Source organism: Sphaerospermopsis aphanizomenoides BCCUSP55 (assembly GCF_001586785.1).
In the GTDB taxonomy this organism is placed as follows: domain Bacteria; phylum Cyanobacteriota; class Cyanobacteriia; order Cyanobacteriales; family Nostocaceae; genus Sphaerospermopsis_A; species Sphaerospermopsis_A aphanizomenoides_A.
On record NZ_LUFH02000026.1, the window covers coordinates 1 to 54,693 of the forward strand.

Genomic DNA, 54,693 nt, shown 5'->3' on the forward strand with positions numbered 1-54,693 from the left:
AAATGGACATCTGCTTTGTGAAGCATAACGTGAGCTAAAAGCCCATTTTTTCGTTCAAGTCACACTATCTGTGTGACACTTTTACAAGCTTAACATGATAGTATTCAGTGAGACTTGAGAAGATAGTAAAATACCCACACTAGCCAAGTTTTAATTGAAAAAGTTAGTGGTGCGATTTACCCGTATTCTCCGTTGGTTCCTAGTCAGCAGCCTTATGTGCTTTGGTCTGACTCCCCTTAACTCAGCAAAAGCCCAAATCATTCCAGATGGTACTCTGGGTGCTGAAAGTTCGGTTGTCACCCCTAACCAGACTATTAAAGGAATTCCCAGTGACAGAATTGATGGGGGTGCAATTCGTGGGGGGAACCTATTCCACAGCTTTCAAGAATTTAATATTGAGTCAGGAAGAGGGGTATATTTTAACAATCCCCATCCCAATCGCATTGAGAATATTTTGACACGGGTGACGGGAAGTAATGTTTCTAAGATTTTCGGGACACTGGGGGTTTTGGGAAATGCTAACCTCTTTTTTATTAATCCTAATGGGATTATCTTTGGACAAAATGCCAGTTTAGATATTCGTGGTTCATTTACTGCCACAACTGCGAATGAGATTAAGTTGGGAGAGAATGGGTTATTTAGTGCAAGTAATCCTCACAATAGTAATTTACTTTCTGTGCAACCAGGGGCTTTATTTAAAAATGCTTTGAGAAATCAGCAAGCGGAAATTATCAATGAAGGTAATTTAATAGTTGATAGTGGTAAAAATATAACTTTATTTGGGGCAAATGTAATTAATACAGGTACATTAACAGCACGAGGGGGAACAATTCAATTAACAGGTACAGAACGTTTACAAGTTAGGGGAAATGTAGAAACCGGGACATTATTACTTGATACTAAAAATCTGGTTATTACTGATGAATTTATAAATGATAAAGATGCTACTCTGTATCGAGAGACATTAGAGGAGTTGTCTGGAAATACAAATCTGATACTACAGGCAACAAATGATTTTATCATTCATCCTTTATACTATTACTATCTTGAATTAGCTCATGGTAATGGTAAAATTAAATTTACTGCTGATACTGATGGTGATGGTATTGGTAATTTTCAGATGGATAGTGCTGATACTATTACGGCTAATGGTCGAAATATTGAGATTAAAGGTGTTAATTTAACTGTTGGTAATATTAATAATAACTCAGGATTAGGTAGAGGAAATATAACTTTAAATGCGGTTGGTGATATTACCACAGGAAACCTAGACTCCTCCTCATTGTCATTTTTAGGAAATGCAGAAGGAGGAGCGATCACACTTTCTACTTCTCAAGGTAATATCACCACAGGAAACCTAGACTCCTCCTCATTGTCATTTTTAGGAAACGCAGAAGGAGGAGCGATCACACTTTCTACTTCTCAAGGTAATATCACCACAGAATACCTAGACTCCTCCTCATCTTCACTTTTAGGAAATGGTGGCAATGGTGGCGACATTTCCCTTACGGCTAAAGGCTACATCCCCATTAATTGGATAGACGCATCCGCCTATGGAAATGGTAATTCAGGTAGAGTGATCATCAATGCCGATAAAGTTGATGTAAACGGTGGCTATATCCGTAGTATGTTAGCAGGCACAGGTCAAGGTGGTGGTATCACTATCAATACTGGATCGCTCTCTGTTACCAATCTTGCTGAACTGAATACCAGCGTTATTAATGGAGGAAATGGGAGAGCAGGGGATATAGTCATCAATGCTCCTGGAGGTGATGTCATCTTTGACGGAGGGTTTGCAATAAGTAGGTTAGAAGCAGGCGGAAAAGGCAGAGCAGGTGATATCCTCATTACTACTGATTCACTGTTGGTAACAGGTATTCCTTCATATATTGCTGATGCTAATATTGGTCAGATAGTTGCTGCTAGTTTTGCAGAGGGAGATGCAGGCAGTGTAATTATCAAAGCCAGTGGTGATGTTCGTATTGATGGAAAAGGTAGTGATATATGGACTTTGGTCGAGCCGCCTAATGGATTACCAGCAAAGATAGGTAATGGGGGCAATATTGAAATTTCCGGCCGCTCACTTTATTTTAATAATGCTAACTTGGCCTCAGTGACACGCAATAATATTGGCAGTAGTGGAAATGCAGGAGCGATTACCCTCACTACCACAAATGGCAGTATTATACAAGCCTCAGATTCGATATATCCCATCCTTTCAGACTCATATTCAGATTCAGGCACAGCAGGAAATGCTGGTGACATTACTATGATTGCAAATGGCGGCGATATCATTACACAAACAATCAACGCCTTATCAAATACAAACTCAGGCACAGCAGGAAATGGTGGAAACATTTCTCTGACCGCAAATGGTGGTAATATCACAACAAAAGAAATATATGCTCACTCAAACACACTAACTTCAACAGGTATAGCAACAGCAGGAAATGGTGGGAACATTTCTCTGACTGCAAATGGTGGTAATATCACAACGCAAAGGCTAACCTCCTTATCATTTTCACCTTCAGGCACAGCAGGAAATGGTGGGAACATTTCTCTGACTGCAAATGGTGGTAATATCACAACGCAAACGCTAGCCTCTTTCTCATTTTCACCTTCAGGCACAGCAGGAAATGGTGGGGATATTACTATGACTGCAAATAGTGGGGATATTAAGGGAATCAGGAATGAAGATAGCCAAATCCCAGTTTATACTTCTGTTTCTATCTCCCAAACCGGAACTTCAGGAAAGGGTGGTAATATTACCTTAGAAGCTAAAAATCAAATTAGCGATTTAGAAATTGTCACCGTGTCTTCTGACTCTACATCTGGAGATGTTCGAGTTAAAGGTTTTGGCGATTTATCGGTAACAAATACCAGTATTATAACTAGCAAGCAGGTGACAATTAAGACTCCAGTTATTGGAGGAGAAATAACCTTGGATGTAGGTGGAGAAGGTCAATCAGGAAATGTCACTGTTATCAGCACAGGTAATCTATCCTTCAATAATAGTAGGATTGAAAGTGACACTAAAGGCGATAAACCCGCAGGTAATGTAACTATCACTAGTCCTGATATTGTTACCTTCAACAATAGCAAAATTATCAGCAACACCAGCAGTAAAGGAACAGCAGGCAATATTTTAATTGATGCTAATAAGTTAAACCTGACAGATACTTCAGAAATCTCCGCTTCCACCATAGCAGAAGGAAAAGCTGGAGACATCACCTTAAACGCCTCAAAAATGAACCTAGCAGGGATAGTAGGCATTTTTGCCGAAACCCAAGGACAAGCCCCCGCAGGGACATTACAACTCAATCCTTACGAAAATCAACCCGATTTAGATATTACCCTTTTCCCCAATTCCATCATTTCTGCTTCTACTACTGCACAAGGTAAGGGTGGTGATTTAATCATTACAGCACCGGAAAATATTAACATTGCTGGACAGGGAAAATTAGCAGTTGAAAGTACAGGAAGCGGTGATGCAGGTAATATTTTCATTACTACTCAAAACTTCAATATTACAGATGGGGTAAAAATATCAGCTTCTACATCTAATCAAGGTAAAGGGGGTAATATCAACCTCAAGGCTAACACCTTGACCGCCACCAATGGCGCACAATTTTTAACAACAACATCAGGTAGCGCCCAAGCCGGAAATATTAACCTCAACATTAAAGATAATATTACCCTAGATGGAACAAACACCGGACTATTTGCCAATACAGAAATAGGTTCAACAGGTAAAAGTGGCAGTATTACCATTGACCCCCAAACATTTATTATTAGCAACGGTGCAGGAATCGGAGTAAATAGTCAAGGAAGTGGAGAAGGAGGAGATATTTACCTACAAGCAGGGTTACTAACTTTAAATAATCAAGCCTTTATTAGTGCCGAAACAGCCAGTAACCAAGGTGGGAATATAAAGTTGACAATTAACGATTTATTATTAATGCGAAATAACAGCCGCATCACTGCAACTGCTGGTACAGCCCAAGCAGGAGGCAATGGTGGAAATATCACTATTAATGCTCCCTTTATTGTCGCCTTCCCTAATGAAAATAGTGATATTACAGCTAATGCCTTTGAGGGAAATGGTGGCAATATCAACATCACAACTAATGCCTTATTTGGTATAGAATTTCGTCCTCAACAAACTCAAAGAAGTGATATTACAGCATCTTCTCAATTTGGTGTAGACGGAAATGTGCAAATTAATAGACCTGATGTAGACCCAACTCAAGGCTTAGTTGAACTCCCTACAAATCTAGTTGACCCCTCCAAGCAAATTGATAACTCTTGCAAGCCTGGAAGTACCCAAAGTCAGAGTTATTTTGTGGCTACAGGACGTGGTGGTTTACCATTGAGTCCCACTCAACCATTACAAGATACCAGTACCCTAGCACAGTGGGTAACACCTAGAACCAGTTCACAAAACTCAGCCCCAGTAGAAAATCAGCCACAAGCATCAACAGTCACTGCCACTTCCCCTGTTTCTCCTCCGTCCATTGTGGAAGCCTCAGGTTGGGTAGTTGATGCTAATGGTAAAATCTACTTAGTAGCCCAAGCACCACAAGTTACCCCTAGCAGTCCTGGGCAAACATCTGCCTCTTGTTCTGTTCGTTAAAGGATGTGAAACGGTATCTGAAAAGTTGGAACAGGAGAGTGTCAAATGGCGTTAATTCATTTTGGTAAATTCAAGTCAATTCTGCAAAGGCTTCTGCTGGCAAAGCGAGTAGTTAAATTCTCTGCTTTATATGTACTATTATTTACTCTCACTTTTACTCTGACTGTTACTCCCCTCTCCTTTGCTAAACAACCACACACCCATTCAGCAGGTACAATTGGGATTGAGCCGAGATCCCCAATTCATAACCACAACAGTCAATTTACAGCCATTACACCACAGCAACTTCTGGAACAGGGAGAAGCTTTATATCAAGCAGGAAACTTAACGGAAGCAGTAACGATTTTACAACAAGCTAACAGTATTTATCAGCAACGGAAAGATACTCTGGGACAAGCCGCAGCCCTAAGTAACCTCTGTCTGGTATATCAGCAGCTTGGCTCGTTGAAAGAAGCCTCTGAAGCTATCAGTTCTAGCTTAAATTTACTAGGTTGGGATGAAAAAAAACAACAGTTGCAGATCAAGACTGCAAAACCAGAATGGTTGGAAGTGTTGGCACAAAGTTTGGATATTCAGACAACTTTACAATTGGCACAGGGAAAAGCAGATATATCTGTAGAAACTGCCCAAAAAGCCGAGGCAATCTGGCAACACTTAAGCAATAATACGGGAGTAACCCGTAGTCTGATTAACCAAGCACAAGCTTGGCGGATTTCTGGCTTTTACCGTCGGGCTGCACAGATTTTAGAATCAAGGGAAAAACAGTTAAAAGAAGAACAAAATTCACCACTCAAAGCCGCTGCTTTGCGTTCTCTGGGCAATGCTTGGCAACAATTGGGTGAGTTAGATAAATCTCAGGAAACATTACAATTAAGCTTAGAAATTGTCAAAAGACTGCAACTGTCTTCAGAAATTAGCATTACAGAATTTAGTCTCGGTAATACGGAGAGGGCATTAGGTGATATAAAAGGTGCGATCGCCCATTATCAACAAGCTGCTGCAATTGCCACCCAGCCACTCACGAAAGTTCAAGCTCAAATTAATTTGCTCAGTTTGTTGGTTGAGAATAAAAACCTTGTAGAGAATAATTTTATTGAGAATGAAAATCCTGTAGAGAATAATTTTAACGAGAATAAAAATCTTGGAGAGAATAAAGATATAGCAGAAGCTAAAAGATTAATTCCTGAAATCCAATCCCAATTGGCTACTCTGCCTAGTAATCAAGCTAGTATTTATGCAAGTATAAATTTTGCTGATACTATTATTAAAACTGTTAACAAAAAAAATACTATCATCAACCCCGTTAACAAAGAAGACATTGCCCAAATTCTCGCCAACAGTATTAAACAAGCCAAAGCTATAGGCAATAAGCGTGCAGAATCCTATGGACTGGGAATTTTAGGTAAATTGTATGAGCAGAATAATCAATGGCAAGAAGCACAGAATTTAACTCAACAGGCATTGTTGATTGCTCAGGGAATCAATGCTTCAGATATTGCCTATCTTTGGCAGTGGCAGTTGGGACGCTTGCTGAAAGTCCAAGGAGATATCCAAGGAGCGATTGCTGCTTATGATGCTGCCGTTTCCACACTCCAATCTCTGCGTAGAGATTTAGTCAGCGTCAACCAACAAGTACAGTTCAATTTCCGGGATAGTATAGAACCCATTTATCGGCAGTCAGTACAACTTTTATTACAAGAATCAGGACAAGGAAAACCAAATTTAGATAAGGTACGTCAACGAATAGAAGCACTACAAATAGCAGAATTAGATAATTTTTTCCGAGAAGCTTGTTTAAATAATCAATTTGTAGTTCTTGATGAAATAGTAGACCGGGATAATCCAGACACAGCCATTTTCTATCCCATTATTTTAGATAATAAATTAGAAGTTGTCCTGAAACTTCCTAAACAACCGTTAATACATATATCCCCTCAAAATAACTGTTCCTCACAAAATAACTGTGAGAATATAGAGCAGGTAATTACAAAAATGCGAGAAGCAATAGTTCAACCTGATCAGGAGAAAGCATTTAAAAAACAATCCCAAAAACTTTATAATTGGTTAATTAAACCTGTAGAAGCAGAACTGAAAAAGAGCGGAGTGACAACTTTAGTATTTATCCCTGATGGGTCACTGAGAAATATTCCCATGTCTGCACTGTATGATGGCAAAGAGTATTTGGTCCAGAAGTATGCTGTAGCTTTGAGTCCAGGACTACAACTATTTACTCCCAAACCTTTAGCACAAGGAAAAATAAATACCCTAGCAGGAGGATTAGTACAACCACCCAAAAACGAAGATTTTACCCCGCTTCCCCATGTCAAGGAAGAACTAAATTTAATGCAAAATTTGGGTGTAACGAGCAATGTACTTTTGGATCAAGATTTTACCAAGAAAAATTTAGAACAAAAAATTAATCTCCAACCTTTTAGAGTAGTTCATCTAGCAACACACGGAAAATTTAGTTCCAAAGCCGAAGAGACTTTCATCCTAGCAGCCAACGAACGCATTTATGTTAAAGAATTAGATGGGTTGCTCAAAACTAGAGAGCAAAATCGCACAGAGCCAATAGAATTACTTGTTCTCAGTGCTTGCGAAACCGCAGCAGGAGATAACCGTGCTGTATTGGGATTAGCAGGAGTTGCTATTAGAGCAGGAGCGCGGAGTACGTTAGCATCTTTGTGGCAAATTGGTGATAATTCCACTGCTTTATTTATAGGTGAATTCTATCGTCAGTTAACAACTGGCAACACAACAGCAGAGGCTTTACGTCTTGCTCAATTAAAACTGCTGAATGATTCTGTATACAATCGTCCGATGTACTGGGCACCCTATGTGTTAGTTGGTAATTGGCTGTAGATCCCGCCTTCCGCACCTTAAGTGTCACACATCAAAAAAGCTGGCAAAGTAGTACACAAGAACTAAAGCCCATTCAGGTAGGGCATCCGCCGAGGTATGTGCAAAATAGGACACGATGTAAACAAATGTTGCGGAATGTCCTTTAGTAATTTACTAACTTGCCCAAAAATGGTAAAGGGACATTCAAAAACTTTGCTAAGTCAAATTAAGTCTTCGCGCTATGCAGTCTCTCAAACTTGCCCATAAATGACCCTTTTCGGGGATGTTTTCACAACAAAGGACAGGCTCAATCCGATCTTGAAACAACGTAACATCAATACTTTCAAGCATCTGCTTAACATAACTTTACAACGTGTCCCATTTTGCACATATCCCGGCGGCTACCCTACCTATGATAATTCTGGTGTGCGATCGCTATCCTCTGAGTTCATTAGATAAAAATGATAATCAAATTAGGAGGTGGTGTGGGAGCGTAGCTCATAAGCCACTTCTTACCCCTCTGCCTTCTCCCAACCTAGATCACCAAAAGTTGCCAAGACCCATTTTATGCTTCAGAAAAGCAGTCAAAGTAGGGGTCACTGTGGTCGGGGGCGGAATTATAGCGATATAGTTCTGCTACCCGACCACGGCGATGCCTATTTCGTTATGACCCCTTTACAGTGCCGACTACGAAACGAGCTTACACGTTATTTGGAGATATTTTCCAATCGCTCACGAATTTTTTTGACGGTTGTGATCCCTTCATCAAGTGCTTGGAGTGATTTACTTAAGCTTTGACGTTCGCCCTCGATAACCTGAGTAATACTATCCACAGACCTTTGGACAGAACCACGCAATTTATTGGCAACTTGTTCTTGCAGTCTCCTTGATACATCATCAGCTATCTGCCAAATTTGATCTTCTATGTTACGTTTTGCCTTTTTTTCCTCCGCTTGACCAACCATAAAGCGGCGAACAGCCAAGAATAATGCACTACCAAGAGGAGTCAGAAAAGCGCCAATCAAAGCAGCAATTATTGCATCTACGGTGATGATACCAATAATATCGTCTATGATACTGCGCTGAATTTCCGAAGCGGCTTTGTTCGCTGCCTCTTCAAGCGCCCTGCTAGAACCTGTAAACCTAAAACTAGTCTCATCAAATGACTGAAGTGACACCCCTCTTGAAAACTTATCCTTGAGTACTTGGTTTTGCAGTTCAGCCAACTGTGCCTTGAAAGTAGCTTCTAAAAGTTGACCAATTGCATCAGCTTCATTACGGACTGTGCGTTTAATATCATCCGTTCTAATGCTTTCATGTAGTAAAGCTTCAATCTCAGTCTGCCAGCGAGCTTTTAATTCTTCTTGAACAGATTTTGCACCAAATTTATCAGATCCCCACCACTCTTTAGGCCACAATCCTTTGAAGCGATCTATCACTGAAACACGAGGTTTCCACTGATCAAGACCATTTTTGATTTGATAAAACAAATCGTTTTTCAAACGATTTTGTAAATTATCTAAACGAGAGCTTAGGAGTAACATGATAGAGTTAGAATCAATCGCCACTTTAATGCCCATCTGTTCAAGCTTGGCAATCAATTGATCAACAGATCGTTTTGTTCTCTCGTTCTCAAGAATCTCTTGTACTTCAGACAACGAACGCTTCAAGATAATCTTGGGACGTTCTAGTTTAATTTGAATGCCTTCTTCCTCAAGAATATTTTTGAGGGCATTAATTACTTCATCAAGTTGAGTTAGTCCGTATTTATTATACGTTCCAGTATCTTCGTCCAACACCCTCTGACTTGTAGTAGCAGGAACTATGGTCAGAGTGCGCTTAAATAGTTTACTTAAACCTTTGAACTTTCCATCTTTCCCTTTATTGCTATCGCCCGAGAGAATCCAATCTTTTTTTATTTCCCACTGTCTCTTTTCTAGGTGATTTGGTAGGTCTCTCGTTACCGTGTTCCACTTGTTGACTACAATCAAGGCTTTCTTATTGGAGGCAGTTTCATCTTTTAACTCACTAGCATCTCGCAATCCAACGATGTGACGTACTACAAAATTATAGTCATCTCCAGTCAGGTCAGATTGAGCATTAGACAAGAAAATCACGCAATCAGCTTTATTTACGAAAGGAGCAAGAGTAGTATTATCATGAACAACTCCACCTGTGCCTGGAACGTCTACCAAGCGAATACAACTGGAATTAACTAAAAATTCATAGACATTTGCCGTAGCTACTTCACCTGCAATTACCACATCATCACTTCCATCTTGAAAGTCTGTACTGGTGGAGCGAAGTGCTTGATTGAGTTGATCAGGATTCACATTCAAAAAATCGCAGATCATCGAAGTTTTTCCAGCACTTACTGCACCCATGAATACCAAAGTGAAGTAACGAACATTATCCTGACAATCCGAAAAGTCGTCTTTGAGTTTCTTTGTATATTCACGCAGAGTAGTTGTGAGAGCGGAAAATTCCGAGAATTTTTGAAGCTTATTACAATTCTGTTCTAACTGAGAGCAATAATCTTCTTTCAATTGAAAGATTGGTTGAAATTTTTGAGAAATATCTTCAATCAAAACTGGAGCAAAATCATCCAGCAAAGTGGTTGTATTGATATTGACGCGAAAAGTTTTATAGCTTTGTGGTTGAGACATTGTTTTTCTCCTTGGGTTAGATGTTTCGCTACTGGTTACTTAGAAACGCTTGTTGGAAATAATCAATCGAGATAAATTCTTCACAAAACGACTCTAAAGGATCAGCCAGAGATTTGTAGTACATCAATTCTTGGTATAGATTAACCTCCTCAATTCGATATCGGAGAGTTCTAGAAATGCTATCTTTAAATTCTGAAAGCCAGCTAATTAAGTGACTATTTGCTTTACTTAAGTATTCACTTGACTGTTCCATGCTACGGTCAAAGGTGTATTTTTCTTTATCTAAAAACCAGTAATCATCAAAAGCATCCCATATTTCGTAGATAGAACTTTTTAGTGCTGATGTAATTGGCTCACTGTCAGGAGTAGATATTTGAAAACTACCAAACATACTCCTCGCAATGATTGAAACATTACTACGCAGGTTACTGGCTAAGTTATTAAATTCGGAAGCTATATAATCTTGATATCTATCTCGACATTTACGCAATTTCTCCTTCTTCCGTTGAAAGTTTTCTCCCCGCCAAAATCTCTCTGCACTATCAGTAGTATAACCATTCATCTCTGAAAAGCACGATTTATGAATTGACGCGCATCGCTCTAAAAATATAGTAACTTCACGCTCAAATGATTCAGCAATTTTTTCATATATTACTTGAATTGTTGATGTCATTCGACTACTCAAATCTTGTATTTTTTTCAGCATGACGGAATAACTTGCTATAACAGGCAGATACCTAATCGCTACTTCCAGTAATTGATATTCAGCCCGATTAATTGCTGTATTAGCATTAGCTTTGAGAGAAATTTCAATCACTCTTCTTAATTGATACTCTCGCTCAATGTTCAATTTTCTTCTTGCTTCCATTACCGAAAATGGTATGATATGAATTTCATAATTAAAAAGATTGGAAATTCCTTCAAACTCCATTTTTTGATTACCATATTTCAGAAAATCAATGTATTTTTGAATTTGCTTTTGTTTTATATTTTCAGGTAAGTCTGATAAACAATCTATTTTATTAATGACAATCACAATTCGCTGTAAGCTTCCAGCTTTAATAATTTCACTGCTTTTCAGAAAATCGTAAAGGTGTCTTGGGATTGGATAACTAATATCAAGTACAAGTAAAAGCAAATTGGCTCGACGTATTATATTCCTGACAATTGCATCATCTTCTTCACATAAAACAGATCCCAGTCCAGGCAAGTCAATAATGAGAGTTTCTTCATCAATCTTTGCTTCTTGGGGTTGCGAAGTTTCACGAATACAGGCTTCCTGAAAAACATCTGACTCACCACGGTGCAACAGAAGATTGCCTATGGCAGATTTTCCCGTATTCAGCATCCCAACTAACGCAATAATCCTAAGATTACGATAGCTCTCAAGAAATTCCCAAAAGTCTTCTAATCTTTCAGTATCTTGCTCAACAAGTTCAGCAAGATTAACTGAGGTAAAGGTGGAAGATGAATCACTAGATAACAGAACTGTTTCTTCAGGAAGATTCGATAGAGCTTCAACTAATCGATCCTTCACTTTGGAAAGACTTATGAAATCAGCCATAATTTGATTTATTTCGCTTACACTAACTAATTGGTTGGGTTTTTTCGTTTTATTCACATCTTGCACCCCCCAGTCCTAACTAGCTTGGCACAATTAAATATAAGACCTCTCTCCAAATCTCTACCCCTCCCTGACCCTCTCACTTCAGGGGGCGACAAGCAAAGTGAAACCAAGATAGGCAAAGGGTTTGAGGTGATAGACCCTCTGAAAAAATCTGGTGCTTATTGAGAATGGTATACAGTTATTAAGCGGATGTTTATAGGGTGCAATTTGATGGTAGAAAAGAATGGTCTCGTCAAAATAACAAGACCAAACAAAAAAATGCTACCGTCATTTTATCAAGAAATACTCGAAAAATACCTGAGTAACAAACAGTTAATCACCCTGAAAATGCTGGTGTGGGTACTTCAAACACAGAAAGAAGTCAGAATAGAAAGATTGGCTGCTAATCTACCATTACCAATACAAGAAAATAGCCGTCGTCGTCATATACAAAGATTTTTGAACTCTAATAAGTTGAGTGTAGTGTTGTTATGGTTTCCAATTATTTCAGCCATTTTAGCACGATTCTTTAAACCGCTCTCCCAATTGGTTATTGCCATAGACAGAACCCAATGGAAAGACAATAATATTTTGATGGTAAGTGTAATTTATCAAAAAAGAGCATTACCAATATATTGGTGTCTACTAGATAAAGAAGGTTGTAGTAACCTTCAAGAACAACAAAAAGTATTACGTCCAGTAATTAGGTTATTGAAAAATTATCAATTAGTCATTATTGGCGATAGGGAATTTCATGGTGCTGAATTAAGGAAATGGTTACATAGTCAGGGTTTGAAGTATATCTTCAGACAGAAAAAAGATACCACATTTCGAGAGAAAAGACAAAAATTCCACCCATTGAGTACAATTCCAATTTATCCGGGAGGTCGGAGATTTTATGAAAATGTTAATCTCACACAAGAGCAAGGTTTTGGTCGTTGTAATTTAGCCGTTTATTGGAAACGAAAGTATCGCGGTCAGCAAGAATTAGAACCTTGGTATTTATCAACTAATCTCACTGATATCTCCACAACTATCAAAATATATGGTCAACGTTTTGGGATTGAGGCGATGTTTAAAGATTGTAAAACTGGTGGTTATAATCTAGAAGGTTCTCAAGCTTCTCCTGATAGACTTATGCGGATAATTTTATTGATTGCTTTGGCAAAGACTTCTGCATGGTTACAAGGTCAAAAAACTCAAGCTCAAAGACAAAAATCTTATGTTTGTCGAATGAGTGAAAATAACAGAACTAGAAAAAGACATAGTGATTTTTGGATAGGTTTGTATGGTTCTAGTTGGATAGTTTCTATGAATGAGTGTCAAGAATTGGTCTTGGAAATGATGGCTTTAGTTCGCAATAAGATGCCATTTTATCAGCAGGGTCTGAGGGCTGTAATTCTTATCCAGCAACCTCTCTAGCTTCTTTGTCGCCCCCTCAATTTTTGACCATCTCCCCCGAAAAAAATCGCTCTCTGTTGGCACATAGGGAGATAACCAGGGGGTTAACGATGGTTAGTCTTCCTCGACATCATCCAAATTTGAAATGTAAGGTGGAAGTTTACCAAAACTAATTCTTTCTACATATTTGATGGCGCGATGTTCTTCTAATGAGGTTTGAATTAAGGTGTTTATTAACAATCGAAGTTTATTATTAACACCTGCTTGAGATGGTGATTTTAATTGTGAAGCTAATAAACTAGAAATTTGCAGTATCAACTTAATATTAGGAAGGTTAGGTTCATTTCGTTCAAGAACCTGAAAGTTTTTATTAATACAATATTCGTTACCTACATGGGAATAGTCAGCCAGTGTTTGTAACAGTTCTGGTTTCCAATTAATAATTACTTGTTTTATTCCTGGGATTCTATTTAATAAAACAGCGATGATTTGCGGTAAGTTAGGAATGAAATCACCTATATTTCTAAATCTATATATGGGAGTATCAATAATTAATTTTATTGTGCTAACTGGTGGTGCGCCAAATGTATAAGTTTCCAATGTATAAGGTGCAATAGGTTTTAATTCGGTTTCACTAATTCGTTTAGTAATTAATGTGGCCGCAGCACCACCTAAACTATGTCCGGTGACGAAAATATTTTTGTAGGCGTTTTCTTCTCTTTGGAGAAAGTCTTGTAATTGTTGCCAAAAACTTTTAACGTAAAGATTAAAACCGGAGTGAATTGCTTCTGAATTGGGGAATGCTAGTAAGTTAAAGAAGTAATCATCTAATCTTTCTGTACCTCTAATAGCAATGACAATATCATTTTCTGTGGATAGTAGTAAACCACAACAAACTAATTCATCGGTATCAGTTAAAGGACGTGGTGCTGAGATAAATTCTATGGTTTGATATGGTGGAAAAAATGATGGAGAACCTGTTTTCAGGATATCGCTAACTATATCATTTCCTTGTTTATAGGCGACGTAAGCGAGTTGAGAAATACAAGCCATTTCTAGGGTGCGTTGTCTGTCGGTGCATGTTTTCATGTTGGTTAATTTTTTGGTGGGTTTGATTGTGTAATTATAGGGTTGTAGATTTATTGATTATAGTTTGTAATTCTTTCTGCACTTGTTCAAGTTCTTGGCGTTTTTGGTTAATAAATGCTTTTTCTATTTCCCGTTGTTCTAGAGTTTCTTGGTGAGCTTTTTCTTGTTGTTCTAGAATATTTTCATATATTGATATTGTTTCTTTAACAACTTCGTTGATCAAATCTGCCCCCAGAGGTGCTATTTTTTGGCTAATTCCCAATAGTAGGCATTTTCAGCTTCTAGCGTATAATCTGAGTATCTTTGCACTTAACCTTCATTCCCTAGCATTCATGGTGAAGGTTAGATGGTTTTCGGAGATGTCTATTGTGATTGGCGAGCGCAACAAGGCACTGGCGATCGCTTACATATCTGGCAGACCTCCGCGCCATCGCTCCACCACCAACTACTTTTGACCACACCCTGTTTTTTCACGACTTTTTCAGCAAAACCTAAGTAGGGTGTGTTACGGCTGTGTCAGGATTGGGGAGTGTAAGCAAATGAGGCCGTAACGCACCACTATCACACGGTGCGTTACTACCAACTACCTGCAAGAATTAGACGCTCATAATTTCTACAAGTTGGTCAGCTAACCTTTGAGCATTACCCAGAATTTTTTCAGTTTCAGTACGAATCTGGTTGAGTTCTTGACGTTGAGCATCAGTGATTGCTTCATTTCTTCCCCGCTTATCGTTCAAATCATTCAAAGTTTTTTGGGTATTATCAAGAAATGTTTCTACTTCTTGACGTAGTGTTCGTTTTAACACTTCAAAAGGATTGGTGATCTGTTCATCAATTTTTTGTTCCAAGTGTTCTTCTTGGACTTTCTTTTCAATTTCCTGGAGTATTTTTTCGGTGTAATCTTTACGGAAATTTTCCACGCGATCGCGGCTAAATACAACTTCTGCTAGCTTACCACCAGTAAAAATTGAGATCACGCTCGTAGCAATTACTACAGGCCAAAAGGTGGCGGCTGTTAATCCGATAGCTCCAGTAATTAATCCGGCTAAGAAAAATGTACCGAGACTAGCACCAGCACCAACCAGCGCACCTTTAAGTCCAGCTACACGATAGCCTGACCAAATACCACCAAATCCTGTAAACACTGATAAAGCAGCTGTAATTGCTTCTGCCGCACCACTGGTTGGACGAGTTGATCTACCTTCAATTCCCTCAAACTCCATTTGGATATTTGTGAGAGCCTGATCAACTGATTGAGCAAAGTCTTTTAATCGCTCAACTTCTTGATCAATTCCTCTTTGGACTTCATCCTGAATTTGCTGTGATAATTTATCAGAAGTGCGTTGCAGAGTTTTAGATACTTGTTCACCCAACTTTTTAGCTAGAGCTTTTTTGTTATTTACTTCCTTTGGCTCGATAGATGTTGATTGAATAGCCTCTTGGGCTGCTTTTTTTAATTCATTTCGCAGGTTATAAACTAGAGGACGCAGTAACATTTTGACGTTAGCCGCAGCACCATCAATCAGCCTCAGTTCTTTTGTTTGTCGCTCTCGAACAGTAGCAATTTCAGCTACACTCCTGTCATAAGCCAGTTGAAACTCTTGTTGGTTCATTTGTATGGCTTTTTCTTGAATACTAATGCTAGAGATAATTTCTTGAGCCGAAGCAATAACGCGATTAACAGGTACTTGCAAAACAATTATACCCCGCTCCTGTGTGAGAAATTTTTCTAACGCGCTTTCAAATTTCTTAAAACCACTCTTAGTTAATAACTCATCATCTCCTCTTTGTTTAGCATCTAAAGCTTGTTTGACATAAAGACCAAATACTTTAGGTTCACCAATCTTTTGTTTGTAAATCTTATACTCTTCAGAATCTTTACCAAACTGTTCTTCGGCTCGAATCAGTACATACTTTTCAATACGAGCTTTAACATTTTGCAGTACGCGCTCGGCTTGTTCTGGTGTATAGTTATCCCAAACATTGACGACAAAAATCACCCGCCCTAAATCATTGGTGAGTAGCTTATTTTCTAATAAATCCCGCTCAAATTCGGAAAAAGGTGCTTGAGCTAAAATAATCATGATCGCTGCATCAACCTGGGGTAAAACTGATAGGGTAACTTCAGTCATATTTTGGTCATCATTCAGCCCTGGTGTATCAATAACTTCGATACTATTCTGACAGTATGGGATAGGATAAGAAACGACAGCTTCTTTAATTGATTCAGCTTTTAGTTCAGATTCTGGTGTTAGTTTGGTGACATAATTCGTGAGGTTATCAATTGGGATCTGTTCTTCCCTGCCATTTTTGAAAATGATTTTTACTGAGGGTGTAACCCCATATGTGACACGGTTTAATGTTGCTGAACAAGGTAAGATATCAGATGGTAAAATTTCTTTACCCAATAAAGCATTAATAAAAGTGCTTTTACCGCGTTTAAACTCCCCCACAATAGCAACAGAAAAAGTTCTTTCTGCTATTCGATTTAAGACTTCATCAATTAATTCAACGGATTTATTCAGCTTGAGTTTTTCGGAATAACCACGTAATTTTGTTAAATCATCGATGAGTGTACGTTCAACTTTCTTGTATTCGATTACAGAATCAAGGTTGATAGTTTGTTCATATGTAGCTGTCATGGCTTCATGCTCCTGAATAATCTAAAAACTGATGTAATTTAATTGGGAATTTGGTTTTGGTTAACAAGAATGCTAATGGGAATTTGGTTTTGGTTAACAAGACTGCTAAAAAGATTTACCCAGAATCCCAAAATAATTGCTTCATGTTGTTATCGTGATGAAAACTGCATTTATGCACTTACTTGACTAAGTTGTTGTGAAAAATATTGCATTTCGCTGATGATTTTCTCAATCTCTGTTCGCATTTGACTAAGTTCCTGTTGTTTTATTTCATTGAGAACTTCTTGCTTTCCAGAATATTCTGTAAATTGATTTTGAGTTTGATTTAGCATTGCAGTCACGCTTGTTTCTAATAAATTTTGCAGTTCTGCTACTTGAGAAAATGCTTGAGATAGATATTTCTCAACTATTGGATTGACGTTGAGATTTTTCAATTGATTATCAATAGCTGTCATTACTTGTTGTTGATAGTTTTCTTTAAACTTCTTACCTCGTCTATGTTCGCCAGTTGCCGCACCAATTGCTGCGCCAATTCCGCCACCTATAGGGCCAAGTACCATAAAACCTATTGCTGCACCGACTGCTGTTCCTGCACCATTAGATTCTATTGTGAAGGTGAAAGTTTCTGCATTACCAGCAAATTCTAGAGATAAGGAATTGAGTTGTCTTTGGCTTAAGCTGTCACAAATTCGATGAGATGAGCGAGTAATTTCGATTACTTTACTGTAAAATTCATTGTTTAATCCTAACTGATTCGTCTCTAATTGCAGTTGAGGGATAACTTGTTCACATAATTGTGTGAACTGCTGAATTTTGAGTAAGCACAAGTTCAATGTATTTTGGGTTTCGGTTTGAATTTCTTGGGCAAATTCCCGTGTAGCATTCTGCACAGCTTTGAATACTGATTCACCAATTTCATTTTGTTTGGCAACGTTTATTTCAGTTGATTCAATAGTTTTTCTAGCAGATGTTTTCAGTTTTGTGTCTAGGTGAGAAGATGATGAATGGGCGTGGTTTTGAGTATAGGATAATGTTGTGTGTAGGGTTTCAATTATCTCGGTTTTTTGACGGCGCAGGTGTTGAATATAATAATTAATATTTACTTTTGCTTTACTTAATTGATTTATTTGGGCTGCAAGTTCATATTCTTGATTATTTACAATACCGAGAATTTCTGTAGCATAGATGATGATGCGATCGCTAGTTATTTGTAACTGAATTAAACCACGTCCTTGATTGATCAAACTTCTTAAGCTAAATTCAAAATTCACAAAGCGGCTTTGGGCTAGTAATGGTATGTTGTGAGCAGCTTTGGCTGTTAAGGCTTGAAAGGCAGAAATTTCATGAATTTGAATTTTACCGATTTTATTTAAATATTCTTCTGGGTTGGGTTTTTGTGCAGCCCATTCTTGAATACATTTATTAATGCGATTCTTAATTAAATTCACAATTTTATTAACATTGTCTGGTGTATCTAGTAAGTCAATCGCATTGATCACAAATAAAACTCTACTAATTCCATTAGCTAGTAATTGTGTAGTTAAAAATTCTCCTTCGGTAGTGCCAAAAGGGGATATAGCAGAAATTAGCATGATGGCTACATCACATTGGTGGATCATTTCTGAGGTGATGGCTGTCATTTCTCCATCATCATTTAATCCTGGAGTATCGATGATCTCTAATTGATTCTGATAATAGGGTATAGGATAATAAACTATAGACTCTTGTATTTTTTCAGCTTGACTAGCGGCATCTGATGTCAGTTTAGTAATATAGTCTGCTAGCTGATCTAGAGATATTTCCTGTTCCCTACCGTCTTTTAAACAAATTTTTGCCCCTGATGTTTCTCGGTGAGTAATACGGCTAATAGTCGCCGTTGTCGCTAAAATATCAACTGGTAAAATATCTTTACCGATTAAGGCATTAATAAAGGTGCTTTTACCGCAGTTGAAGTTACCAAAAACCCCAATTGAAAAGGAATTAGTTTCTAAGTGGTTGCGAAGATAGCTAATCACTTGCTCTAAGTTGGCCAGATGGAGGTTTTCAGCATAATCTTGCAGTTGTTTGAGATAATTTGTGAGGTGAAATACTGATTTCCTGTAATCAATAGACGCTGAATTTGATCGTGATTGCATCATATAGTCATCCAATTTGATAAGAGGCAGGGAGAAGAAGGGAGTTAGTTTTGTAGGGTGCGTCAGAGGCTCAAATGCTTTTAATACAGCACTTTTGAAGTAAGTGAGGTACACCATGAGTAATAAGTAATAAGTAATAAGTAAGAAATTTACTCATTATTCATTACTTTTTTCAATCAGTCGCTGTATCTCATAAACATCGAATCTGCTGTAAATGGATTTTCCTATCTGACGCATCCTACTAATATGCTAGTTGCGTAAGTCCTGGGAATGGGAAGGAGGGGAGCGGTCACTGATATAATTGTTCATAGGTGATGATATTTTGAAACCTACCCCTACTGAATTTGTTAGAAATGAATACACTTTGCAATCTGATAAATTCGTAAAGGATTGCATATCTACATAATTGTTTACATTGCTGGAGAATGTATTTGCAATTGTTTATTAATCTCTGTTTGCAAAATAGTAGCTGATGCCATTACTTGTTGCCAGATGATTTCGGTTTCTCCTATAATGATAGGTTCGTTGACGGCTGTATTTTTGGCCGATTCCCAAAGAGATTGTTGACGTTTGGTGTCATCAATCAATTGTTTATATAAATTACTCAGGCGTTGAGAAACGTGTTGAGAATGTTCTTCAAATGCTTGGTCAATGATTGCGGTTAGTTTAGTTCTGATTATTTGTCGCTGTTCTTCTAAGGTTTTGTTGAGAAAACCTTCACTCAAAACAGCAATTCCCATGTTAGCAATCACGCCAACTGGCCCACCAAAAATATATCCGCCAATCATCGCCATGCTGCTGCCAATTCTGGTCATTAAACGATATTTTTGGATGTCAACCATGTCTGATGAGGTTGGGACGATTTCGGCGGAATGATTAATACCTGAATTGGGTGATGCTAGGACTATGAAACTGTCACCCTTCCAGTTCATCTGCATATTAAAAATTGTCTTTACTTCTCTTTGTAACCATTCAAAATCGTTGGCGAGCGCTTTAATTAAAAAACCTTCTGATCTCCTACCAATAGCGGGAAATTCTCGCCGTAACCGAAAGGGAAATTCTTTCTCCCACCAGAATTTAGGATTGGGTGTGCGACTTAATTCAAAAGTGAGAACATCAAGAAAATCGTCTTTGGCATTGAGAATTTTGTCCCGCAATTTTTGATTGCACTGATTACGTCTGTGATCAATTTCTCGACAAATTTTCCGCCAGTGAGATTCTGCTTTTTTGGCTGCGGTTTGGGCTTGTTCTAATGCTTTTTCTCTGGCTACGGGATCTAGACGGGCAGAGGCGATCGCATTTTCTCCAATTTGGATTAAATTACTGAGATGATCTACTAGTTGTGCTGCTACTTGTTGACTCCGCCAAGCCCGACGAGAACCGGAAACCATTGTGGCGATTTGATGGCGTACTGCTTCTAATACAACGGTTTCGGAGTCTTCGTCCATAGGATGCAAGGGTAAAATTGGGATATGTGCAGAGATTTCCCGCACCCGTTGACAAATATGCTGAAATAGTCTTTCTCGTTCTGCTGGGGCAAATGTGTCTAGATGGGAAACAACGACTAATACCTGATTGATATGCCGTCCCATGACTTGTTGTTTGAGAAATGCCACTTCCGTTAAACTAAAGGGAGCGATCGCACTCACAACCATCACCACCGCATCACAGCGATCGAGTACATTGAAAACCAGGGATGTACGACTAGCGTTTAAGTCACTAGTTCCGGGAGTATCAATTAATTCAATATCCAGCTTTTGCAACCACGGTTCATTGATAGTGATTTGCACCCCAGCGAATACTTCCCGTTCCTGCTTCTTCTCATTGGTGGCGAGTAAATCTTTCCATGAAGATGGTTCTAAAGGTCGGATTTGACTACGTTGTTGAGAAAAATAGACTTGCATCTCGTCTCGATTTCCGGGTGTAATCGAAGTCAGAACGGCTGTTGTGGGAATGATCCCCACAGGCACAACAGACCGATGTAACAATCGATTTACCAGAGTGCTTTTACCCCGGTTAAATTCTCCCACAACTGCAACACGAAAACCAGGTAAATGTAGCAGGGTAACTAACTTTTCGATTTCTGCCACCACCGCAGATAATTCTGTTGATGCTGCTAAATCTAAACTTTGATGCAACCAATGGCTAACCTGTGCAGTCAAGTCGGTGGGAGTGGGTATTGGGGATGGGATAGATAAAGGTGATAATGGCGACTCAGGACGCAACCATGCTTTACTTTCGGGAATTAACGCCCAATAATAAGGGTAAATTTCCCCAGGGAGAAGATGAGCATAGTGGATAGCCAAGGGACTTAAATCAACTTCCTGACTGGGTGGAGTGGCTAAGATACCATCTAAAACCTGAAACAGATGATTTTCCTTTTGAGTGCGAGAGATTGTATTTAAGGTTAAATTAGCCGCAGTCGGATATGCAGAGATAGTTGGCGAACGACGCAACACAGCTGTATCTTGACGCTGGCGGAGGTCGATGGTTTGTACTAGTTGGCGATCGCTCCAAGACCATTCTACAGCCCCCCAAGGAGCTTTCCATTGTAGGGTATCTCTGCTTAGGGTTGTCGGTACAACTAACAGAGAAATCAAGTGCCAACTACCTGCTTTATTTACTGGTACTGGAGGTAAAGCCACTGTCTCTAAAGTTACCCATTCTCGCAAACCAGGTGTTTTGTGAATACTACGGGGTAAAGCCCCGACACCTGTTTGCTTGGCAGCAGTTTTCACAGAAACTTGTTTCAGTACATCTCGATTAATCTGCATAGCGATTGCTCCTATTTTTATACTGCTACATCTGGGCTATCTGCTACGACTAACAAATTGCCATAGTCTTCCCACGCATTGAGAAAATCTTCTGCATCCACAACTTTCATCTGACCAGTATCAGTACCGCTATCATTGAGGATGATTTTTACACTACCGTCTGGTTCAGTATCAATTCCTGTCACCCAAACCGCATGGCCGCCATTAGCTTGTTCTAGAGGCGAACCTGTCATGGGATCTCTAGCGGGATGCCAAATTTCATGGGCATCGAGTCCAACAATTACCTTATCGCCCTTTTCTAAAGCATCAGCTATATCTTCGAGAGTACCGTTATAACTTTTTTCGCAAGGCACACCATAATGTTCTAAAAATTTGCCGATATGTTCTGCGGTAGTTCCCGTTTCTGGATCAAACCAACCCTTAGCTTCTGCTAGTTCACAAGCTTCTGCTTCTGTAATTTCAACGCCTGTAATTGATTCCAGAATACTAATTTGGGCAACTACCGCACAGGAATTATTACCTTGTTGTTGTTGCCAGTGTTCGGCATCAGCAATGGGATTTCCCCAACCATCGAATTGGGAAGGATGCCAATCGTTATCAGATGCTAACCATTCTGTGTCACTGCTGAAGTAAAGATTTTCATCGAAAGATTCATCCTCCTTCATATTTTTGGGTGGTTGGCGATCGCCTGATGAACCTGGATTTTTATCGCCGTGAAAATTATCTGCACTATCGTCGATAGTTGCTTCTGGTGCAAGTACATCTTCTTGTGAGTTATCCTCTACATCCAACCATTCATTTAAGGTTGAGAAAATACCATCAACAAACATCTTGTTAACCTTGATAAAGATTTCTATACTTAACTTGCATTTCCCTACTTATATGTATTTCTCAGTAGGGTGACATATACAGTTAGTTAGCTGTTGTCCTATTAAAGAACCAGCTCGGATACTTCATTTTCCTGAAGGGATTGAGCCGAGATCCCTAACAAACGGAAATAGAGGCTCAAACCCCTTGCTATATCTAGATGGGAGCAACGCGATTTTGTGAGTTCGGGTTTTAATACTCAATTACACCGTCAGATTCTCAACAAAACTAGATATTTTCGGTGTGATTGCGCGGAGCGCAGTGTCGTGTCGTAGGCAATCGCACTCCGAAATAGGCTAATTTTCGTTCTTGGTTTTAACACCTCACATTTTCACGTTGCTCCCAACCAGTAACAGCCAGCATTACAGATATTTTTGAGATATGTGGCAATTTTTGAGGTAAGCACTGGCAACATACCCTTCAAAGGGGTAAACAATTCTTGTCCAACTATTTCCTTCACTACCATCAGTCACTCCTAAACCAACGCGAGTGCCATTTTTCAATAAAGCGATAGTCCTACTATTTGTACTAGGGTTTTGTCGAACCCTTAGTGAACCAGATTGCACTGATACTACACAACCTCCAACATGAGTTTGAACCAATTGGAACTGCAAACGATTTTGAGAACCCGTTGGTGTGTTTTGACTCTTTCCTTGTTGTAAAGTTCTTACCAATGTTTCTGGCTGTCCACTTATTTCTTTTTGAGTAATTGTATTTGATACATTAGCTGATGAAGGTAAAGTAAAACCAGTAAAAGCCAGTATAGTCCCAGCAAGAACTACAGATATTTTGTGTTTCATCTCTACTCTGTGGTTGTTGATATTGGACATTGTGGTTCTCCTGAATTTCAGATTGATATTTGAACAGAATGTAATCTCATATTTGCTAACATTCCTAATTTTTAATTGGTAGCAGTGAGTTAATTTTATTCATTATTTACTATTCACTAATTGAATTACTTAGTCTGCAATAGAAGCTTGAGCTTGTTGTGCAATACCAACATTTTTAAAAAGCTCAAACCCTTGCTATACAAGGCTGACGGCTTACAGAAAATAAAGGAGCGGTAAACTCTCAAAGCCCCTCCTAAAAGGAGTTTGAGGGATTTGGAAGTTAAATTAGTCTAAACTCCAATATTAACTAATTGGTTGTTTTTTTTCGTTTTATTCACTTTCGGGATAATGGTAGCCTCGACGGAGGAGACTGACTATCAAATCCGTAAAGCCTGAAATAAAAGTCTTTTTACTTCCGCGCTGCGGCTCCAACTCAGATATAAAGATTGCTGCTAATACGAAATCATCGGCGTAGCTGATGACACCAATAGAACGGCGTTTCTCCATTCTGTTTAACTTGGGAGCAACGTGAAAATGTTAGGTGCTAAAACCAAGAACGAAAATAGGCTCTTTCAGGATGCGATGGCTACGCCCGCCGAAGGCATCGCGAACAGAAAACACGGTTTTATTGAGAATTGAGTTAGGTAATTGAGAATCTAACCCCGATCTCACAAAATCGCGTTGCTCCCCTTAACTTTTTGAAAGCTAAGTTCTCAAGTTCCCAACGGGGAGCATTCCAATTTTGCAAAAAGATGGATGCTCCTCGGCGATCACCCTAATTTATTGGCAGTTTGTTAATAATTAACCAAAGGAAAGGCAGCAATGTTCTCCAATTTGCCTGATTGCAATAAACTTTGCCAATCTGCTGCTAAAGACGCATCATTAGAATTAGCAAAGCGTAGTTGCCCTAGTATTGTCAAAGCATCAAACCAAATGCCATTAGCAGCATAAATGGCAATTTTTTGTCGAGGGTCTGTTGCCTCCTGCAACTGCTGCTCTAAAATGGGATTCAAATTTATTCTTTGGATGTCTCCTTCTACATAGATAGGAACACTCGTTATTTGTTTTTGATTACAACGAATTTTAAAGAACCAGCGATATGTTTTACCTACTTGCAATGATGCCACATTGGATGGAAGAGAAATACCAATAACACCAGATTTGGCTGTAAGGGCGATGTTTTGCTGTTTATAAATTTCGTTTTCTTCGTTATCCTGTAAGACAAATTCAGCACTCATATTGCTGTAGGGAACATAAAACCAAAATGTTGGACGTTCAGAGGTAGTTAGTCCCCACACATCTGCTGAAGTTGACGTATTTGTTTGTTTGTTATTCGCCACGCGCTCTTGAAAAGGGACTAAAGCTGTGAGGGGAGTCTCTACCGCAGGACAATCATTGCGGCTACCCATTCCGCTTCTGCGTCCAGACATAGGGCTTAATCCATCTGGGGGTTTTGGCATCACAAAAACTGGTCGAGAGGTTCCCTTTGTAGGTACAGGAGGGGTTTTGACTGGTTGTACAGGTGGTTGAGTATTGCCAGGTGGTTTAGTTTGGGCTGTTGCCTGTGCTGGATATTGTAAGGTACTGCTAAATACCAAAGCACTCGCTAGAATCAACTTCTTCATAGATTTAGATAACAATGACTATATCCACATGGGCAAAAGCGAAAGCTAAGAACGTCGGAAGCCACCGCGCGAAAGTCGCACGCCCAGATTTAACTGAGAGGTGCGGAGGATAATACCTCCCATCGACTCAACCATGTAGTAGAGTTAGAGTCTTCCAAAACAAAAACTCAAAAGCTACACAAGCCCATGTACGACATACTAGCATTGTTGCAATGCCTACTAGCACAAATAAAAGTGCCAACGATACAACAAATGAGCCAAATTATATTACGCCCCATTTTCCTTAACCGAGCAGTATTGTAATGGTTATAGGTTTTGAAACCCAAAAACCTGTACCCATGTAAGGTTTGCATTTCAAGGCACATCTGTGGTTAACTTAAAATTGGGAGGGTCAAAGCTTCATATTCGCTCCGCAAGACCCTTTGACAATTTGTACCCAGTAGGGCGACGCAAAAATACTCGGAAAGCCGCTCTACGTAAGCATCAGCCTTTTTGTGTGGGGGAGGGGAACTTCAGCTTAAATGGTTTTGCTTGCCATTCAAACATGAGGTAACAGAGCTACAGTCAAAACTGCAAAAATTCCAAAGCAAAATCCGACCACAAACCAAAGCTTTGGATTCCTACCTTTCTTTTGAGCAATTTGCATACAAACAAAAGCAACAATTGTCCAGCCAATTAGGAAAATAATTCCTTCCATAAAAGCTCACTCCTAATTTAATTGATTGAGACTAATCTTCTGTTTTTTTTCATCGCTATTAACTAATTGGTTGTTTTTTTTCGTCTTATTCACTGTCGGCTGACTAAAATTTTTTTGGCAGCCATCAGGGCATAGAGCCGGATCGGAGAGCGAAAAATTTCGGGGGAGCAGGGGTACATCTAGGAGATGCCACACTGTGTACCATATTCTATAAACTGGAAAATGAAAACGAGTCGATTCACTAAAGCCATCCTATCTTTAGGAACGAAAACCAGTGTCAAATTCTCACCAGCAGTGTCGCATCATAGCCATCTTTAACCAAGCAGGTGGTGTCGCCAAATCAACACTCACCCAAAACCTGGGCTACCACCTAGCCCAACAAAAACATCGTGTCCTTCTCATCGACATTGACCCCCAAGCCTCCTTAACCAAATTTATGGGCTTAGTCCCATCTCAGTTACAAAAAACCGTAGCCGATGCCATTATTGACGAACAGCCCTTACCCATTCATTCCGGCATTCATGGCATGGACATAGCTCCAGCTAACCGCATCCTGAGTGGCTCTGAAATGCAGCTAGTCAGTGCCTCCATGCGCGACTTGCGCCTCAAAGAAGCCCTAGAACCAGTCCAAGACTCATACGACTTCATCCTTATCGACTGTCCCCCCAGCTTAGGATTACTTTCTTATATTTCCCTAGTCGCCGCCACCCACGTCCTCGTCCCCATCGAAACCCATCTCAAAGCCTTCGAGGGAACAGACGAACTCTTGCAAACCATCACCCAAGTTAAAAACAAACCCAACCGCAAATTACAAATCGCAGGTTTTGTTCCCACCCGCTATGCTCACCAAAACTCAGCCGATAAACGAGCCTTAGCAGCCATACAAGCACAACTTTCAGCGTGGGGTCGGATTTTTCCACCCATCCCCAGAGCCACCGCTTTTGTTGATGCCACAGAAGAACGTGCGCCCCTAGCAGTAGTTGACCCCAAACACCCTGCTGTTAGTATTCTTAAAGAAATCGCTTCTGCTTTGGAATCCGTTATATAAGCCTCCCACGGGCGCGGTTTACCTCCCGAAAATATGAAAGAAACACATTTTTCTTGATTTTTTGAAAGCCTTATTTAATAAGGATTATAAAATGTGCATCTTAGGAGCCTCCAACGGGCGCGGTTAACTCTCCCGCCAAGAAAGAAACACCGCCGAGATTGAAAACCTCGAAGTTTTATTTAATAAGGATTATAAGTACCCAAGCAAAATTAATTTAACATATTGATTGACAACCAAAATGCCTGTATTCCTTACCTGTTACCTGTTACCCTGTCTCCCCTGTCTCCCCTGTCTGCCGACAGGCAGGCTGTTCCCTGTTCCCTCTCCTAACTAACGTGAGTTCGAGATAAGCTGAAACCCTTATTATTTCGTCGCCTGAAAAGCCTATTCTCTCGTTGAGTAACTTCAAAAATACCCTTAACCCGAACTGAGGTTAACTATAAAATTTATTTTGCACGACTACTTAAAATGTGCATCTTAGGAGTTACCTGTTTTAATTGCTGAAAAACCTAGTAATCTAGGAAAGCCCAAGTAACCAGGAAAATTCCAGGTAATCAAGGCTTATAGTTTCTAAAACAGGCAAGTTATTTCTCCGCCTAAACTACAGCAGATGGCTTGAGAGAGCGACGAGAGATTTTCATTAATGATTTAGGATGCCTATATTTCTCTAAATTTAGAGTAGCATTCCCATTTCTGTCCCCCATTCAACTATATTCCCTACACTACAATGGTACGCAAACGCACCGAAAAACCCTTTGCTGGTCAAATTACCACCCCACCCCCAGCCCCTTGGTTATCCTCAGTGGAAGCAGACACCCCACCTGCTACTGAAAGCAAAGTCAAACTCCAAGACATTCACCTGCCTCCACAGCAACCCAGACACTACTTTGACCCCCAAGCATTAACAGAATTAGTTGCATCAGTTAAACAGCATGGCATCCTTCAACCCCTCTTGGTGCGTCCACTCACAGGAGGGAAATACGAATTAGTAGCTGGAGAACGGCGCTATCGCGCAGCCACAGAAGTAGGACTGGAAGAAGTGCCAGTGGTTGTGCGTGAGTTATCCGATGACCAGGCGTTTCAGTTAGCCTTAATTGAAAACCTGCAACGACAAGACCTCAACCCCGTTGAAGAAACAGAAGGCATCTTGCATCTTTTGGCTATTCGGCTAGAGTCGGATGTGGAAGCTGTCAAATCCTTGCTGTACCGGATGAAAAACGCCAGCAATAAAGGAGAGAAGCCCTCAAAAGATACTGAGGAGCAATCTAGGAGAAACGTTTCTCCTAACTCAGAAACAACTGAAGAAATAGAATCTCCTAGCCATGTTCCGACTGACTTGAGTGGTTCTGTTTCACCTACCGAAAATGGAGAAACGACCCCAGAATCTCTTAGTAATGTTTCTTCTAACTTAGAAACAACTGAAGAAACACAATCTAGGAGAAACGTTTCTCCTAACTCGGAAATAACCGATGAGACAGAATCAGGCAGCAATGTTTCGACCCACTCGGAAACAACTGATGCTACCGCATCTGGGAAAAACATTTCTCCCAACTCAGGAACAACCACACTGAAGAAATCTAGGAGAACCGTTTCACAAGATGCGGATATTGCTGTTTCCTCAACTGAGGAGTCAGACTCAAAGGATGAATCTAGGAGAAATGTTTCTCCTAACACAGATACTGCTGTTTCCTCAACTGAGGAGTCAGACTCAAAGGATGAATCTGGGAAAAATGTTTCTCCTGACTCCGGCATCACTGAAGAAATAGAATCTAGGAGAAACGTTTCTCCTAACGTAGATGAAGAGAAAGCAAAAAAAGTACAAGAGGTGTTTGAGAGCCTGGGACTAATGAATTGGCTGTCCTTCACCACCAAACGTTTACCCTTACTCAATCTGCCTCTGGAGATTTTAAAAGCACTGCGAGAGGGTAAACTGGAATACACCAAAGCACAAGCATTGGCACGGGTCAAAGATGATATACTCCGCCAACAACTCTTAGACCAGGCGATCGCACACAACTGGTCTTTAAGTGAAATCAAAGCACAAATCGCTGCTAATACCCAAAGAACTCAACCTCCATCCTCAAAATCACCCAACCAAATAGAGCGTCTCAAAAACATCACTCAGCGCATTAACAAGAGTAAACTGTGGGAACAACCTGCCAAGCAAAAGAAACTGGAAACCCTCCTGAGTAAACTCGAAGCTTTACTTGGTGATGAATCCCCTTGAGTCGCGTTTCATCCCCTGTCTAAAGACTAAGGGTTCTCACGCTCCCATTATGTTTTGATAGGACTTACCTATAAACTCCCAACCAATGTTCACCACTTTGAGCGAGGGAGTGATGTTGTGACAATCTATTAGACTAGAAAAACAAGTAAACATCAAACATCAAAGAATATCAACAATGGCAAAGAAAAAACCCTTAGCTGAAGTAATTCAGCTAGACTCAAAACGCAAAATTCATTCCCAACCAGAAAACGCAAATTCTTCTCAAGCGGGAATATTCGAGTTAAGCGACTACTGGCAAGCTTGGGAAATTGACGATTTAGACCCGTCAAATTCAATTTTTTTAGCAGAAGGAACCTTGGAAGAATGTATCGAGGAGCTTAATACTCTTATTACTATGGAAGTCAACAGTAAAATTTTCAAACTGAATTTAGACCCAAAACAATGGAATAAACGACAGCAAGCAGAGCGAGAAACAATTAGGCAACAGTGCTACCTTCACGGCAAATATAAAGGTCAAGGATGGGTAATTGAATCTGTCATAGATAGAAAAAGTCTGGAATCAATGATTAATGGCGAGATGTTTGAACCAATTTAATCAGGTTTTCAGTAAAAGCTACTCAACCTTTATGTATAAGCCCTGGTAAAAATTTAGCCATTTGTTAGATGACATAATTCATAAATTCTAGTAGTTTGTGCTTCAATAGCAACTCTAGGATGATAGGATGAGACGAAAAATGACACAAGAGTCACAGATTCGCGACTTGCTCCAAGCCTGGCTGCATTACATCCACATTGAAAACTTGAGTAATGCCAAAGTCGAAGCAGGTGACGACGAGCAACCCAATATCTGGGACTCTGGTGTAAATTTAGTAGGCGACAGATTACTGCTAGAGGAATCCTTATTCAAACAACTCAAACAACCCTTCAAAACCTCAAAAACCAAACCTCAAGCCAACCCACCATCAATCGCCGTAGCCTTCCCCCAGCTTTATCTCATCGAAGGAAATCGCCGTCAGTTTCGCCCCCTCTTTACCATCGACATTTCTCCTATCTTTGATAGCAATTATCGCAAAAGCGGCTGGGACTTAACTAAATTCGAGTTTCAACCAGTCATCCCCAACTTAATGCAGTGGTACGCACTAGAAGAAGAAACTGCTGAATCTCTAGTCACCAAAGAAGGACTCAAAGTTTTTCTGGAAACCACCTTCAATCGTCCCTTTAAAACCCTACAAGACTTTATCGGACTGATTTCTTTACCACCCTTTCCCGTGCGCTCAAAACTGCTTCCCTACCTGCTGAACTTTGGCTACGTAGCCTTCAACCATAACCTCAACAAAGACTTCCAGAAAATCAGCGAACAGCGACAATGGGATTGGGCAGTTACCCGACATCCTGCTTACGAATACTTATTTGGACAACCAATAGCACCCCAACACAACCTGTTATTTCTCGGTGCTTTCCCGACCTTACCCCCCGACGACTATCAAGCACAGGCTCTCAAACATTGCCAATCTCAACCCCTCACCGCCGTAATTGGACCACCAGGGAATGGTAAAACCACATTGCTGTTACACAAAATAGCCCAACAAGTAGTCCACCGCGCCGTACAATTAGCGACAAAAGGTGAAGACGAAAGTAACCTCACTTTAGTCACCAGTACCAACAACCATGCAGTCAACAACGTTGAAGAACTTCTAGAGAGCCACTTTCCACAAAATTGCTTCTACTTATCAGGAGGCTCCAAAGAATTAGTTGACACCCAAGTTTTGCCCTCTCTGCAAGCTGCACTCGACTCACTAGCAAGAGAAACCTTTAACCCAACAGCATGGGAGTCAGCCAAGCAACAATTGTTAGCTCTTGTGCAGCAACTACAATTTCACATCAAGCAAGATGAATATTACCAACAACAGAAGATTGCTGATGAACAGTTATTAGAGCAGCTAGATAGAGATGTACAACAGTTGCAAGAAGCGATAAAAACCTTTGTACAAGTGAATCCAGAATTTAGGAGAAACGTTTCTCCTAACTCTGATTTTGAATTACAACCCCCATTATCAGCCAACTCTTCACTAGAGCCTTACTCACCATTATCAGCCAACTCTTCACTAGAGCCTTACTCGCCATTATCAGCCAACTCTTCACTTGACTATTCAGAATATCACTCGCTATCACCATTTAACACATTACAGAACTACTCTCAGTCTGGCTCACTAATAGACCCTGTAGATGTTACTTCAGAATCTAGGAGAAACGTTTCTCCTAACTCGGATTATGAATACCAAGCATCATCCTCAAACCCCTCACAGAACAACCCAGAGCTTCAATCTTCACTACCATTTAACTCATCACCAGACTATTCTCAGTTGCCACACGCAGCGATAAATGACTCTACAGAAGTAACTCCAGAATCTAGGAGAAACGTTTCTCCTAACTCGGATTATGAATACCAAGCATCATCCTCAAACTCCTCACAGGAATACCCAGAGCTTCACTCTCCATCACCATTCAACCAATCACCAAACTACTATTCTGACTCTCAACCTACCTTACCAATAGACTCTGTAGATGTTACCTCAGAATCTAGGAGAAACGTTTCTCCTAACTCGGATTATGAATTCCAGACCCCATTACCACGAACTCCATCACGGCATTACTCCGACTTTCAGCCCCCCTCACCATTAAACTCATCACCCGACTACTCTAAATTTCCGCTAGAAGCTTACCAGCAGATAGAGCAACACTTGAACACAGCTTTTCATTCCTTACCTTGTGAAAGTAACAGGCAATTTTTAGGTCAAAACCACAACTGGTTGATTCGACTATTACAAAAAATCAAACTATTACAAACAATCAAACTATTGCAGAGAATTAAACTATGGCAAATGATTAAACGATTCTGGCAACAAATAACCAGAAGCAGCCCACGCCATATTCTCAAACGCTTGCACAAACAAATAGAAATGCCCGTATTGGCAACTCTAGCTACACCCTTTCCCTTTCAAATTCCCCTGACCATTGAATCTTTATTAGCAGCCCGCCAAAGTGTTTCCCAACTACTGAAAGAAGTATCTGATTGGCAGCAGCAGCAAAATCAACTTAACCACAGACACCAACAGCTAGAATTATTACAACGCCAATTAATCGACTTACAACGTCAACTCACTGACCGAAAACACCAGCTACAACACATCCAAAATCGGCTGGCCACTTATCCTACCCAAGATTTCTACAGTCGTTTCTACATCGAATTGCACACATTGCAAGTACAGTTATTTGAGTGTGCATGGCAATTTCAACAACAGGAAGCTCGAAGACGAAAAGATGAAGTCATGGCTGCTATTAAAACTTACATTGGGGTGTTAAATAACGAATGGGAAGCTTTTCGTCAGATGTCCTTGAATTGGAGAAACATTTATCGAGATATCAGCCTCTTGTTTCCCGTTTTCTTGAGTACCCTGCACTCCATTCGCCGTCTGTTCCCCTATCCTGATAGCGGTTGTATTAACCAAGTAATTGTAGATGAAGCTGGTCAGATTCCCCCACATCAGGTATTTCCAGTGTTAGTGCGGTGTCGTCAGGCTTTGATTGTCGGCGACCCCTTACAACTAGAACCGGTTATTAATTTAAGCGACCAGAAAAAAGAAGAATATCGTGGTAAATCCTTCCTGGAAAGGGGACTTACAGAAGCAGATTATGACTGCTACAGTCCCACCGCTACTACAGCTTATCACCGAGCCGCAGGAGCATCAGCACAACCAGAAGATATTGGTCACGGCATTATCCTTAAATATCATTATCGTTGTGTGCCAGTGATTGCCGAGATTAGCGATCGCTTGTGCAATTATGGCATGGTTATTAAAACAGAACCCAAACCGTCTCTGTTAGGTGCTAACCTAATTGCTTACCACGTAGAAGGAAAGCAGGAAAACTACATAAATTGGGCAGAAGTTGATGCGGTAGAAACGTTAATTGCCCAATTGCTAGAGGCAGGTTACAGCTTCAATTCTCCTAGCAATCAAAACACTAGCAATCAAAATACAATAGGCGTAATTTCACCTTATCGCCGCCAAGCAAATGCCTTGCAAGAACGCTTACAATCACGCTATTCCGACTTTTCAGCCAATAGTATTGGCACAGTTCACACCTTCCAAGGTGGTCAAAAATCTGCGATAATCTTCTCAACTCGCCAATCAGAACCTACTGATAGCCTCTGGTTTATTAATCGCAAACCGAATTTACTTAATGTTGCTGTCAGCAGAGCAAGAGAATTGTTTATCTTAGTAGGGAATTTAGAAAGACTTTCTGAAGGTGGTTATACCAAACAATTAGTAGAATATATCCAGCAATTTGGAGAGATACGATAATTACAATTGCTGCTTTTTGCTTTGTAATCGCTCAATAATCCGGGGTAAATAGCTCAGTGACAACCCTCAAATAGTGCAAAATCGTTGCTAATATGGTAGTCCACCCCCACTTATTGATCAAATACGTTGCTTTAATGTTTTGATATTTCTCTATAAACCTTTGATTTTAATGCCGTAGCATAAAAATAGCGGTAGAGCCAGGTTTTCTACGAACAGTCCAATTTGTGAAACAATTATCCTTGTACGAACAGTCCAGAACAGTCCAATTTTTTGAAACAATTATCCTTGATTGTTAGGGGATTTAATATGCTAAATTCTTCAAGGTAATAGACCTATTTTGAAATGATTCATGCAAGAGACTCCATGCGATGAAATCACACCAAAAATTCAGGAATATCTTATTTATCCCATCCCTAATTATCAGTACCTAGCTCCTCTTTTTACGACAAGTCTATTGCAAAAATTACCCTCGATGAACACGGGATTTTCTACATAAAAATATTCAATTGATGGAAAATACTTCTCTTGATGGATGCTGATTGCATGACCACACCCATAATGTGGAATTCAGTCACAACATACACGGTAATAGCACAATCACTTAGGAAGCAAGCAGGGAGGACGTATATACAAAATTTTAAAACTTGCTAAGTCTTATAGTGCAATCGCTATCCGCATTAACCTTTAGCTAATTATTTTCAGATTGTCTCACATCTTCTCTAGTATCACATATTGCTATTCGTTCTAAAACATTCTCAATTGTCACCCCTTCATCTCATTGCTATGACCTCACCACCAGAGCGTAAACAGGAAAAAGCTTCATCATTTTTACTGCGCTTAACTCCGGCAGAAAAGAATCGCTGGCATAAAATGGCTGAGTTCTATGCTTTACCCTTAGCTGAATTTATTAGACGACGAGTAGAAAATCGTCCCATTAGTCCACCAAAAGTACCAGCCATTAATGTGAAAACGAGTGTACAAATGGGACAATTTGACCTGAGACTAAGGCATTTAGAAAAAGATTTACAAACAGCGATCGCCTCTCTGAAACAAAATCCACCTGCATCAAAAGTGATTCACCAGCAGTTACTTAGCACGATTAGGAACTTGGATGATTTGTTAGGGGAAGTGCGCTCAGAATTGCGCGAAGTGAGACTGCAATTATCCGGTGTTGATGAGAACACCGAAAATGAAGAAAGTTCAACAGACGAGTTCAACTTTGACGATGAAGACTGGGAGTGAACTACTCACACTAACTTAACGGTGCAGTGGGGAGACGAGGACGCGAATAAGTCGCGAATAAGTTAAATGCTGATGTGGATTGTTTTTATTAAATTTGTGATTAATAATAATCGTTAAAGCGGAGAATGGTAAATGCTGACCAAAGTTGTTCCCACTGGTAATAACCCCGGTGGTCTGCTGCGTTATCTCATGGATAAACACAAAGAATTTGAGTTATACGGTGGCAACATAGCAGGACAGACTTACGCCCAAATCATCCAAGAATGGCGTGCCATATCAGGGCAAAATCCCCGCACCGACAAAGATACCAAGCACATCACCATGAGTCCCCACCACACAGACCGCCTCACTCCTGACGACTGGCTAGAAATTGGCAACTTCATGATCAACGGACTAGGCTACACCAACAACCTGTGGCTGATGATTAAACATAAACCCACAGAAAGTCAACTACAGCACAACCCAGATGCACCGCCTCACGTTCACATTATGATTCACACCTTTGAGTGTGAGAACTTTACCCGCATCAACGACTGGCAAGACAAAACCCGTGCCGAAGAACTGACACGAGAAATCGAGCGACGGTGGCATCTATACCAACTGACTAAGAGTGCAGAGATTGATTATTCTGCCCCTACCACCGGACAAAAGCGTCGGATGTTGCGAGAACAGGAAGAATATGAAACCGGATTGCGGAATACACCACCAGCCGAACCGACTAAGCAACGATTGGAACGCATGGTTATTGCCGCAGCTTTTCATCAACCTAACATCCAAATCTTCATCGGTAGGCTTCAGCACCAGGGAGTTGATGTTTACCCTACCATCATTGGTGATGAAATGAAAGGCTTAACCTTTGAGTATGAAGGATTTCGGTGTCGAGGCTCGCAGTTAAAAAACTGTAGCTGGAAAAAACTGCAAACAATCCGGGGAGTTGATTATAATCCCACCCGTGATTTACCTTTTTTAAGAGCGATAACGAAACGCCCACTGTATGTCCTGCGGACAGGCTACGTCAACGCGGAGCAGACCCACCAGAAGGCGATGACTACGCCCACCTCCGGCATCGCGCCAAGCGCAGTACCAAAGGCAATCGCTACGCCCGCTACAGGTATCGCTATCGACTCCGCTGTGCCAGCAGCGATCGCTGCCCTCGCCGAAGGCATCGCTGCTAATGAACAAATGCAACTATTACCAAAAGACTTGGATAATCATACCCAGTCTGTATCTGTCAGTACCCAATATCTATCTAATAATAAATCTGCATCTGTTCCTAATTCATCTGTATCTGCCAGTACCCAACATTTATCTAATAAAAAATCTGCATCTGTTTCTAATTCATCTGTATCTGCTAGTACCCAATCTCTTTCCATCAGTGCCAAGCAGATTAAATGCACAGCGATGTTTGCAGCAGATATTGACGAGTTACTCTTAGAAAATACAAATCGCTACATTGACAAACACTTTACCGCCGAGCGAATATCTGCCACTGAAATTTCCTTGCGTCGCACACAAGACCAAAGCGAAATTCTGCGGGCTAAACGTAATAGTGATGATTGGGAAGCATTACCCACCGAAAGCGAAATGACCCCCTTGGAACTTCATGCTATGATTGCCCTCAAAGAAGATTTAATCAAACAATCAGAAAATCGCCATCAACAGCAACAACAACAGCAACAGCAACAACAACGAGCAGAAACTGTTGCACCCATAGTTGCTGCTCTTTTAAATCTTAAAAAAACAACTCGCTTTACCTGGGAAAGCTACATTGCGGAGTGGGATGGAGAATGTTTAACTTTGGGCAGAACTGGAGATGATTTTCCCATCATGGAAGCTGCTTGGAATAGAGAACTTCAATCCTGGGATGTGAGAAGCTCCTACCTCTCCCAAGGAGCAACTAATTATTTTGTCAAACAGGTTTCACCCTATATAAAGTCGTCACTGCAACAACAACATGAAGCCAGTATCAAAAAACAAAGAAGCGAGCAAAAACAATTGGAATTGTAGCTGGTTTCTCTGTTGCACTAATTTATGATTTTACTGCCAATAAGTCGGATATTTTTGTAATTAAAAAGGATTGAATTCCCACAAAAAACCTATAGTAATTCGGTTGTTAAAATGATAATATAGGAATCCGGTTTGATTCTTGCTCAATATACTGAGACTCAATCGTTGATTAGATGGGGCTTACGGTTTAGAGCTTGTATGGCTAACGCCACGCTACGCTATCAGAAATCAAATGGGAGTCCTATATCATGATGATAACTCCTATTAAAATAATGGAAGCTTTACCCACCAATAAAGTATGTAGATTTATATATGCCCATGCAACATAAAAATACTCAAACAGCAATAGCCTCCAAAATTAAAAAGTGGGTAGAAACGGCTAAACAACTTAGCACTGATAATATCATATTTGCCCTACCTATCACCCGATTGACTAGCATCAAAAGCCTTTGTCAAAATGAAGTGGCAGCCGAACATTTTGCTCTCTATCTCTCAAAACAGGTTCTACTACAAACTGAAGATGCTTCCTGTCCCAGTAATCTCAGTTCCTCTGAATGGGAGACTCACAAAACTTTAATTAGCGATGCCATTGCTGAGATGGAACGCTACCTTGCAACTTCCACTCATGAAGGGAAACAGTGTTTGTGGAAGTTATTGAGGCAAATTAATGAATTACAGGGAGACGATTTTCGCAAAGTTCATTGGTCTACTGTACATTTTGTCCGTAGTGGTTATTTGCTCAAACTAGATTATGCCATTCGCTGTTTTGTTGAACAGGATTTCCCCTACTATGCTTATAAATTAGCTAGAGAGTATACAGAATCTTATGAGCCTCGGTATGGCTCAGGTTTGATTCCTGAATCTGCCCCAAAGCTGCTAGAAATTGCTGAGTTTTGGTGTCAGTATTATTTTGGACAAAACCTGTCAGAGAAGTTTCCCATAATTCAGGTTGGTTTTTCCAAGCCCCGAATAATTGATTAAGTTTTGCTAGTTTCTCCGCTTCTGTTAATGTTTGTTGTGGTTTTGTAATTTGATTTTCAATAAATCCTAAGTCTACTATTATTTCTGTCCCATCTGGAATGTTATTAATTGTTTCTAATATCTCAATATTTTGACCACGTTTTATACCTCTAACTTTCATATTTGATTTCCTCTTCTCCGTAGAGCCTATCTTCTAATTCAAGACCACTGATACCTAGAATGGAAGCCACTCGCCGCAGAGAATTTCCCTGGTCAGCGCACGATAGCTTAGTTCCACTAGATTGCCCTTTCTAAACAAATCACCGGAGAGGGTCCTAGCACCCCACCAACAGTCAAAACTGCTAACGTCCTAGTTTCTTGAGGATACTGTGCCTTAACCTTCGTTATCGCATCATCCAAATCAGATGCTTGGGCAATGTAAATTTTTTCACCAGTTGTCAGCACCCAAAGAGGTTTAGGCCAAGTATGTCGAGGCTGAAGCACAGCTTTATGAACACAGCCATGAGTAAACTGGATTATCTGCTCAAGTATCGCATCATTACAAAACTCACCCAACTCTGCTTGGAAAAATCCTCTCAGTTCTTCATCAGAGATATATTCGACAACTTGCTCTCTTGCCACTCTTCGATATTCTAGATCCTGAACGGTTGTCCGTACCAACTTTGACTCAATAAAGCGACTGACCTGGGTCGTAATGGAATCAAAGTCCCGTTCCATCAATAAATGTCCTAAGTGTTCCCTCAGTAGAGTTCGGAAATTTTCATCCGAGATATTGATACCAGATGTGTGGAAATAAACTGAAAGCTGCTCTCCCCAATCCCGACCACAGCCAACTTCCCCGTTAGCAGCATCCTCAGCCTCTACCAACTCCATCAACCGTTTGTACTGAATTACATCGTTTGTAGAGGATTCAGATTGTGTTGGCACAGTATCTCCGGTAGAGAAAGGAATTGATTGGGTCATGGCTCTCTCCGTAATGTTTCAAAATACACAAGATTATCAGGTTCTTCTGGATCGGGACCACAATCTAGCAGTCCCACTCGCAGCTTCCTGTAAAATCCTAACGCACCTTCTAGGGCGTGTAACCCTATTCTGCCTTGATAACCTAATTCATAACTGCGAGAAATCGCAAAGTCGATGAGATTTCCACCTACACCTTTGTATATAGGAGGATTAGTAATAGCAGGTCTATTCCAGGGCGCAGTAGCCAAAGCTCTGATGTAAACCAATCTCCGTCTGAGTTGAGACTGAATTTGGCAGCGTTTCTTCAACACATCGAGCATGATTAAACCTTGGGTGATACCATCACACTCAATCGCGTAAAGTTCGTCACCTGGTAACAACTTAGACCCTCGACTTTTTGCCACCCAATCCCAATATTCGTCTTCTTGCCTAGTACCACCTAGTAGCGGCTCCCATAGTGTTTTGGCATCTGCTAGATGTTTTTCTGTCACCTCAGTAATAATGGCATCAACTACTAGAGAGTCTTGAACTCTCAAAAGCTTGATAGGGCGGTTCAACTGGGAAATGATTACTCTACAACTTCTAATAATAAGGCTTCTGTACGTGCTGATGTCATGAAATTGCCGTGCAGGGGATGCTGTGTGGGAGTAGAATGGATCGTAAGTTATTAAAACTTCTGTTTACCCAAGAAAATTAGGCGCAAGCAGGCTCTTTCAATGGCAGAGCAATTAATACAGCACACGGACTTGATACTGGCAACACCACCGCCGTTGACGCTTCACCCGGCGGCGGTCTATTTGTCTGGTTTGACTGCTGGCAGCAGGCGGACAATGCAAAAGGCTTTGAATGCGATCGCACGATTGCTAACTTCGGATGAGTATGATGCTTTGTCTTTGGATTGGTCAAAATTACGCTACCAGCATACGGCGGCTATTCGTGCTGTGTTGATGGAACAGTACGCCCCAGCTACGGCTAACCGGATGCTTTGTGCTTTGCGTCGGGTGCTGAAGGAAGCTTTTCGGTTGGGGTTGATGAGTGCTGATGACTACGCCCATGCTGTGGATATTAATTGTGTGCGGGGTGATTCGGCTTTGCGGGGACGGCTGCTGAAAACCAGTGAAATCGCCGCACTTTTGAGCGATTGTAAGCAAAATCAAGATTGGATTGGTGTGCGTGATGCGGCACTCATCGCTATTCTCTGTGGTTCTGGGTTACGTCGCGCTGAGGTGGTGGCTTTAGATTTAGCAGACTATCAGCCAGAAGATGGTTCTTTGCAAGTCCGCAAGGGTAAAGGGGGCAAGTTTAGGACTGTGTATTTGCCAGCAGGGGCAGTGGCGGCTCTAAGTGCTTGGCTAAATATTAGAGGTAATGCCCCTGGTGCTTTGTTTTGTCCGGTGCGGCGTGGTGGTCATGTACATATTCGGCGGATGACTGACCAAGCGGTGATGGTGATTCTCCAAAAACGTGCTAAAAGTGCTGGGGTGGCATCTTTTAGCCCCCATGATTTTCGGCGCTCTTTTATTAGTAATTTGTTGGAAGCTGGTGTCGATGTTTTAACTGTGAGTCGTCTGGCTGGCCATTCCGATCCAGCAACTACCCAAAAATATGATCTGCGTCCTGAAGTTGCCAAGCGCCAAGCTGTGCAGTTGTTAAATGTCCCTTACGATGAGTGAATTTGACATCTTCGCCGCTGTGAACGGTTGGCGATTCCCTAAAACCAACTTAAATCAAGAACTTCCCTGGTTTGTTTTTAGCGATTCGCTGTGCCAGTTGCTCCTGTCCTGGCTTCTTCACTTGATCGGTTGATACAGCCCGGACTCTGAATTCCATTTCCAGCCAACACTCATGGGATCTCGATTCCTCGACCAACTGAGAAATTCTTTCTCGCTCTTTTTTTCTCTTTCAGCAATCAAACTTTGGGGTGTGACACCCAATCTCCGGGCAAGATTTTCATTGGCGAATGCTTGCAGTTCTACTGAGGGCATTTGGTAAGGATATGCTGACCGCCTATTTCGGGTTTGACCACTACCATTGTATCTACCAGATGCTACAGCCCGTTCTAATTTTTCTAAATGTTTAGCGATCGCTTCCAGTTTTCTTTCCACTCCTTCATTTTGTTGGGAAAGTTGGGTTTCAATTTGAGCGAGCTTCGACTCTACGTGCTGCAATTCGGTGGTCGCTTCTACCTCCATGCTGCTGTCAAACTGTGCTATCAATTCTTCTAACCCTTGCAGCAAGGCAATCGTATGTCCCTGTCTGTGTATTGTCGCTAATTGTCTTACTACTGGTATCAGTACAGTAGGTACGCGAATCATCTCGCTGGGTGGCGGTTTTTTAGCAGCACGGGAGGAGTTTACAGGCATTTGATATCTATATTCGATATCTACTGATTGTAAACTGAAAGGGAGTGTAGCAGCATTTTGCCTAAAAATGTCTATCGACAAAAAGGAATTGATACGCCGCGTTGGCCAACGGATAAATAAAGAAACTGGCACAGTGGAAGAAATTATAGATGCCACCATCGAAGAAATTTATGAATCGCTAAAACAGGGAGAAAGTGTTTCCCTACGTAACTTTGGTACTTTCTACGTTAGAGTAGAGCCAAAAACTTGGGTTTTTAAATTCAATCCCTCCCAACGGTTGCGTAAAATTTTTTGCTGGTCATCTACTTACAAGGATTAATGCAAAGAACGTAAAATAGCTTGTATGACAGCAGAACAAAAATTGGCAGATAGCAAACAAATACCTAAAAACAACACAGCGACAACTACCATCAAGCCAGGTTATCAACCGCAAGCAGCCGACACCAGCATCGACGCAGATATCTACCTGTTTACCCGACTACGCCAACGAACGCTCAAACAAAGGGTAGAAATGTACGCAGCCCATGAGCGTGGAGTCAAGAAACTTAGCCTAGCTGGGATAAAAATGCGACATCCCCAGGCATCGCTCAAAGAAATGCGCCAGCACTTTACCCGTGCCGTTTTAGGTGATAAATTGCCACAAGGGTTTCAACCAGGAGGTGATGAAAAAATTTGGATTCAAGATTCCATTGCCCTCGCAGGCGAACTCCACTCCTGTCTCAATGCAGTTAATATACCTTACTATGTCAGTGGCGGTGTAGCCAGTTCAATTCATGGAGAGCCACGTTCCACCCGCGATTTAGATTTAGTCATCTCCGTTCAAGTCAACCAAATCGACTTATTGGTAACAACACTAGAAGCAGCCCTCTATTATTGTCCAGCCGGAGCGGTTGAAGACTTAAAGCAAGGGCGAGAAAGGATGCTCAACATCACCCATACCGAAACCATCGCCAACGCTGACTTATACGTCATGGACAATTCACCCTTTGCCTCCTCGCAAATGTCCCGCCGGAGGTTACTGGATATCGAGGGAATGCCAGCTTTTTGGGTGATTTCCCCAGAAGATTTAGTGCTGCAAAAGCTGTTATGGGGAAGGAGCAGTCAATCAGAAAAACAATGGCGTGATGTGTTGGGAATACTCAAACTGCAAGCTGAAAATCTCGACTACGGCTACCTTGCTGACTGGGCAGAAGAATTAGCACTGGTTGAAGTTTTCAGTCAGGCGTTAACCCAGGCTGGTATCTAGTGGCGATGAATTGCCTCAAAGCAGCCCATCCAGGGGCATTTTCAGGAGGATGTGTGTTGCAAAATTTGACAAAAATACCAAGAAAATTCCTCTTTGTTCTGTATCCGATATATGATAGTTGCATCGGTTTTGTTTATCCAGAACTTTTTTTTCTGTGAACCTAATCGCAGCGTCTTAGAGTACAATTAACACTTAAAGCAAATACTTTCAGTCTCGTGGAGTTGATGGAGGTTATGAAGTTATGGAAATAATTAGGACAAAATGGAAGATAGAAGTACATTTTGTCCGGTTTTAGATTCTAAGGAGGAGTTGCGTTTAACTACTCTCAACAGCTAGTGAAGTTTGGCGACCGATCTTACTGTTAGAGTTCAAGTTAGACACAATCCGCATTTGTTACTGTACACAATTCTATTATAAGTTGTGTGCAGTGTGGAGATATTTTTGTCAAATTTTTTGGAAATTTTCAAAAAATCCAAAAAGCCTGGTTTTTAACGAGATTAACGTAAATTGACCTAAATATCACTCTGTAAATGCGACATCCTCCTCCAAACGCCTCAAAAATAGTCTTTATTGGAGGAAGTTATGAACGGAATTCAAGATAAATACAGAATTCAAGCTCACTGGAGTACAGATGAACTAAAAGATCATCTCTCCAGGGTTAGTGATGGGGCAATAGCAGTCAATGTTTGGCAGCGTTATAAATACTCTGCGAAATTTGCAAATCCTCTTCAATACTTAATTACTTACCCTATAAAAGTTACAAATTCTCTTCAATGCTTCCTCAGTTGCTCTACAAAATTTGCAAAATCTTTTAAATTTTTATTTGTTTCATATACAAAATTTGCAAATCCTCTTCAATACTTAATTACTTACCCTGCGAAATTTACAAATACTCTTCAATACCCAATCCCCAGTAACCAATCCCCAGTACCTGATCCCCAGTATCGGGATCAGCATTCGTCTGCTGAATTCTTGATAGAAGAGACATCTTTACCACCACCCATAAAGGCTGTCACAGCTTCCAGTGGAGTAGCCCAACTTCCAAAAAAGTCCAAATTTCCAAAAAAAAAGTTGGGTAGCCGCTAGGTACTTGGTCTTGGTGAACTAAGACTGAAAAGCCAGGAATGAATGAATGAATGAAAAAACATCCCGCTAGACAATCGAAAAAGACCGCTAGTAGACGATTACGAGTCGCCTCAGCACACTAGGTGGGATACCACAACAAAATTCGTAAATATAAATATTAAATTTAATAATAGCTAAATTATTAAATTTAATTTCATTCTAGGCCAAGAATCTCCTGTTTACCAACAACCAGGCATTAAACCGAGAGAACAGTAAAAAGAAAGCAAATAGGTTCTGAACCCGCTGTAAAACTTGGACAAAACTAGACACAATTAAACACCGTTAGAAATTGTCCAACAAAGAGTTAATAACCAATCTAACTCCTTGAAACTCGCCAAAAGCAGCCAAAAATCAGAAAATTAAAACCGAAAAGCAGAATTTTACATCTTCAGGTTTCAAACCAACTAGCGGCTACCCGATGAACAAACCCAAACCATCGAGGAAAGCCAATCATGTATCTACCAAACCAACCCCAACCAAACCGCAAATCAAAAGCCCGCAAATCTCCCCAGTCGGGAATAAAACCCCACCAACCAGCCTCAGAACTAGGAAAACGCTACGTAAAATACTTCTGGCATCCTTGGAACGCCATAATAGCCCCAGCCAACAGCCTCCACAGCAAACCAGACTGGAAAACAATACATTATTACCTTCAACCCTCCCAGCTGTGGGCATACCATCAAGACAAAAACCAACTCATAGGAATACGCTTCAACTCATATACCAGATACGCCACAATAGACATAGACACAACAGGAGACTACCACAACCTAGAAGCCTATCAAACAATCAAAGCAGCCCTAGAAGACATAGGCATAGTAAACATCGTCCCCATCCAATCAAGCTACAGTGGTGGCTACCACCTCATCATCCCCTTCACCAGCAAACTCCCCACCTTCAACCTAGCCTGCGCCCTAGAACAAACCCTAAAAGACACAGGATTCAACATCCGCCCAGGACACATAGAAATATACCCCAACCCCAAACCCTGGGCAAAAGACATCATCACCAACTACAAAGCCGTTCGCTGTCCCATGCAGCCAAAAAGCGGCGCATATCTGCTAGACCACCACCTACAACCAATCAGCGACTCAGTAACCACCTTCCTCGATCACTGTGACCATGCAGCCCAACGTCAAGACCTAACAAGGCTCAGATACATCTGTAAAAAAGCCAGAAAGAGACATATAAGAGAACTGTATCGGCAAAAAGCAGGAATCAAAATCGAACAATGGCAAGCCGACTGGGAGCAAATAATAGCCACAGGATGGACAGGATATGGACAAACAAACACCCTTCTACAAATAATCGTCGGTTACGGCATCGTCTTCCTAGAATTACAAAACGAAGACCTAGTTAAATACGCAGTAGAAACAGCCAGAAACGCCCCTGGATACAAACAATACTGTCGTCACCAACGTTACATCGAAAACAGAGTCAGAGACTGGGTAAAATGCACAGAAAAACACCAATGGTATACCCCCTACGCCAGCCATCCCAAACGCTTCAAAAAAACATTCATTAACACATTTGCCTTAGCAATAGCAGGAGATAGCCAAACAGAAAACCATCAAAACAACGTCATACCCTTTGAAACAACAAAAATCAGAAACCAGCAACGTAGCCAGCAAACCCAAGAACGCATAGAAGAAATAGTAAAATACCTATACGCACAAAATCAAAGCGAAAAAAATACAGAAACAGGATTAAACCAAAAAATAACAGAAAGAGGTAAACAAATAAGTGCAGAATACAAACGCAGATACAACAGAACACTCAGTCAAAAAACACTATACAAACACAAGCATCTATGGCATCCCCAATGGTACACACCAGATACTAGAGAAGATAACAGCAATCAGACAGAAAGCATCAATCCATCAGATAGCAGCCTGAATGAAAACATTAACTCAGAAAACAGCAAACAGCCAGAAAATAGCTCAAACCCAGACCCAGAGAGCAATTACACTCAGTTTGACCCAAAAGTAGACATTGAAAAAAAATCAACAACCCGAAACCCTTACACAGAAGGGAATTACACTCAGTTGCCTTATATGAAGGTTTTATGTACACCCTCAGCCACCAGTGCCGTAGGTGCTGAGGTGGCTGGTGTAGATCAGCTGCAAAACCAAGATTTTCAAAAAGATTCATCAATAAACCAATCAACAGAAGATCAACAACAATCTGAAAATCAATCAATCATAAATTCTGTTAATAGTGCTGAAGATAATTTAAATCAGACCAATGAACAATTAGAAAATTCAACAAATTCAAGTGTTTTACAATCAAATGAATTTAATGAAATCAGTTTAATTCAGTATTTCTTATGTTTTTTAATCCGCAGCGCCTCGTCAAAAACAGATAAAGAAAACTTATCAATGATTGGGGATAATGAACTGGGAGTTTCTTCAGCAGATTCAGCAGAAGAGACAGCAGAACATTCACGTTACGGGGGTGATAATTGGCAGGAAAGCGGCTCTAATGGCAATTTTATACAATCAGTTGTTTCTCCAGAAACACCAGCCTCAAATGGCAAAAATGGGGGTGAAATTGCATCTGTTGGGGATATAATACCGCTACATCTAGTTTCAGCAGAAGATTCAAACAGCTGCAAGAATGTACAGGAAAATGCTTCTAAAGGTAATTTGATACCAAATACTGCTGAAATACGAGAACCTAGATTTTACAGTCGTGATCATGAGCAGGAAAGTGCTTCTAAAGATGATTTTATACCAGATGCTGTGAAAGCAGAATCATTAGTTGCAAATGACAATCATGAGTTACAAAGTGGTTTGATTGATGATTCTACGGTTGATGAAGAATCCAGAATTGAAGAGATTAAACGGATAACAAAGTTGCGACTAATGGCAGTGGTGAATGCTAAGAAAAAGGTGCGGGAATATGGGGTTATTTCAGGACGACTTATTTGTGGTCAAGAGCGCGAACAATTGGAAATGAAGTTCCGAATGCAATTTTACCTTGATTCGGGTCATGAAGTGCTAGTAGCAGAAGCTACTGCATGGGCAGAGGAGAATCCTGGGTGTTTGCCGTTTAGGTATTGAGGATAAACGCTTATGCTGCAATACTCCCAATCTATCTTGCCCCTCATGACACACTCGCTAGATTTATAAGAAAATCGAGTGAGCCAAAACCACCGAGATAAAGTATCGGAGCTTGGCGGAGATACTTTATCGTGCTTCAGACGGTGGATGTAGGCGAACGGCTTGCCCCTTTAGGGGCAAGTTCATCAGGTAGTATCATGATGTCTTTGTTCTTGGGGTCACCGTGCCAAAACGGGAAAATTGTACGCTAAGGCTGAAATCCTTATCCAGCAAGCATTTTAACTGAAAACCCCTTGACAAATGTGCAATTATTCTAATCTCTGGCGACGATTTCGTAATTGCTTCCCGCCGAAGAATTAGCTGCGTATATCCCCTCAATACGATAGCCGTTCAGATTATAGTATTGCTGCGATTTCCTACAGCTTTCAATAATCTCATGTTTACTTGTATTTGTTACAAATCTCGTAATTCCTCCATGGCTTCTATCCCAGCGACCATTTAGTACGTACCAATTGCTTGCTGGATTTAATCCCCATTGCCAAGTCCTTTGATTCCCATTGCTGAAATAACAAGTAACATACGTTGTAGTCTGTGCTAAGGCAACATTAGCTAACGAAAAAGGAACAATCAAAGACAAAATCGCAATCGGACTGAAAAATAGTCTCATTTGAACTTTACTAGCCATAGCTGAAATCTCCTTATCGTTTATTTTGCGTTCATCGCTATTAATTAATTGGTTTGGTTTTTTCGTCTTATTCACCTTCGGCAGACTAAAATAAACTAACCATTTAAACAATCGCCAACGAAGAGATAAACGCTTATGCAATTAGTTGTGGATATATTCAATCAATCCTCTATATTTTTGACTTCCACGCAACGATACCAGAACCAGTTACAACTACAGCTAGGGCTGAAGGAACAAAAGGAACCCATGCCCCAGATATACTAATGATGACTGTACAAACTCCGTATAAAAATATAACTGTAGCAACAATAGCGCAGCTTTGACCTATACGTGAATCAATGCGCCAAATAATTAAACCAGATATTAAAGACCATCCAAAAATCCACAGAATATCACCCCAAAAAGGCAAAACCCAAAGTAGAACTCGTTGGTCTAAAACAGCACTGATAATTTGGCTCACCATTTGTGCTTGTATCAACACACCTGGTATTCTTGCAGGCTGTTGTACAACGCTGTAGGGAGTTGACCAAATATCGCTGACAGTGTTAGCCGTGACTCCAATCAGAATTATCTTATCTTTGACTAAATTAGGGTTTACTTGATCATTGAAGATATCTTCTAGAGAAACTTTTTGGAAATTGGTATTGCGGTAGTTGACTAATATTTGAAAGCCACCTAAATCCACTCCTTGTTGGTAGCCACCACTACGCCCAGGTTTTAAGCGTTGCAATACTTGATCCCCAAAGCTGATATCATCTTTATTTACATTAATTTTAATATTTTCATCCAATAAATAACGATAAACAAGCTGAAAATTCAATGAATAAGGTGTTTGACAAGGAGACGAAGCTTCTTGTGCCATCATGAAAATTTGCCGACGGACAATATAATCTGAGTCTTCAATTCCATCTGTAAAACCTTGACGTTCTACAGGTACTTGTTCAGGAGGTTTTACACCTTGAGGGTCAAATTTACTATCTTTACCTTTGCAGGCGACAACAACTGTATCTGCTTTTAGTTCATCAACCAGGTTTCTCTGGTTTGGTTTTTTAGGGTCTTGAGAATCTCGATAAAGATCCAGTCCAATTACTCGTGGTTGATATTGTTGTAATTTGTGCAGTAACTGGGCTAACTTATGATCTGGAATTGATTTCGTGCCTCGGACAATCTCTTGTTGGTAAGATTGAATATCTTTTTCGGTAATTTCAACAACTAGCAACCTTGCATCTTGCGCTTCTCTTGGTCGCAGTCGCAACATTTGGTCTAAGGTTTGCAGTTCCGCTGTCTGAAGGATGCCTAAATACCTCAAACCTATGGTTGAGGCTGCTATGATTACACTCATCAAAAGTACGGTTCGGAGCTTGCACTTTGCAGGCAAAGTTATGCTGTTTGTATAACCTTTATCGAGGTATTTAATATCACCAAAATTATTTGTATAACCAATATCTAGAGATTGAGTATCACTAAGGCTACTTGTATAATTTATATCTATTTTTGTAGAGTCTGTATTTATGTTTGTAGACTCTTTGTTTTTAGAATCTTTATCTATAAATTTAGTATCACTGTCAATATTTGTAGAAACAATATCCAGAAAATTACTATTACTAAAACTTCCGCAGAGTTCTTGCCAAGTTACTGGTACAACTGTAGGATTTTGACAGATGACAGGCAACCAACTGGCACAGGGAAAGTTATTTTCTAATCCTTGCAATCTTTCCCGTGCTTCTCTGACAGCCGCATATAATGTCTTACCACCTGCAAAGGCAGAAAGAAAGTTTTTCAAAAACTCTTGCGCTACTAAATCTGGTATTGGTTCGCGCATGACAATCATTTGAGGAATATTCAAATCCGCTAAATTTCGCGCTAAACCAATGCCATCGCAGGAATTAAAAATTGCCAGTTTTAAACCGTTTATAATTGCTGTCTTCAGTGCATTTCTTAATTGGGAAATGGTTAAACTATCTGTTTGATTAATGTCAATTTGCCCTATTTCTCCATCTGCAAGACTGGCACTATGTCCTGCAAAAAACAGAATATCCCAATCCTGATTCCACAGTTGCTCATCTAATTCTTTGCGGGTTGGTTCTACCAGAAACTTGACTTGGGTATCTGCCAAACCTTCAAGCCAGGAACGGTCTTTTTCAAGATCAATAGCAACACTATTACCTAAAATAGCCAAAATTTTGACTTTACCTATAGGGGGTTTTTGTGATAGATGAGGAGATGTATATTCTTGATTACTTAAAGCTAATTCAGCCTTGGGATAATGCTCAAAAAAATCCCACAAATGCCAAGGGATTCGATGTAAAAGGGCAATATCTGTTTCAAAAATGACTCTAATTTCATCATGGGGACTAAGTAAAGTCCGCAACTGTCGCTCAATATTTTGGAATGACTCAGATTTTAACCAAGCATTAATATTTCTTTGTAGCTGCTGACATACATCATTAAAGTCATTCACAGAAATATTAGTAACATCTTGCTGATGTACTTTAATCCGTTGATTGTTGCCCAAACGACAATGTACGGCTTCGTAAAGTAACCGCCATTTGTGATAAATATTGGGAAGTTCTGGTACTGCTGGCAAACTACCGATAAATTTCACACTTAATGATTGGTTAGTATCCCAAAGTTGGGCAGTAACCACAGCAAATCCTTGGTTAAAATCACCTCCTAACAAACTGAAAACCAATAGTTTACTCATAGACTGGCTGTGGCTTATTTAAACCATAAAATTTTCTGTTATTTGGCAATCATCAACAGCAACTTGGATACTAAAACATTCTCCCACTTCTCCATCAAAACGCGGTAATTGAATGTAGTTATCTTGTTCTCGACTTTGTACTTGATGAATTATTTCTGCTGATTCTGTAAGCAAAGCCAGCTTTATATTAGGAGGTAGATAAGTTTCTCCACTAGCAGGATGTAATTGCACACGAATACTAATTTCTTGGTTTGCTTCTGGTGTTAAAGCAATTAATAGCACAAGCTGTTGAGACTCTAGTTGCATTCCCAAGTCAATCAACTTGGCTCGTTTAACACTAGCACCTGTTAACCCGGAACTACTTCTAAAACTAAAAGCTAAACTCTGAGCATTTGTACCCAAAAATGTCTCAATGGTTTTCCAAGAACTCTCGTAAATGCCCTCCAGCCAACTACTAAGATTAACTTTTTCTGTAGAAGACTGTAACTGTTGTCTTTGTTCTGTGGAAGATTGTAACTGTTGGATTTGCTTTGTAGAAGACTGTAATTGTTGTTTTTGCTCTGTGGAAAACTGTAACTGTTGTCGTTGTTGGTATAAATGCTGCCGCCACTGTTGATTGTCCAGTAAAGCACCCCAGGTTGTAAATGGCACTGCTAATCTAGGAAAAGCCACAGAGGAATTCCCTAACCGTTGGCACAGATTTTCTGCTTGTGTAGCGGATAATTCTCCTAAAGGAGCTATAGCAGCTTTCATCTCTTCTGTAGAGAATTGGTAAGTCATCCAAAAAGCATTAAGGTCTTTGGTTAAATCCTGGGCATCTATGCAATAAGTTCTATCTACTGGATCATAATTAGCTAATGATTTGAGTTCTTGATGGGTTGTATAGCCCCAAAATCGCACCCAATTGTCATCTGGTTTAACTTGCACTGCTATATAATAATCTGCTGCCCAATTGGGAATATCTACCCATTCTTGAGGTGCTTCTAATTCACCATCATCTATTGCCTCACTGGGAATTAATGCAACTCGCTTCTGTCCTAGTAAAACTACAGTACCATTCACAAATTCCCAAAAACCTGGCACTTCAGGTATACATTCCCAGGCAGTAGCGTTGGGGACATATTCTGCTTGTATCCAATTTAAAAAGACATCCAGGCAAATTTGATTAATATAGGCGCACCAGCGACTACTAGGTGTGGTATAAACTTGGCTGTGTTGCCAAGACTGCTCTTGGAGTGTTGGTGAAATTTCTAACTCCCATGCTCTTGGATCTGCAAATACATAAGTCATTTTAATACTCTTTTATTACCATATAGTGATTGGATTACTTCTCAGCCATTCCTCCAGAACATTACTCATATCTTTTATTTGGTTGGAAGTGACAGAAATATTCAATGTCTCCTGACTCCATTTGATTAATGCGGCTAATAAGGATTCTCTGGCTTTAATTAACCGACGAGAAACCGTAGGCTGGCTAATCTGTAATTGTTTAATAATATCCTGTTGAGTAAGTCCCTGTTGGTAGTAAAGTTTAAGTATTTCTTGGGTTTGGGCATTGGACTCCTGTAAAGCTTTTGACAAGACAGCATTCATTTGAGAGAGTTGATTTTGGCGATTTTCAGCTTCCTCTTGGGCTAGGATATCAGTGATTAATGAGTCGGAGGAGGGGTCTGGCAAATCCAAAGTGATGTTAGAGTCATCTTCTGATTTGAGTGCATCTAGAGAAGCCACAGGTGGATAGAGATAAGCGCGCAGGTAGGTAGCAGTACGAGTTAACAACTGTTCAATGGTGTCTGCGCTGCATTGTGGAGTCCGTTGAGTTAATTGGTTTAGTCGTTCGCTGTTGTAGAGATTAGCTACATCTTGCCAAAGTTGCCGATTTGGTTCTAGTAATTTACTATTAGGTCCACCCTGATTTGGGACATAAAGTTCTTTAAATGAATACCAGGCTAAACGATATTGGGCAATCATAGCTGGTGATAATCCAGCGTGGGACAGAGATGCTAATACCTGCTTTTTGCTCACCTTGCGTAACAATGCCCAATTGGTACAACCATCGGCTTCCTTACGTTGCCGTAAAATATCTCTCAACCGAGTGGGAATTGCCATTTGGGCATAGCTTTGTAAGTTATTGCTGATTTCAGGTTTAAAACCTTTGAGGATGTTTTCTACTTCAGCATTTGCTAACTGGAAGTAGTCAGCTAAACTATATTGGTTGATTGTTGCAAATTTAGCAACAGTTTTTTCAGCCGCCCAATAACATTGTTCTTGTAAATAAGCAGACAAGTGCATTTTGGCAAGATTGTGGGATTGGTTTTGCCAGTGCTTGTGCCAATAAATTGCCCAAAAGTTTTCTGCGATCGCTGCTTCTTCAGTGTTAATTAAGCATTTTTTGATACTCCGGTGCAATTTGGGTTCTGTTAACCATTTCCTGAATCTATCTGCTTCCAACTGGGCAAACGTGGAAAACAATTCCGTAATATCTTGGCGATAACGCATAAACTAGTTAAAATATAAGTTTTTGTTAAAAACGGTTATTTTATTAAAATTTTGGTACATCGTCAAAGATTTACCTGATTTCTGTGTGACACTTTTACAAGCGTAACATGATAGTATTAAGTGAGACTTGAGAAGATAGTAAAATACCCGCACCTGGCGAGTTTGAATATAAAAAGGTAGTGGTGCGATTTACCTATATTTTCCCTTGGTTGCTAGTCAGCAGCCTGATCTCCTTGAGTCTAACTTCTTTGAACTCAGCCAGAGCGCAAATCACTCCAGATAGTTCTCTTGGTGCTGAAAGTTCGGTTGTCACCCCTAATGAGACTATCAAAGGGATTCCCAGTGACAGAATTGATGGGGGCGCAATTCGCGGGGGGAACCTATTCCACAGCTTTCAAGAATTTAATATTGAGTCAGGGCGAGGGGCATATTTCACCAATCCCAGTGGCATTGAGAATATTTTGACGCGGGTGACGGGAAGTAAAGTTTCTCATATATCAAATAGTAATTTCAGCCTATCCCAACAACTACCGCCACCCCAAGATGTTCAACCCCCCGCCCCATCTCCTCGACAAACGCCCCAACCGCTGCAACCGTTACCACCACCAGCAGAACTACTCCAACCCTCTTTTCCAGATACCCAACCTCAGCCGACTTTACCAAAGGATGTTCCGCAAACTATTACGGTGCAAAAGTTTGAGGTTGTGGGTAGTACAGTATTTAGCCCAGAACAGTTAGCCAAAGTTACTGCCGAGTTTACCAATAGACCAATTACTTTAGCAGAACTGTTTCAGGCTCGCTCGAAAATCACTGAACTATATGTCAATAAAGGGTACATTACCTCTGGCGCATATATCCCAGAGCAAGCCATACAGTCGGGTGTGATTAAAATTCAGGTGGTTGAAGGTAAATTAGAAGATATCCAAATTACTGGTACCCACCGACTGAAAGTCAATTATCTCCGTAGTCGCTTGGCAGTTGCAACATCCCCGCCCCTGAATCGAGACAAGTTACTAGAAGCACTACAACTACTGCAACTCAATCCTTTGATTGATAACCTCTCTGCTGAACTGTCAGCTGGAGCGCGTCCAGGGACGAGTGTGTTACAAGTACAAGTGAGGGAAGCAAAATCTTTTAGTAGCGAAGTAGCTTTAGATAATGGTCGATCGCCTAGTGTGGGTAGTTTTCGCCGCCGTATCCAAGTCAGAGAAGCGAATTTGTTGGGTTTGGGAGATAATTTGAGTTTAGCTTATGCTAACACCAATGGCAGCAACACCTTCGATACCAGCTATACATTACCCCTTAATCCCCGCAACGGTACACTCAGCTTTAATTTTGGCACTTCATTCAGCAATGTGATTGAAAAGCCGTTTAATATTCTGGATATTCAATCCTCTTCTCGCTACTATGAATTGACTCTCCGCCAACCTGTAATGCAAACTCCTACCCAAGAATTCGCCTTGGGATTGACTGCTTCCCGACGGGAAAGTGAAGCTAGTTATATCAAAGGAGAACGTTTACCTTTCCCTTCCTTGGGTGCGGATGACGAGGGACGCACGCGAGTATCTGCGTTACGATTTTTTCAAGAATGGACGACTCGCAATAGCCGCCAAGTGTTCGCCGTGCGATCGCAATTCAATCTCGGTATTGGTGCGTTTAATGCCACCATTAATAACGACTCTCCCGATAGTCGGTTTTTCTCCTGGCTGGGACAAGCCCAGTGGGCGCGGCTGTTAGCACCAGACACTTTATTAATCCTGCGTGCTAATACGCAACTAGCATCCAGAAACTTATTACCTTTAGAACAGTTTGGTGTAGGTGGTTTAGATAGTGTGCGCGGTTACCGCCAAGATTTTCTGTTGGCAGATAATGGAGCTTTAGCTGCGGCGGAAGTGCAAATACCAGTGCTGCGGTTATCCCAGTCGAGAGGGCTGTTGCAGGTGATACCTTTTGTTGATTTTGGGGTAGCTTGGAATAATTCTGGCAGGAATCCTGATCCTAATACTTTAGCATCCCTGGGTTTGGGTTTGCGTTGGTCACAAGGCGATCGCTTCAACGCACGTCTTGACTGGGGTATTCCTCTAGTATCTGTTGACCCCCAAGCTAGGACATGGCAAGAGAACGGGTTATATTTTTCTGTAGTTTATAATCCTTTTTAGTTTTTACTTAGGGCCAGATTCTGATGGATTGAATAATGTATCTATCTATGACTTGAACGAAAAAATGAGCCAAATTGTGAACCATAAAACGAGCCATAAGTAACGACAAAATAAGCCTTACGAGAAAAAGCGAAATAAAACTTTGCAGCAAATAATGAGCCAAAGTAGATTTTCTGCACCATAATATGAACATGAGTTGAAAAACTTGCTAA

The 54,693-nt window shown here is 40.5% G+C and carries 35 protein-coding genes; 15 read left to right on the top strand and 20 right to left on the bottom strand.

The genetic code is table 11. The features are described 5' to 3' along the window. Positions 1 to 214: 214 nt before the first annotated feature. Positions 215 to 4,633, top strand: coding sequence for a two-partner secretion domain-containing protein (locus A0J48_RS08825; RefSeq protein WP_200322280.1), 4,419 nt, complete (start codon positions 215 to 217; stop codon positions 4,631 to 4,633). A 45-nt stretch (positions 4,634 to 4,678) separates the two neighbouring features. Next, entirely contained in the window at positions 4,679 to 7,495 is a 2,817-nt protein-coding gene (locus A0J48_RS08830; protein ID WP_234300805.1) for a CHAT domain-containing protein, read from the top strand. A gap of 686 nt (positions 7,496 to 8,181) precedes the next feature. On the opposite strand, the gene A0J48_RS08835 is transcribed toward A0J48_RS08830, so the two are convergent. Continuing rightward, positions 8,182 to 10,140 carry a P-loop NTPase family protein gene (locus tag A0J48_RS08835; RefSeq protein WP_200322282.1) on the bottom strand — a complete coding sequence of 653 codons (1,959 nt, stop codon included), beginning with the start codon at positions 10,138 to 10,140 and terminating at the stop codon, positions 8,182 to 8,184. Positions 10,141 to 10,168: 28 nt separating this feature from the next. Then, positions 10,169 to 11,761 (bottom strand): GTPase, encoded by a 1,593-nt coding sequence (locus A0J48_RS08840; protein ID WP_200322290.1) that lies wholly within the window; start codon positions 11,759 to 11,761, stop codon positions 10,169 to 10,171. Between the two features lie 264 nt (positions 11,762 to 12,025). Here A0J48_RS08840 and A0J48_RS08845 point away from each other — a divergent pair, with 264 nt between their 5' ends. Beyond that, positions 12,026 to 13,168 carry an IS4 family transposase gene (locus A0J48_RS08845; RefSeq protein WP_200322292.1) on the top strand — a complete coding sequence of 381 codons (1,143 nt, stop codon included), beginning with the start codon at positions 12,026 to 12,028 and terminating at the stop codon, positions 13,166 to 13,168. 93 nt (positions 13,169 to 13,261) lie between these two features. Here A0J48_RS08845 and A0J48_RS08850 read toward each other — a convergent pair whose 3' ends face one another. Further along, positions 13,262 to 14,236: a lipase family protein gene (locus A0J48_RS08850; RefSeq protein WP_200322294.1), complete on the bottom strand. Its 975-nt coding sequence runs from the start codon at positions 14,234 to 14,236 to the stop codon at positions 13,262 to 13,264. Between the two features lie 34 nt (positions 14,237 to 14,270). Continuing rightward, positions 14,271 to 14,498: a hypothetical protein gene (locus A0J48_RS08855; RefSeq protein WP_200322296.1), complete on the bottom strand. Its 228-nt coding sequence runs from the start codon at positions 14,496 to 14,498 to the stop codon at positions 14,271 to 14,273. Between the two features lie 110 nt (positions 14,499 to 14,608). Here A0J48_RS08855 and A0J48_RS27410 point away from each other — a divergent pair, with 110 nt between their 5' ends. Continuing rightward, the gene (locus A0J48_RS27410; RefSeq protein WP_267910294.1) at positions 14,609 to 14,731 is read left to right on the top strand and encodes a hypothetical protein; all 123 of its coding nucleotides are present in this window, start codon (positions 14,609 to 14,611) and stop codon (positions 14,729 to 14,731) included. Positions 14,732 to 14,832: 101 nt separating this feature from the next. Here the strand turns inward: A0J48_RS27410 and A0J48_RS08860 are convergent, their stop codons facing one another. From A0J48_RS08860 to A0J48_RS08895, 8 genes are all read right to left on the bottom strand, one after another. Beyond that, on the bottom strand, positions 14,833 to 16,878 hold the full coding sequence (locus A0J48_RS08860; protein ID WP_200322298.1) for a dynamin family protein: 2,046 nt from the start codon (positions 16,876 to 16,878) through the stop codon (positions 14,833 to 14,835). 170 nt (positions 16,879 to 17,048) lie between these two features. Next, positions 17,049 to 19,016, bottom strand: coding sequence for a dynamin family protein (locus A0J48_RS08865; protein ID WP_200322300.1), 1,968 nt, complete (start codon positions 19,014 to 19,016; stop codon positions 17,049 to 17,051). 407 nt (positions 19,017 to 19,423) lie between these two features. Next, on the bottom strand, positions 19,424 to 21,787 hold the full coding sequence (locus tag A0J48_RS08870) for a dynamin family protein (RefSeq protein ID WP_200322302.1): 2,364 nt from the start codon (positions 21,785 to 21,787) through the stop codon (positions 19,424 to 19,426). A gap of 17 nt (positions 21,788 to 21,804) precedes the next feature. After that, a complete protein-coding gene (locus A0J48_RS08875; RefSeq protein ID WP_200322304.1) occupies positions 21,805 to 22,617 on the bottom strand; it encodes a C39 family peptidase in 813 nt (270 codons plus the stop codon). Between the two features lie 399 nt (positions 22,618 to 23,016). Then, entirely contained in the window at positions 23,017 to 23,484 is a 468-nt protein-coding gene (locus A0J48_RS08880; RefSeq protein ID WP_200322306.1) for an SH3 domain-containing protein, read from the bottom strand. A 330-nt stretch (positions 23,485 to 23,814) separates the two neighbouring features. Then, complete coding sequence (locus A0J48_RS08885; protein ID WP_200322308.1) at positions 23,815 to 23,991, bottom strand: hypothetical protein; 177 nt, start codon at positions 23,989 to 23,991, stop codon at positions 23,815 to 23,817. A gap of 287 nt (positions 23,992 to 24,278) precedes the next feature. Beyond that, positions 24,279 to 25,109 carry a DUF928 domain-containing protein gene (locus A0J48_RS08890; RefSeq protein ID WP_200322310.1) on the bottom strand — a complete coding sequence of 277 codons (831 nt, stop codon included), beginning with the start codon at positions 25,107 to 25,109 and terminating at the stop codon, positions 24,279 to 24,281. Positions 25,110 to 25,647: 538 nt separating this feature from the next. Then, positions 25,648 to 25,806 carry a hypothetical protein gene (locus tag A0J48_RS08895; RefSeq protein WP_200322312.1) on the bottom strand — a complete coding sequence of 53 codons (159 nt, stop codon included), beginning with the start codon at positions 25,804 to 25,806 and terminating at the stop codon, positions 25,648 to 25,650. Positions 25,807 to 26,080: 274 nt separating this feature from the next. On the opposite strand from A0J48_RS08895, the gene A0J48_RS08900 reads away from it, so the two are divergent. The 6 genes from A0J48_RS08900 to A0J48_RS08930 all read left to right on the top strand — a co-directional run bounded on the left by A0J48_RS08900 (position 26,081) and on the right by A0J48_RS08930 (position 36,694). Beyond that, positions 26,081 to 26,854 (top strand): ParA family protein, encoded by a 774-nt coding sequence (locus tag A0J48_RS08900; RefSeq protein ID WP_200322314.1) that lies wholly within the window; start codon positions 26,081 to 26,083, stop codon positions 26,852 to 26,854. A 727-nt stretch (positions 26,855 to 27,581) separates the two neighbouring features. Continuing rightward, the gene (locus A0J48_RS27725; RefSeq protein WP_200322315.1) at positions 27,582 to 29,081 is read left to right on the top strand and encodes a ParB/RepB/Spo0J family partition protein; all 1,500 of its coding nucleotides are present in this window, start codon (positions 27,582 to 27,584) and stop codon (positions 29,079 to 29,081) included. A 175-nt stretch (positions 29,082 to 29,256) separates the two neighbouring features. Next, on the top strand, positions 29,257 to 29,676 hold the full coding sequence (locus tag A0J48_RS08910) for a hypothetical protein (protein WP_200322316.1): 420 nt from the start codon (positions 29,257 to 29,259) through the stop codon (positions 29,674 to 29,676). A 139-nt stretch (positions 29,677 to 29,815) separates the two neighbouring features. Continuing rightward, positions 29,816 to 33,445 (top strand): AAA domain-containing protein, encoded by a 3,630-nt coding sequence (locus tag A0J48_RS26835; protein WP_234300806.1) that lies wholly within the window; start codon positions 29,816 to 29,818, stop codon positions 33,443 to 33,445. Between the two features lie 783 nt (positions 33,446 to 34,228). Beyond that, entirely contained in the window at positions 34,229 to 34,687 is a 459-nt protein-coding gene (locus tag A0J48_RS08925) for a hypothetical protein (protein WP_200322317.1), read from the top strand. A 132-nt stretch (positions 34,688 to 34,819) separates the two neighbouring features. Further along, positions 34,820 to 36,694, top strand: a complete 1,875-nt coding sequence (locus A0J48_RS08930) for a relaxase/mobilization nuclease domain-containing protein (protein WP_200322318.1) — start codon at positions 34,820 to 34,822, stop codon at positions 36,692 to 36,694. 805 nt (positions 36,695 to 37,499) lie between these two features. On the opposite strand, the gene A0J48_RS26840 is transcribed toward A0J48_RS08930, so the two are convergent. From A0J48_RS26840 to A0J48_RS08945, 3 genes are all read right to left on the bottom strand, one after another. Then, positions 37,500 to 37,835, bottom strand: coding sequence for a hypothetical protein (locus A0J48_RS26840; RefSeq protein ID WP_234300807.1), 336 nt, complete (start codon positions 37,833 to 37,835; stop codon positions 37,500 to 37,502). A gap of 116 nt (positions 37,836 to 37,951) precedes the next feature. Next, positions 37,952 to 38,638: a hypothetical protein gene (locus tag A0J48_RS08940; RefSeq protein ID WP_200322319.1), complete on the bottom strand. Its 687-nt coding sequence runs from the start codon at positions 38,636 to 38,638 to the stop codon at positions 37,952 to 37,954. Further along, on the bottom strand, positions 38,635 to 39,174 hold the full coding sequence (locus tag A0J48_RS08945; RefSeq protein ID WP_234300808.1) for a hypothetical protein: 540 nt from the start codon (positions 39,172 to 39,174) through the stop codon (positions 38,635 to 38,637). Before A0J48_RS08945 ends, A0J48_RS08940 begins: the two co-directional genes overlap by 4 nt. Positions 39,175 to 39,354: 180 nt before the next feature. Between A0J48_RS08945 and A0J48_RS08950 the strand changes: the two genes are divergently transcribed. Continuing rightward, on the top strand, positions 39,355 to 40,311 hold the full coding sequence (locus tag A0J48_RS08950; RefSeq protein ID WP_200322320.1) for a tyrosine-type recombinase/integrase: 957 nt from the start codon (positions 39,355 to 39,357) through the stop codon (positions 40,309 to 40,311). 117 nt (positions 40,312 to 40,428) lie between these two features. Here the strand turns inward: A0J48_RS08950 and A0J48_RS08955 are convergent, their stop codons facing one another. Further along, a complete protein-coding gene (locus tag A0J48_RS08955; protein WP_200322321.1) occupies positions 40,429 to 41,001 on the bottom strand; it encodes a hypothetical protein in 573 nt (190 codons plus the stop codon). Between the two features lie 67 nt (positions 41,002 to 41,068). Between A0J48_RS08955 and A0J48_RS08960 the strand changes: the two genes are divergently transcribed. The 3 genes from A0J48_RS08960 (at position 41,069) to A0J48_RS26845 (ending at position 46,434) form a co-directional block, all read left to right on the top strand. Continuing rightward, on the top strand, positions 41,069 to 41,320 hold the full coding sequence (locus tag A0J48_RS08960; protein WP_200322322.1) for an HU family DNA-binding protein: 252 nt from the start codon (positions 41,069 to 41,071) through the stop codon (positions 41,318 to 41,320). Between the two features lie 24 nt (positions 41,321 to 41,344). Beyond that, entirely contained in the window at positions 41,345 to 42,247 is a 903-nt protein-coding gene (locus A0J48_RS08965; protein WP_234300809.1) for a hypothetical protein, read from the top strand. A gap of 1,577 nt (positions 42,248 to 43,824) precedes the next feature. Further along, a complete protein-coding gene (locus tag A0J48_RS26845) occupies positions 43,825 to 46,434 on the top strand; it encodes a hypothetical protein (RefSeq protein ID WP_234300810.1) in 2,610 nt (869 codons plus the stop codon). A 313-nt stretch (positions 46,435 to 46,747) separates the two neighbouring features. Here the strand turns inward: A0J48_RS26845 and A0J48_RS08975 are convergent, their stop codons facing one another. The 4 genes from A0J48_RS08975 to A0J48_RS08995 are packed head-to-tail and all read right to left on the bottom strand — an operon-like array spanning position 46,748 to position 52,322. Beyond that, positions 46,748 to 47,260: a hypothetical protein gene (locus tag A0J48_RS08975; RefSeq protein ID WP_234300811.1), complete on the bottom strand. Its 513-nt coding sequence runs from the start codon at positions 47,258 to 47,260 to the stop codon at positions 46,748 to 46,750. A gap of 28 nt (positions 47,261 to 47,288) precedes the next feature. Then, on the bottom strand, positions 47,289 to 49,823 hold the full coding sequence (locus A0J48_RS26850; protein ID WP_234300812.1) for a CHASE2 domain-containing protein: 2,535 nt from the start codon (positions 49,821 to 49,823) through the stop codon (positions 47,289 to 47,291). 18 nt (positions 49,824 to 49,841) lie between these two features. Further along, the gene (locus A0J48_RS08990; protein ID WP_200322326.1) at positions 49,842 to 51,113 is read right to left on the bottom strand and encodes a DUF1822 family protein; all 1,272 of its coding nucleotides are present in this window, start codon (positions 51,111 to 51,113) and stop codon (positions 49,842 to 49,844) included. Between the two features lie 15 nt (positions 51,114 to 51,128). Then, positions 51,129 to 52,322 carry a sigma-70 family RNA polymerase sigma factor gene (locus A0J48_RS08995; RefSeq protein ID WP_200322328.1) on the bottom strand — a complete coding sequence of 398 codons (1,194 nt, stop codon included), beginning with the start codon at positions 52,320 to 52,322 and terminating at the stop codon, positions 51,129 to 51,131. A 233-nt stretch (positions 52,323 to 52,555) separates the two neighbouring features. Here A0J48_RS08995 and A0J48_RS09000 point away from each other — a divergent pair, with 233 nt between their 5' ends. Continuing rightward, a complete protein-coding gene (locus A0J48_RS09000; protein WP_234300813.1) occupies positions 52,556 to 54,481 on the top strand; it encodes a ShlB/FhaC/HecB family hemolysin secretion/activation protein in 1,926 nt (641 codons plus the stop codon). Positions 54,482 to 54,693: the final 212 nt, after the last annotated feature.

Bases quoted from the DNA above. Each gene is read 5' to 3' on its own strand.
- A0J48_RS08990 (WP_200322326.1), bottom strand. From the start codon at position 51,113: ATGACTTATGTATTTGCAGATCCAAGAGCATGGGAGTTAGAAATTTCA.
- A0J48_RS08885 (WP_200322308.1), bottom strand. From the start codon at position 23,991: ATGGAGAAACGCCGTTCTATTGGTGTCATCAGCTACGCCGATGATTTC.
- A0J48_RS26845 (WP_234300810.1), top strand. From the start codon at position 43,825: ATGTATCTACCAAACCAACCCCAACCAAACCGCAAATCAAAAGCCCGC.
- A0J48_RS08865 (WP_200322300.1), bottom strand. From the start codon at position 19,016: ATGATGCAATCACGATCAAATTCAGCGTCTATTGATTACAGGAAATCA.
- A0J48_RS08880 (WP_200322306.1), bottom strand. From the start codon at position 23,484: ATGTCCAATATCAACAACCACAGAGTAGAGATGAAACACAAAATATCT.
- A0J48_RS08955 (WP_200322321.1), bottom strand. From the start codon at position 41,001: ATGCCTGTAAACTCCTCCCGTGCTGCTAAAAAACCGCCACCCAGCGAG.
- A0J48_RS08835 (WP_200322282.1), bottom strand. From the start codon at position 10,140: ATGTCTCAACCACAAAGCTATAAAACTTTTCGCGTCAATATCAATACA.
- A0J48_RS08830 (WP_234300805.1), top strand. From the start codon at position 4,679: ATGGCGTTAATTCATTTTGGTAAATTCAAGTCAATTCTGCAAAGGCTT.
- A0J48_RS08960 (WP_200322322.1), top strand. From the start codon at position 41,069: ATGTCTATCGACAAAAAGGAATTGATACGCCGCGTTGGCCAACGGATA.
- A0J48_RS26840 (WP_234300807.1), bottom strand. From the start codon at position 37,835: ATGAAAGTTAGAGGTATAAAACGTGGTCAAAATATTGAGATATTAGAA.
- A0J48_RS08850 (WP_200322294.1), bottom strand. From the start codon at position 14,236: ATGAAAACATGCACCGACAGACAACGCACCCTAGAAATGGCTTGTATT.
- A0J48_RS08860 (WP_200322298.1), bottom strand. From the start codon at position 16,878: ATGACAGCTACATATGAACAAACTATCAACCTTGATTCTGTAATCGAA.
- A0J48_RS26835 (WP_234300806.1), top strand. From the start codon at position 29,816: ATGACACAAGAGTCACAGATTCGCGACTTGCTCCAAGCCTGGCTGCAT.
- A0J48_RS08995 (WP_200322328.1), bottom strand. From the start codon at position 52,322: ATGCGTTATCGCCAAGATATTACGGAATTGTTTTCCACGTTTGCCCAG.
- A0J48_RS08875 (WP_200322304.1), bottom strand. From the start codon at position 22,617: ATGTTTGTTGATGGTATTTTCTCAACCTTAAATGAATGGTTGGATGTA.
- A0J48_RS08965 (WP_234300809.1), top strand. From the start codon at position 41,345: ATGACAGCAGAACAAAAATTGGCAGATAGCAAACAAATACCTAAAAAC.
- A0J48_RS08910 (WP_200322316.1), top strand. From the start codon at position 29,257: ATGGCAAAGAAAAAACCCTTAGCTGAAGTAATTCAGCTAGACTCAAAA.
- A0J48_RS08890 (WP_200322310.1), bottom strand. From the start codon at position 25,109: ATGAAGAAGTTGATTCTAGCGAGTGCTTTGGTATTTAGCAGTACCTTA.
- A0J48_RS08950 (WP_200322320.1), top strand. From the start codon at position 39,355: ATGGCAGAGCAATTAATACAGCACACGGACTTGATACTGGCAACACCA.
- A0J48_RS26850 (WP_234300812.1), bottom strand. From the start codon at position 49,823: ATGAGTAAACTATTGGTTTTCAGTTTGTTAGGAGGTGATTTTAACCAA.
- A0J48_RS08845 (WP_200322292.1), top strand. From the start codon at position 12,026: ATGCTACCGTCATTTTATCAAGAAATACTCGAAAAATACCTGAGTAAC.
- A0J48_RS08825 (WP_200322280.1), top strand. From the start codon at position 215: ATGTGCTTTGGTCTGACTCCCCTTAACTCAGCAAAAGCCCAAATCATT.
- A0J48_RS08940 (WP_200322319.1), bottom strand. From the start codon at position 38,638: ATGACCCAATCAATTCCTTTCTCTACCGGAGATACTGTGCCAACACAA.
- A0J48_RS08870 (WP_200322302.1), bottom strand. From the start codon at position 21,787: ATGCAGATTAATCGAGATGTACTGAAACAAGTTTCTGTGAAAACTGCT.
- A0J48_RS08930 (WP_200322318.1), top strand. From the start codon at position 34,820: ATGCTGACCAAAGTTGTTCCCACTGGTAATAACCCCGGTGGTCTGCTG.
- A0J48_RS08895 (WP_200322312.1), bottom strand. From the start codon at position 25,806: ATGGAAGGAATTATTTTCCTAATTGGCTGGACAATTGTTGCTTTTGTT.
- A0J48_RS08925 (WP_200322317.1), top strand. From the start codon at position 34,229: ATGACCTCACCACCAGAGCGTAAACAGGAAAAAGCTTCATCATTTTTA.
- A0J48_RS27725 (WP_200322315.1), top strand. From the start codon at position 27,582: ATGGTACGCAAACGCACCGAAAAACCCTTTGCTGGTCAAATTACCACC.